Source organism: Streptomyces sp. 2A115 (assembly GCF_052245575.1).
Classification (GTDB): domain Bacteria; phylum Actinomycetota; class Actinomycetes; order Streptomycetales; family Streptomycetaceae; genus Streptomyces.
The window spans coordinates 1-54,492 of sequence record NZ_JBQQCG010000082.1; the positions used below are offsets into that span (position 1 = coordinate 1).

A 54,492-nucleotide genomic window follows, 5' to 3' on the forward strand; every position below is an offset into this window, starting at 1 on the left:
CGGGTTGTGGGGTGGAGCTGCTGCGTGAGCAGGCGGCTTGGCCGGAGCGGGGGCGGCCGCGGCGTGCGGGTGTCTCCTCGTTCGGGATCAGTGGCACCAACACCCACGTCATCCTCGAACAGGCACCCGCGGAGGCCAACGGTACGGACCCCACCGAGGCACCCGACCCCGCAACCCCCGTACCGCTCGTACTCAGTGCGAAGACCGAGTCCGCGCTGCGCGCCCAGGCGGCCGCACTGCATCACGTTCTCGCCGCTGACCCGCCGCACCGGCCGGCCGATCTCGCCCACACCCTGAGCCGTAGGTCCCGGTTCGATCACCGAGCCGTCGTCGACGCCGACTCCGACATCCTGACCGCGATCGCGGCCGTACGCGACGGCCTTCGTCACCCCGGCGCGATCGTCGGCAAGGCCGACCCCGACCAGCGGCTCGCGTTTCTCTTCTCAGGGCAGGGAGCCCAGCGCATCGGCATGGGCGCCGAGCTGCTGGAGAGCTCGCCGGTCTACGCCGGGGCGTTCGACGCCGTCGCCGCGCACCTTGATCCGCTCCTCGGCGTGGGACTGCGTGAACTCCTCTCCGGAGACCCCGAGTCGCTGCGGCAGACGCGGTACGCCCAGCCTGCCTTGTTCGCTGTGGAGGTGGCGCTGTACCGGCTGGTCGAGTCGCACGGAGTACGGCCGGACTTCCTGATCGGCCACTCCGTCGGTGAAGTCGCGGCCGCGCACGCGGCGGGCATCCTCGACCTGCCTGATGCCTGCGCTCTGGTCGCCGCGCGCGGCCGGCTGATGCAGTCCTCCCGCGAGGGCGGGGCCATGGCCGCGCTCGCGGCCACGGAGGACGAGGTGGCCTCACTCGTAGCCGGCTCGGACGGTGCCGTCGAACTCGCCGCTGTCAACGGCCCCGAGTCCGTAGTCCTTTCCGGAGACGCGGACGCCGTGGACCGGCTTGTGCGGCAGTGGAAGGAGGCGGGACGCAAGGCCTCCCGCCTCAAGGTCAGTCATGCCTTCCACTCCGCCCACATGGACACGGTCCTCGACCAGTTCCGCGCGACGATCGCTCCGCTGGCGTTCGCCGCGCCCCGCATACCGGTGATCTCCACTGTCACCGGAGCTCCGGCGGACGCGCTGGAACTGTGCACGCCGGAGTACTGGGTCCGCCAGATCCGGCGGCCCGTGCGGTTCGCGGACGCGGTGCGCGCCGCGACGGAACTCGGTGTGACCCGGTTCGTGGAACTGGGCCCGGACGGCACGCTGGCCGCCCTCGCTCAGGCGGGCGGCAAGGAGGACCTGGTCGCCGTGCCCGTGCTGCGGCAAGGGACACCGGAACAGACGTCCGTGCGCGCGGCGTTGAGCAGGCTGCACGTCGCCGGTGTGACCGTCGACCTCACGCCGAACCTCACGGCGGCGCGGCTGGTCGACCTGCCCGTGTATCCCTTCGACAACCGCCGCTACTGGCTCGACGTGCCCGACGAAATCGGTGCGGCGGACGCGTTCGGACTGGACGGCACTTCGCACCCCCTGCTCACCGGTGCGACACAACTCCCGGACGGAGGAAGGCTGTTCACTGGTGTTCTGTCCCGGCGGCGTCAGCCGTGGCTGGACGACCACCGCATCGACGGGAGGGTGCTCGTCCCGGCGGCCGTGCTCGCCGAACTCGCCCTGACGGCGGGCACCACCCTGGGCAGGGCCGCCCTGCGCGACTTCCTGGTGCTGTCCCCGCTGGAGCTCGACGGCGCTGCCGAGGTGCCTCTACAGGTCGGCGTCGGCACGGGCGGCGACCTCGTCGTACGGGCCAGGAACGCCGACGGGACCTGGACCGTCCACGCCACCGCCACTCTCACGGACGACGCGATCCCCGCCGCTCCGGTGCCGGGTGCCGACTCCGGCACCCGGATCGATCTCGGCGACCGCGCGGCGACCTACCGACTGCTCGCCGAAGACGGATACGCGTACGGACCGGCCTTCCAGGGGCTCACTGCCGCCCGGCGCACCGGCGACGTACTCCACGCCGAGGCCGAACTGGCGCCGGGCGTACGGACGCCGACGGGCCGGTTCGCTCTCCACCCCGCACTGCTGGACGCGGCGCTGCACGTCCTGCCGCTGCACTCCATCGGCGGGCCGAGGCTCGTCCCGTACGCCCTCGACGGAGTTCGGCTGTACACGCCCGGTGCGACTCGGGTGACGGCACGGCTGGAGCCCGTGGGGCCCAGCACGTACCGGCTCGACCTCGCGGCGCCGGACGGCCGGCCGGTGCTGACCGTGGAGCGCCTCATGCTGCGGCCCTTGCCGGCAGCGGCCGACATTCGCCGTCTCGTCTGGGAGGAGACGCAGGCACCCCGGGCCACCGCCCCCGAGCGAATCGAGATCATCGCGCCGGCCGAGACGGGCGACGACCCGTTCTCCGGAGCCGAGGCCGCCAGGTCCGCGATCGTGGAGCGGCTCGCGGAAGGCTCCGCCGACCCACTGGTGTTCGTCACCCGGGGGATGGCTCTCACGGACGACGAGCCGGCGAGTGCGGGCACGGCCGCGCTCTGGGGCCTGGTGCGCGCCGCGCAGGCCGAACACCCGGGCCGGTTCGCGCTGGTGGACACCGACGGGACGCACGACGAGGCCCTGCTCGCCGAGATCGGTGCCCAGTGGCCGCAGGCGGCGGTGCGCGGGGGATCCGTACGCCTGCCCCGCCTGGTGCCCGTGGCCGAGTACACCGCCGCGGCAGAGCACACCCCTGTGCCCGATGGCGGGCCGGCACCCGGCGAGCGAGTGCCGGCGCCCGGCAGCGGGCGCCCCTGGACGCGCAGCGCCGGCGGCACGGTACTCGTCACCGGCGGGACCGGAGCGATCGGCCGGGAGACAGCCCGCCACCTTGTCACCCACCACGGAGTACGGAATCTCCTCCTCGTCGGCCGACGAGGCCCCGAGCACCCCGCCGCGGCCGACGTCGTGGCCGAACTCACCGCGCTCGGTGCCCGAGTCGACGTCCAGGCCTGCGACACCGCCGACCGGACAGCCCTCGCCCGTCTGCTCGACGGCCTGGACACCCCGCTCTCGGCCGTCGTGCACGCCGCCGGCATCGCCGAGGACGCCGTGGTCGAACGGCTCACCCCTGATGCGCTGCTGCGGGTGATCGCCGCCAAGGCGCTCTCCGCCCGTCACCTCGACGAGCTGACCCGGGACACGGCTCTCGACGCGTTCATCCTCTTCGGCTCGGTCGCCGGAGTCCTCGGCACCGCAGGTCAGGCGAACTACAGCGCCGCCAACGCCGCGCTCGACGCTCTCGCGCACGAGCGCCGCCGGGCCGGACACACGGCGCTCACGATCCACTGGGGCCTGTGGGACACCGGAGGCGGACTCGCAGGCGGTCTGAGCGAACGGGACGTCGACCGACTGGCCCGGGCGGGGATCAAGCCCATGCCGCCCACCGACGCACTCGCCCTCCTCGACCGTGCCCTGCGTCTGGACCTGGCCGTGGTCACCGCGGCCGAACTGACCCCCCGGGCGACGGCGCCACGACTCCAGCCCGCAGCACGGCCGGACTCCCCGGCGCGCGGTCCCGGCGCCACCCAGGCCGCGCGCCGGGACGTCGCCCGCCTCGTGCTCACCGCCGTCGCCGACGTCCTCGGGCACTCGCCGGACACGGCCCTCGACCCCGAGCGTCCCTTCACCGACCTCGGCTTCGACTCGCTCACGGCCGTCGAGCTGCGCAACCGGCTCAACGCCGACCTCGGCGTCCGCCTGCCCGGCACCGTCGTCTTCGATCACCCGAACCCGGCCGCGCTCGTCCGCCACGTCACCGAACTGACCACCACGGCCGGGCCCGTACCGGACACTTCCCCGCCCGCTGCGGCCCTCGGCCCGGTCCGGGACGACGACACGATCGCGATCGTCGGCATGGCCTGCCGCTTCCCCGGCGGCGTACGCACCCCCGCGGAGCTGTGGGAACTGCTCGCCTCCGGCACCGACGCCATCACCGGGTTCCCCACCGACCGGGGCTGGGACCAGGACCTCTTCGACCCCGACCCGGAGCACCCCGGAACCTCGTCCACCCGGCACGGAGGCTTCCTCCACGACGCCGCCGAGTTCGACCCCGGCTTCTTCGGGATCAGCCCGCGCGAGGCGCTCGCGATCGACCCGCAGCAGCGGCTGCTGCTCCAGACGGCCTGGGAGGCGGTCGAGGACACGGGCATCGACCCGACGGCCCTGCGCGGCACGGACAGCGGCGTCTTCGTCGGCGTCATGTACGCGGACTACGGGGCCAGGGTCCACCAGCACCGAGGCGCCGCGGGCGACCTGGAAGGGTACCTGGTCAGCGGCAGCGCCGGCAGCGTCGCCTCGGGGCGCGTCGCGTACACCCTGGGCCTGGAGGGGCCCGCCGTGACCGTCGACACGGCCTGCTCCTCCTCGCTGGTCGCCGTGCATCAGGCCGCCCAGGCACTACGGCTCGGCGAATGCTCGCTCGCCCTGGCCGGCGGCGCCACCGTCATGGCGAGCCCCGCCACGTTCGTCGAGTTCAGCCGCCAGCGCGGACTCGCTCCCGACGGCCGGTGCAAACCGTTCTCGGCGCAGGCGGACGGCACCGCCTGGGCCGAAGGTGCGGGGCTCCTCGTCCTGGAGCGGCTGTCGGACGCCAGGCGCGCCGGGCACCGCGTGCTCGCCGTACTGCGCGGCTCCGCCGTCAATCAGGACGGCGCCAGCAACGGCCTCACCGCGCCGAACGGCCCCGCCCAGGAACGCGTCATCCGCAGCGCCCTCGCCGCCGCCGGACTGCGCGCACGTGACGTCGATGTCCTGGAGGCGCACGGGACCGGCACCCGGCTCGGCGATCCCATCGAGGCGGGAGCGGTACTGCACACGTACGGCAGCGACCGCGGCGAGCAGGGACCTCTGCTGATGGGGTCGGTGAAGTCCAACCTGGGTCACACCCAGGCCGCCGCAGGAGTCGCCGGGATCATCAAAATGGTGCTCGCCCTGCGGCACGGGCAGGTGCCGGGCACCGTCCACCTGGACCGGCTCTCCGAGCACGTGGACTGGGCGGAGGGGGCTGTGGAAGTCCCCGCGGACACCACGCCGTGGCCCGAGAAGCCAGCGAAGGCGGGGCCCCGACGGGCGGCGGTCTCATCCTTCGGTATCGGTGGCACCAATGCCCACGTCATCCTCGAACAGGGCGAGGAACCGGCCTCCGTGCCGTCCGGCGACCCCGAACAGGAAGAGCGCGTCGTCCCGTGGGTGCTCAGCGCCCGCACCGAAGAAGGCCTGCGGGAACAGGCCGCACGGCTCAAGCGGTACGTTCGCGGCGAGCCGGGACAGCGGCCGGCCGATGTGGCGCTGTCCCTCGCGACCACCCGGACCGCCTTCGACCGGCGGGCCGTGGTCCTCGGCCGCGACCTGACCGAACTCCTCGCCGGCCTCGACCACGTGATCGGCGGCACGAAGCCGGACGACTCGGCCTTCCCCGTCGTGGTCACCGGCTCCGTGGTGCGGGGCGAGACCGCACTCCTTTTCACCGGGCAGGGGAGCCAGCGCACCGGCATGGGCGCCGAGCTGTACCGGACGTTCCCGGAGTACGCCCGCGCCTTCGACGAGGTGTCCGCCGCCCTGCGCGCTGCGGGCGGCCCGGATGTCGCCGCCGTGATCGCCGGCGACCTGCCCGGAGAACTCGACCTGACGCAGAACACGCAGCCCGCTCTCTTCGCCGTGGAAGTCGCCCTCCACCGGCTGCTGGCCTCCTGGGGGCTGAACGCACCCCTGCTCGCCGGACACTCCGTGGGCGAGATCGCGGCCGCGTGCGCCGGCGGAGCGCTGAGTCTCACGGACGCGGCCGGCCTCGTTGTCACGCGCGGCCGGCTCATGGGCCGGCTGCCCGGGGGCGGGCTCATGGCGGCGGTCCAGGCGGACCGCGCCACCGTCGAGACGATCATGGAGGAGACCGGCCTCCGCGCGGACATCGCGGCCGTCAACGCGCCCGGCTCGGTCGTGCTCTCCGGAGACGCGGAGAGGGTGGGAGCCCTCGCCGACCTGCTCGCCGAACGCGGCCACCGCACCAAGCGGCTCACCGTCAGTCACGCGTTCCACTCCGCCCACATGGACCCGATGCTCGACGCGTTCCGCTCGGCTCTCGGCGAGCTGACGGCCACCGATCCGAGCGGCACCGTCGTCTCCACGCTCACCGGGCACGAGGCCGGTGCCGAGACACTCGGTGACCCGGCCCACTGGACGGACCAGGTGCGCGGCACCGTGCGGTTCGCCGAGTGCGTCGACCGGCTGCGCCGGCTCGGCGCTGCCCGTTTTCTCGAAGTCGGCCCGGACGCCGCCCTCACCGCGATGGTCCAGCAGTGCGACCTCGGCGACGACGGGGTGGCCGTGCCCTCCCTCGACCGGAAGCGGGACGACCTGCTCGCTCTCTGGTCGTTCGTCGCGGCCGCCCATGTCGCCGGCGTGAGCTGGGAGTGGCGGGCCCTGCTCGGGCCCGACGCGGTGACCGTACCGCTGCCCACGTACCCGTTCGCCAGGGAACGCCTTTGGCTGCTCCCCCCGGCCGGTGCCGACGGCAGCGCCACGAGCATCGGCGCCGACGACCCCGGCCATCCGCTGCTGTCGGCCGCGGTGGCCGACCCCGACGGCGAGCGGACCGTGTACACCGGTGTGCTGTCGCACCGCCGGCACCCCTGGCTGGCGGATCACGCGCTGCGTGGCACGTCCCTGCTTCCGGCGGCCGCGTTCGTCGACCTGCTGACCTGGCTGGCGGGCCGGCACGGGGCGTGGACGGTGACCGAACTGACCCTGCACGCCCCGTTGTTCGTCGACCAGGACGCGGAGGTCCAACTCCGGGTCACCGTGGACGGGGACACGGTCCGCGTTCATGCCAGGACCGTCGGCGACGAGCCCTGGACGTTGCACGCGCAAGCCTCCCTCGGGACTGAGTCCGGCCTGCCGCCCGCGTGGACGGGCGACCGGCCGCAGGAGGCACGTCCCGTCGAACTCGGCGGCATCTACGGCGAGTTCGTGGACCACGGTTACGAATACGGTCCTGCCTTCCAGGGGTTGCGTGCCCTCTGGGCGACCGAAGACACCCTGTACGCGGAGGTGGACACCGGGGAGACGCTCATCCCCGGCCTGCTCGACGCCGCCCTGCACGCCTGGATCGCCGGCTCGCTGCGGCGCGCAGGCGGAGCACCGACGACCGGGACCGGGATCGACGTGCCCCACAGCTGGCGGGGTACACGGCTGCACGCCACCGCGTCCGGGCCGCTGCGCGTACGGATCCGGCGGACCGGAGAGGCCGCGTTCGCGCTGGACGTGTCCGACGACCGGGCCCGGCCCGTCCTCACCGTCGACGAGGTTCGGCTCCGCCCGGTGCCCGAGGCGGTCCTGCGCGGTGCCCGCCGGGGCGGCGGCGGACGACTCCACCAGATGGTCTGGAACCCCGTGCCGCTCGACCGCGGGATCCCCGTGGGCCACACCGTTGCGGTGGTACGCGGCGGAGCCACCGACGGCCTGCCCTTCCCCGAGGTCGCCCTGCCCGACGGCACGGAGGACACCGTGGTGGCGGCCGTCGCCCACGACGACGTACGGCACAACATCCACGCCGTACGGGAGTTGCTCCTCACCCTGCCCGAGCACACCCACCTCGTCGTCCTGACCCGGGACGCCGTCGCGGTCGACGCCGGCGACCCGCTCACCGGGCTCGCCCAGGCGCCGCTCTGGGGGCTCGTACGGTCAGCACGGCGTGAGTACCCCGGACGTGTGAGCATCGTCGACACCGACGGTCACGAGGACTCCCTCGCTCTGCTGCCGCACGCCGTCGCCGACCGGACCGGCCAGCTCGCGCTCCGGCGCGGACAGGCCCACCGGCCCGGGCTCGCCGTCGTCACCCAACAGCCCGGGGACGCCCCGAAGTTCGGGCACGGCACCGTACTCGTCACCGGGGCGGGCGGTGCCCTGGGCTCGGCCCTCGCCCGGCATCTGGTCACCCGCCACGATGCCCGGCACCTGCTCCTGGTGAGCCGGCGCGGTGACGGTGATCCCGCGCTGCGCGCCCTGGCCGAGGAACTGAGCGCACGGGCCGACGTACGGACCGCCGCATGTGACCTCGCCGACGGTACGGCTGTCGACGCTCTCCTCGCCGGTATCGACTCCGCGCAGCCGCTCACCGCGGTGTTCCACGCGGCGGGAGCCCTTGACGACGCGGTCCTGGCCAATCTGACCGACGAGGGTCTCGACCGGGTCCTGCGTCCCAAGGCCGACGCGGCCGCGCATCTGCACCACGCCACCGCGGGACTGCCGCTCACGGCCTTTGTGCTCTTCTCCTCCATCGCCGGTGTCCTGGGCAACGCGGGCCAGGCGGGCTACGCCGCCGCCAATGCCCATCTCGACGCCCTCGCTCAGCTGCGCGCCGCGGCCGGACTGCCCGGCACCTCGCTCGCCTGGGGGCTGTGGGACACCGACGACGCCGCGGGGATGGCCGCCGCGCTGGACGGAGCCGCGCGAGCTCGGATAGAACGGCTCGGCATCCGCCCCCTGTCGGTGCCCGACGGGCTCGAACTCCTCGACGCCGCGCTCGTCCTCGGCCCCGAACAAGCCCTGCTCGTCCCCGCGCGCTTCGACACGGCGGCACTGGCCCGCCACCCCGAGGGCCCGCCCGAACTGCTCGCGGGCCTGGTGCCCCGTGCCTCGGCACCGGCCGTGCGGGCGCCAGCACCGCTCCCCGAACGCGTGACCGGCCTGGACCCCGACGCCGTACAAACCCTCGTGCGGACCGCCGTCACCTCCTGCGTCACCGAGGTGCTCGGCCTCGCCAGGACGGCCCAGGTACCGGAGGACCGGGGGCTGTTCGACCTGGGACTGGACTCGCTCACGGCGATCGAGCTGCGCAACCGGCTCGGCACGGAGCTCGGCGAGCGACTGCCGGCCACCGTCCTGTTCGACCACCCCACCGTCCGAGCCCTCACCGCCCACCTGGTGGAGATCTGCACCGCCGGACGATCCGTGTTCGACGGGACAGCCCTGGGCGACTGGGTGTCTTCGGCCACCGGACTGACCCCCGACGACGGTCGGCGCGCCGCACTCGTCCAGGCGCTGAGGGGCGCACTGGACCGACTGGCCGCCCCGCCCGACGAGGCCGGTCCAACGGCCGCCCTTGGCATGGACGCAGCCACCGATGACGAGCTCTTCGGGCTGCTTGACCGAGAACTGAGCGACTGACCGATACCGGGGAGCAGCTGATCGATGGCCAACGAAGACAAACTCCGTGACTACCTTCGGCGGACCACAGCCGACCTGCTACGGGTACGCGCGCGGCTCGAAGAGGTCGAACAGGCCGCCGGCGAACCCCTGGCGATCGTCGGCATGGCCTGCCGTTATCCCGGTGGAGTGCGATCCCCCGAGGACCTGTGGCGGCTCGTGGAGTCGCGGACCGACGCGGTAGGACCGTTCCCGCGCGACCGCGGCTGGCCACTTGACCGGCTCGTCGATCCCGACCCGGACAAGGAGGGCACCACTTACACCGACCAGGGCGGATTCCTTCACGACGCCGCCCACTTCGATGCCGAACTGTTCGGCATCAGCCCTCGGGAGGCCCTCACCGTCGACCCGCAGCAGCGGCTGCTGCTGCAGACCGCCTGGGAGGCGTTCGAGCGCGCCGGAATCGACCCGCGGTCCCTGTCCGGGCAGTCCGTCGGCGTCTTCGCGGGCGTCATGTACGGGGACTACGGCTCCCGGCACAGCAGCGCTCCCGAAGGGTTCGAGGGGTTCATCGGCACCGGTAGCGCCGGCAGCATCGCCTCCGGCCGTGTGGCGTACACCTTCGGCCTCGAAGGACCCGCCGTCACCGTCGATACGGCCTGCTCGTCGTCCCTCGTCGCCCTGCACTACGCCGCGCAGGCCGTGCGGCGCGGCGACTGCCGGATGGCGCTCGCCGGCGGCGCCACCGTGATGGCCACGCCCGCCACGTTCGTCGAGTTCAGCAGGCAGCGCGGACTCTCCCCGGACGGCCGCTGCAAGGCGTACGCCGCCGGGGCTGACGGCACCGGCTGGGCCGAGGGCGCCGGTCTCCTCCTCGTCGAGCGGCTGTCCGACGCCCTGGCCGCCGGGCACCCGGTCGTCGCCGTCCTACGGGGCAGCGCCGTCAACTCCGACGGAGCCAGCACCCAGCTCTCCGCCCCGAACGGCTCCGCCCAGCAGCGCGTCGTCAGGGCTGCCCTCGACGACGCGGGACTCGGCCCCTTCGACGTGGACGCCGTCGAAGGACACGGCACCGGCACCGCCCTCGGCGATCCCGTGGAGGCCGTTGCCCTGATCGCCACGTACGGGAGCGGCCGCGACGCCGGTGATCCGCTCTGGCTGGGCTCGCTGAAGTCCAACATCGGGCACACACAGGCCGCCGCCGGCATCGGCGGGGTCATCAAGATGGCCGAGGCGATGCGCCACGGAGTACTGCCCGCCAGCCTCCACATCGACGAACCGTCCCCGCACGTCGCATGGGAGGACAGCGGAGTCTCGCTGCTCACCCGGGAACGCCCCTGGCCGGAGCGGGACCGGCCGCGCCGCGCCGCCGTGTCCTCCTTCGGGATCAGCGGCACCAACGCCCACGTCGTCATCGAGGCGCCGCCCGAGCCCGTGTCCGCAAGGAAGACGGAGCCGGCTGTTCCCGTGTCCGCAAGGAAGACGGAGCCGGCTGTGCCCGTCGCCTGGGAGCTGTCCGGGCACACCGAGCAGGCACTCGACGGCCAGATCGCCCGACTGCGCGACCACGTCGCCGCACACCCCGGACTCGTACCGGCGGATGTGGCGCGCACCCTCCACTTCGGACGTGCCGCTCTCGGGCACCGCGCGGTCGCCGTCGGACGTACCCCGGAGGACTTCGCACGAGAACTCGCGGCGCTCGGCGACGGCATCCCGTCGCCTCGCACGGCACGTGGCGAGGCTCAGGCCGGCGGACGCCCCGTTTTCCTCTTTCCCGGGCAGGGCTCGCAATGGGCCGGCATGGCACGGGACCTGCTCACCTCATCGGAACCGTTCCGTGCCGAGATGGCCCGCTGCGCCGCCGCGCTGGCGCCGCACATCGACTGGGACCTCCTGGATGTGGTGTCCCGGGACGACGCCCCCGAACTGACACGCGTCGACGTCGTCCAGCCGGCCCTCTTCGCGGTCATGGTGTCCCTCGCCGCCGCCTGGCGCTCGCTGGGCGTGGTCCCGGCCGCCGTGGTCGGCCACTCCCAGGGCGAGATCGCCGCGGCCTACGTCGCCGGCGCTCTCGGTCTCGACGAGGCCGCCGCGCTGGTGGCCCGGCGCAGCAAGGCCCTGCTGGCGCTTGCGGGCACCGGGGCCATGGCGTCCGTCGAGCTCTCCGCCGACGAGGCGCGCGGACGGCTCGGGGACCGTGAGGACCTGGGCGTCGCCGCCGTCAACGGCCCGCGGAGCACGGTCGTGTCCGGCGCGGCGGACGCCGTAGCGGACTTCGTCTCCCGTTGCCGGGCCGACGGACTGCGAGCCCGGCTCATCCCCGTCGACTACGCCTCCCACTCCCGCGCCGTCGAGGACCTGCGGGACTTCCTGATGGAGGAGTTCGCGGACCTGAGCCCGCGAGCCGGTGCCGTCCCCTTCCACTCCACGGTCACCGCCGCGGCCTCGGAGACCGACACCACGCGGCTGGACGCGGCCTACTGGTACACCAACCTCCGCGAACCGGTCCGGCTCGCCGACACCGTCCGTGGGCTGCTCGACGCCGGTCATCGCCACTTCCTGGAGGTCAGCGCCCATCCGGTGCTGGTCACCGCCCTGAACGACACCTTCGAGGACGCCGGAGCGACCGCCCACGCCTCGGGAACCCTACGTCGCGACCACGGAGGCGAAGACCAACTCCTCACCGCGGCAGCCGAGTTGCACGTGACGGGCATTGCCGTCGAGTGGCCCGTGACCGACCACGCCCGGACCGTCGAGCTGCCCACCTACGCCTTCCAGGAACGCCGCTTCTGGCTCGACACCAACACGGTCGGCGCAGTGCCCGCACCAGAGGCGGGGCGCCATCCGCTGCTCGGCACCGCGGTCGAACTCGCCGACGGGCAGGGGGTGCTCTTCACCGGCGGCATCTCCGTCGGCGCGCCGGGCTGGACCCGCGGCCACCGGCTCGGTGACCGGACCCTGCTCGTGTCGAGCGCCCTCGCCGAGCTCGCACTCGCGGCGGGAGAGCGGGTCGGCCTGCCCCACCTGCGCGAACTGACCCTGCTCAGCCCCGTCGACGTGCCGGGGGACGACACGCCCGTACAGCTTCAGGTGTCGGTCCGGGCGCAGGACGACGGCACCGCCGCCCTCACCGTGCACAGCAGGCGGGGTGGTCAGGACGCGGACGAACCGTGGCTGCCGCATGCCACCGGGCTACTGACCCGGGCCCCGGCCGCAGAGCCGCCGGCCGAGACCCTGGAAGCCGGGCAGGCGGACGGCGGACCTCTCGACGTGGAGGCCGGTTACGCCGTCCTGGCCGCGCTCGGCGTGCACTACGAGCGTGGTCTGCGCGGCGTGCGCGCCGTCCGGACCGACGGCACCACGGTGCTCGCCGAGGTCGCCACCGAGGACCCGGGGGCCCTGGACAACGGGTACGTGACGCATCCCGTGCTCCTCGACAGCGCGCTCCAGGCCGCGTTCCTCACGAGCCCGGCAGGGCCCGGCTCCGCCGCCGTCACAGTCCCCTTCGCCTGGGAGGACGTCCGCGTCCATGCGGCGGGTGCGGCCGTGACCCATGTCGCCGTCACCCGGCTCGGGCCCGAGAAGCTGGCGGTCACCGCCACCGACGGCGACGGGCGAGTGGTCTTCACCGTCGGCGCCGTGCGTCTGCGGACACTGACCGGGACCTTGCCCGAAGCCACGCCCGCCACCGAGCCCCGTCGGCTCGGTGTCGTGGCACCGTCGAAGCCGTCGGCCGCCGGGCCCGTCCTCAACGCGGACGAGCTGTTGGCGACGGTGTCCAGGGCCGTCGCCGGAATCCTCGCGTACGACTCGCCCAGGGACGTCCGCCCGGACCGGCCCTTCCGTGACCTCGGCCTCGACTCGATGACGGCGGTGCGGCTCCGCGACCACCTGTCCAGGGTCGTCGGGCGCCGGCTTCCCGCCAGCCTCGTCTTCGACCACCCCACCCCCCGCGCCGTGGCCCAGTACCTCGCCGCCGGGAGCCAATCGACCGCGCCGGTACGGCAGCCGACGGCCGTCACCGACGACGACCCCATCGCCATCGTGTCGATGAGCTGCCGCTACCCGGGCGGCGTCAGCAACCCCGAACAGCTGTGGCGGCTCCTGGAGAACGGCGAGGACGCCATCGGAGCCTTCCCCGTCGATCGGGGCTGGGACCTCGGCACACTCTTCGACGACGACCCCGACAACCCGGGCACCTCCTACACCCGGCACGGTGGATTCCTGTACGACGCCGCCGATTTCGACGCCGACTTCTTCGAGATGAGCCCGCGCGAGGCCCGGGCCGCCGACCCCCAGCAGCGGCTGCTCCTGGAAACCTCCTGGGAGACGTTCCAGCGGGCCGGCATTGACCCGGCCACCCTGCGCGGCTCGCGCACCGGCGTGTACGTGGGTCTGATCTACACCGAGTACGGAGGCAGGGCCCAGGCCGACCCCCGGGACCACGGCGGCTACCTGGGCACCGGCAGCGCGGGCAGCGTCGCCTCAGGCCGGATCTCGTACACGTACGGACTTCAGGGCCCGGCCGTCACCGTCGACACCGCCTGCTCCTCGTCCTTGGTCGCCCTGCACCTCGCGGCCCAGGCGCTGCGGGCGGGGGAGTGCGACCTGGCACTCGTCGGCGGCGCCACCCTGATGGCGACCCCCGCCACGTTCGTGGAGTTCAGCAGGCAACGCGGTCTTTCCCCGGACGGTCGGTGCCGTGCCTTCGCCGATGCCGCCGACGGAACGGGCTTCAGCGAGGGCGTCGGACTGCTGCTGGTGGAACGGTTGTCCGATGCGCGCCGCAGCAGCCATCCCGTCCTCGCCGTCCTCAAGGGCTCGGCGACCAACCAGGACGGAGCGAGCAACGGGCTCACCGCTCCCAACGGCACGGCGCAGCAGCGCGTCATCGAAGAGGCGCTGCGCAACTCCGGGCTCGCGCCGTCCGACGTCGACGTCGTCGAGGCCCATGGCACCGGCACGACACTCGGCGATCCGGTCGAGGCACAGGCGCTCCTCGACACCTACGGGGCGCACCGGGCGGACCGTCCGCCTCTGTGGCTCGGCTCGCTCAAATCCAACATCGGGCACACCCAGGCCGCGGCGGGCGTCGGCGGCATCATCAAGATGGTGCAGGCACTGGAGCACCTGACACTGCCCCGCACCCTCCACATCGACGCGCCCGCCCGTCATGTCGACTGGGACCGCGGCGGTCTGGCGCTGCTCACCGAGAACACCCCCTGGCCCGTGGGCGAGCGACCGCGCCGGTTCGGCGTGTCGGCGTTCGGCATGAGCGGCACCAACGCTCACGTCATCATCGAAGAACCCCCTGCCGACGAGGGGCCCGCAGCCGACGACCCCGCGCGGAGCGGCCCGTACGTCCTCGTCCTGTCCGCCAAGTCGGCGCGAGCCCTCCAAGGCGAGGCGCGCCGCCTGCGGACCCATCTCGAACACCGCCCGGACACCGAACTCGCCGGTATCTGCGCCGAACTCGCCCATACGAGGAGCACGTTCGACCACCGGGCCGTGATCGTCGCCGAGGACCACGCGCAGGCCCTGGAAGGGCTCGCCGCCCTGATCGACGGGGCACCGTCCCCGTCCGTCGTGACCGGACACGCGCCCGGGACCCGGGCGCCGGTCTTCCTCTACCCCGGCCAGGGCGCCCAGTGGCAGGGCATGGCACACGAACTCCTCGACGGGTCGCCCGCGTTCGCCGAGCGGATCGCCGCAGCCTCCGCCGAACTCGACCCGTTCACCGGCTGGTCGCTGCTGGACGCCCTGCGCGGGGACCCCGACCTGGGGCGCGTCGACGTCGTCCAGCCGGTGCTCTGGGCGACGATGACCGGACTCACCGCGGTGTGGGAGTCGTTCGGTGTCCGTCCGGCCGGTGTCATCGGGCACTCGCAGGGCGAGATCGCGGCGGCACTCACCGCCGGGGCCCTGTCCACGGCGGACTCGGCGGCCGTCGCCGCGTTGCGCAGCAAGGCCCTGCGCGCCCTCGCGGGCGGCGGCGCGATGCTCTCCGTCGCCGCCGGTGAAGAGACCGTACGGGACGTGCTCGACGGCATCGGAATCGGCGCGACGGTCGGCGTCGCCGCGGACAACGGTCCCCGGTCCACCGTCGTCGCGGGCGAGGTCCGAGCGGTGGACCTGGCCCGCCGCGCCTTCGAGGAGAAGGGCGTACGGGTCCGGCTGATCGACGTCGACTACGCCTCCCACTCACCCCAGGTCGAGGAACTCGAAGCCGTGCTCCGCTCCGTCCTGCCGCGGGTGGAGTCCCGCGACACCCTCGATGCGGAGGTCTACTCGACCGTTACGGGAGCACCCGTGGAACCCGGTGACCGGGAGTTCGCACAACCCGACTACTGGTACCGCAACCTGCGCGAGACCGTGCGGCTGCGCGCGGCCGTGGAGAGCGCGTTGAAGGCCGGGCACGAGGTGTTCATCGAGATCAGCCCGCACCCCGTGCTCGGCGTGGGCGTCCAGGACATCCTCGACGAGGCGCCCGGAGGCGGGCGCACCGCCGTGCTCGGCACCCTGCGCAGAGACGAGGGCGGCCTGGCGCGGGTGCTCCGGTCCGTGGCCGAGGCGTGGGTGCACGGCGTTCCCGTCGACTGGACCGCGCACACCGGAGCGCGCATTCCGGGCCTGGCCACGCTGCCCACCTACGCCTTCGACCGGCAGCGACACTGGCTTGACGCCGCGGAGCCGGTCCTCGCCGGCCCGCGCGGCGGCGACGGCACCCGTCCGGTGAGGCATCCGCTGCTGACCGGCGCCGTTCGGACGGCGGGCGCCGACGGTGTGCTCCTCCTCGGCCACCTCTCGACGGAGGACCAGCCGTGGCTCGCCGACCACACGGTGGACGGCACGGTCGTCGTCCCTGGGGCCGTGTTCGCCGAACTCGCCGCCTTCGCGGGCGAACTGGCCGGTACGGGACGGCTGGACGAACTGACCCTGCAGCAGCCCCTGGTGCTGGCGGCGGACGAAGCGGCCGAGATCCAGCTGGCCGTCGGTCCATCGGAACGGGACGGCATCCGCTCCCTCACCGTGCACGCGCGGCCCGCCGCCGACGCCGACGATCCCATCGGTGCCCCCTGGACCGCCCACGCCGCCGGAACGCTCGCACCCGTCGCGCAGCGTCCGCCGGCCTGGCCGCCGGCGCCCTGGCCGCCCGAGGACGCCGTACCGGTGAACGTGACGGAGCTGTACGACGACTTGGCCCTGAAGGGCTACCAGTACGGGCCGGCCTTCCGCGGGGTGCGAGCCGCCTGGCGATCAGGTGCGGAAGTCCACGCCGAGCTGTCCGTCGAGTCACTCTCCGCCGGGCCGGGCCCCCGCTTCCGGATCGTGCCGACCCTGCTCGACGCGGCCCTCCACACGGCCGGTGTCGCGGGACTCCTCCCCGACGACACCGCCGTGCGGCTGCCGTTCGTCTGGCGCGGATTCGAGCGGCATGCCGACGCTCCGGGGACGGTGCGGGCGCGGCTCAGCCGCGGCGCCGACGGCAGCGTGTCAGTGTCCCTGGCGACCGCCGAAGGCGCCCCGGTGGCTGACGTCGAGGCGGTGGTGTTCCGGACCGCTGAGCCCCTCCGGGAGGATCCGCTCTACGTCCTCGGCTGGGAACGGGCGGCCGTCGCCGCGGCCGAGGAGCCCATCGGCGAGATCCGGGAACTCGGTTGTGCGGACCACGCCGACCTGGCTTCCGTGGTCGCGGAGCTCGACGCGGGGAGCCCGGCGCCGGGTGTGCTCGTCGTGCCGGTCGTCGGCACGGACGACGACAGTCCCGAGGGCCTGCGCGCCGTACTGGGCACCGTCGTGGAGACACTCCGCGCGGGCCTGGACGAATCCCGCCTGGACGCCACCCGGTTCGTCGTGCGGACCCGCCGCGCGGTGGAGGCGATACCGGGTGAAGGGGTCACCGGCCCGTCGGGCGGCGCCGTCTGGGGGCTGGTCCGCAGCGTCCAGACGGAGGAGCCCGGCCGGGTCGTGCTGGTCGACGGCGACACGTCCCCCAACGGAGTCCTGCGGACCGTCCTGGCAACCGGGGAGCCCCAACTGGCTGTCAGGGACGGCGAGATCCTGGTCCCCCGCCTCCGTCAGCACCGGTCGGTCCTCGGCACCGCCCCCGACGGGAACTGGCGGCTCGCCCCCGGAGGGAGCGGAGTCGTCGACGACCTCGTACGCAGGCCCGTGCCACCGCAGCCCCTCGGGCACACCGAGGTACGGATCGAGGTCCGCGCAGCCGGGCTCAACTTCCGCGACGCCATGCTCGCGCTCGGCATGTACCCGGGCGAGGCCGAACTCGGCACCGAGGCCGCCGGGGTGGTGCTCGCCACCGGCGACGCGGTGACCGGCCTCGCCCCCGGCGATCGGGTGATGGGCCTCGTCGCGGGCGGCATCGCACCGGTCGCGGTCACCGACCACCGTTTGCTCGCACCCGTACCCGACGGGCTCTCCTTCGCCCAGGCCGCCACCGTCCCCGCCGTCTTCCTCACTGCCTACTACGCCCTGAGCGACCTCGCCGAGGCCCGGCCGGGACAGTGGCTCCTGGTGCACTCCGCGGCAGGCGGGGTCGGCGGCGCGGCCATACAGCTCGCCCGGCACTGGGGTCTCCACGTGTTCGGCACCGCGAGCCCCGCCAAGTGGCCGGCCGTCGAGGCCGCGGGCCTGCCCGCGCGGCACATCGCGAACTCGCGCGACCTCTCCTTCGTACCCGCGGTACGCGAGGCCACCGGCGGGCGGGGCGTCGACATCGTGCTGAACTCCCTCGCCGGTGAGTTCGTCGACGCCTCTCTGGAACTGCTCGTTCCGGACGGGCGGTTCGTCGAGATGGGCAAGACAGATCTGCGCGGGGCTTTCCGGATCAGGGCCGAACACGGCGTCGGCTACCGGTCGTTCGACCTTCTGGAGGCGGGCCCCGACCGTATCCGGGAGATGCTCGCCGATCTCGTCGACCTGTTCCGGACCGGTGTCCTCACACCGTTGCCGGTCACGGTATGGGACGTGGACCGGGCACCCGAGGCCCTGCGCCACCTCAGCCTCGCCCGGCACACCGGGAAGGTGGCTCTGCGCATCCCGCGTCCCCTCGACCCGGAGGGCACCACCCTCGTCACCGGGGCGTACGGCGGTGTCGGCCGTCTGGTCGCCAGGCACCTCGTGGAACGGCACGGCGTCAGGCACCTGCTCCTGGTCGGGCGCCGGGGCGGAAACACCGAGGCCGGCCGACGGCTGCACGAAGAACTCGTTCCCCTCGGCGCCGAGGTGACCTCCGTCGCCGCGGACATCGCGGACGAGCGGCAGGTGGCGCGACTCCTCGCCGGCATACCGGCCGAGCACCCCCTGACCGCCGTCGTGCACGCAGCGGGCGTACTCGACGACGCCACACTGCGCACGCTGGACCCCGAGCGTCTCGACGCCGTCCTGCGCCCCAAGGCCGACGGCGCCCGACACCTGCACCTCCTCACCCGGGACGCCGACCTCGCGGCCTTCGTGCTGTTCTCCTCCGCGTCCGGGGTCGTCGGCAGTCCCGGACAGGGCGCCTACGCGGCGGCCAACGTCCATCTGGACAGTCTCGCCACCGTCCGGACCCGGGCGGGCCTCCCGGCCACCTCAGTGGCCTGGGGTCTGTGGCAGTCCGACAGCGCCATGACCGGCGGACTGTCCGGCGCCGACCGGGCCAGGATGACCCGCGGGGGCCTTCTGCCGCTGCCCGCCGCGCGCAACCTGGCGCTGCTGGACGCCGCTCTGCTCGCGGGGGAGCCCGCGCTCGTCGCCGTACGGCTCGACGCCGGCCGGCTCGCGGACGCGGCCGACCTGGCCCCGCCCCTGCGCTCCGTCGTTCGACGCCGCGTCGGGACGCCCGGGCGGGAGACGCCGGTGGACGGGGGGCTGCCCGAGCGGGTCGCGGCCGCGGAGCCCGGCCTGCGCCGGGAACTCGTGGCGGACACCGTGCTCCAGTACGTCGCCACCGTCCTCGGCCGGGCCCCGGGCGAGGACGTCGCCCAGGACGGACGGAGCTTCAAGGAACTCGGCTTCGACTCGCTCACCGCGGTCGAGTTGCGCAACCGGCTCGGCCGCGCCACCGGGCTGCGGCTCGCCGCGACCCTGGTGTTCGATCATCCGACCCCCGCCGCCCTCGCCGACCATCTCCTGGACCGGCTGGCCCCCGAGCCGGTCACCGGTACGGAGCCCGGGTCGGCGGAGGCGCCCGCGACGGCCGAGGAACTCTTCCGGTTCATCGACTCCCAATTCCGATCCTGATCCGATCCCGAGAGGTGGCCGCTGCCATGGCGGACGAGAAGAAACTGGTCGAGTACCTCCAGTGGACGACATCCGAACTCGCCAGGATCAAAGGCGAGTTGGCGCGGCACGAGGCACAGCACGCCGCACTGCGTGAGCCCGTGGCCATCGTCGCCATGGCCTGCCGCTACCCGGGTGGAGTGCGCTCGCCCGAGGACCTGTGGCACGTGGTGGACCAGGGCGTGGACACCGTCGGCGGACCACCGCGGGACCGCGGCTGGGACCCGGCCGCCCTGGTGTACGCGCACGCCGGGGGATACCTCGACGACGCGGCCGGGTTCGACCCCGGGTTCTTCGGTATCGGTCCCAAGGAAGCCCTGGCCATGGACCCGCAGCACCGGCATCTCCTCGAACTGTCCTGGGAGGCACTGGAACGCGCGGGCATCGTTCCCGGGGATCTGCGAGGCAGCCGTACCGGCGTCTTCGCCGGAGCCATCTACCAGGAGTACGCCCCGTCGGCGGGCACGGTGCCCGCCGACATCGAGGGCCACCTGATGACTGGCAACGCCTCCAGCATCGTCTCCGGGCGCCTGGCCCACACGTTCGGCTTCGAGGGCCCCGCGCTGACCGTCGACACCGCCTGCTCGTCCTCGCTGGTCGCCCTGCATCTGGCCTGCGAGTCACTGCGCCGCTCGGAGTGCGACATGGCGCTCGCCGGGGGCGTGACCGTGATGGCGACGCCCCGCGTGTTCACCGACTTCGCGGCCCAGGGCGGCCTCGCGGCCGACGGACGCTGCAAGGCCTTCGGCAAGGGCGCCGACGGCACCGGATTCGGGGAAGGTGCGGGCCTGCTCGTCCTGGAGCGGCTGTCCGACGCGCGGCGCTCCGGGCACCCCGTGCTCGCCGTGATCACCGGTTCTGCGATCAACTCCGACGGCGCCAGCAACGGCCTCACCGCTCCCAGCGGCGCCGCGCAGCGCAGGGTGATCGAGGCGGCACTGCACAGCGCGGGAATCCCGGCCGCCGCTGTCGACGCCGTGGAGGCGCACGGCACCGGTACCGCGCTCGGCGACCCGATCGAGGCGGGCGCGCTCATCGCCGCGTACGGGACGGCCCACGGGCGGGACACGCCGCTGTACCTCGGCTCGGTGAAGTCGAACCTGGGACACACCCAGGCAGCCGCGGGTGTGGCCGGAGTGATCAAGACCGTGCAGGCGCTGCGACACGGCGTGCTTCCCGCGACGCTGCACGCGGCCGAGTGGTCGGAGTTCGTCGACTGGCCCGCCGACCGGGTGACCGTCCTCAGCGAGCGTCGCCCCTGGGCCGCCCCCGACGGACGGCCCAGGCGGGCCGGAGTCTCCTCGTTCGGCATCAGTGGCACCAACGCCCATGTGATCGTGGAGGAGTTCGTCGAAGCACGTGCGGGGGCGCCGGACGGGGAGAGGCCGCCCGGCGGCCCGGCACGGGACGTGGTCTGGCCGCTCTCCGGAAAGACCTCCGGGGCGGTCCGCGATCAGGCGGCCCGGCTGCGAGGGATGCTTCGGACGCACCCGGACACGGACACCGCAGCTGTCGCCCGGACCCTGGCCACCGGGCGTACGGGCTTCCGGCACCGGGCCACGGTCCAGGGCGCCGACGCCACTGAGCTCGGCCGGGAACTCGACGCGCTGGCCCGCCCGGCGGCACCGGTCCCGGTCGCGGCCTCAGCGCCCAGGATCGCCTTCGTCTTCAGCGGCCAGGGAACCCAGCGGCCAGGCATGGGCGGTGAACTCCACGACCGGTTCCCCCGCTACGCCGAGACCTTCGACGAGGTCTGCGCCGCGCTCGACGAGGCGCGTGCCCGGCAGGGCGCCGACGAGGCTCCGGCGCTGTGCGACATCGTCCTGGCCGCTCCCGGCAGCCCGCGGGCCGGGCTTCTGGAACGCACCGAGTTCACTCAGCCCGCGCTGTTCGCCACGCAGGTGGCGCTCGCCCGGCTCGCCGAGTCCTTCGGCCTGGTACCGGCCGCGTTGCTCGGCCATTCCGTGGGTGAGCTCACCGCCGCGTACATCGGGGGCGCCCTGCTCCTGGAGGACGCGGCCGGGCTCGTGGTGGCCCGGGCCCGCGCCATGCAGGCCGCGCCGGGCGGTGGGGGCATGGTCTCGATCCGGGCCTCCGAGGCGGACGTCCGTGCGTCGCTCGCCCAGGCCGTCGGACCAGTGTCCGTGGCCGCGGTCAACGGGCCCCGTTCCACTGTGATCTCGGGCGACGCGGTGGCCGTACGCAAGCTTGCCGCCGCCTGGCGGACCCGGGGGGTGCGGACCAAGGCACTCAGGGTGAGCCACGCTTTCCACTCCCGGCACATGGACGCGGCGCTGCCCGCGATCGACGCGGCGGCGGCCGGGATCACGGTGTCGGCGCCGAGCGTCCCGGTGGTCGCCAACGAAACCGGCAGGGTGGCCGGCCGCGACGAACTCGCCGCTCCCGGCCACTGGTCCACGCAGGTGCGTGAGACGGTCCGTTTCCACGACGGGGTCGAAACCCTGCACGCCCTGGGCATCGACACCTTCGTCGAGATCGGTCCCGACACCACCATGACCGGTCTGGTCGCGGACTGCCTCACCGATCGGCGGGACACGGTCGCGACGATCCCCCTGATACGGCGGTCCGACTCCGAGGCCCGGTCCGTGGCGCACGCTGTGGGCCGGGCGTACTGCCACGGCGTCTCGGTCGACTGGAACCGGCTGCTGGGCGCGGGGCCGGCCGCCGACCCGGCCCTGGTGCCTGTCTACCCTTTCCAGCACCGCGCGTACTGGCTGCACCGCGCGGCCGTGCCCTCGGCCCAGGACCCCGGCCCTCTCGTGCCCGAGGAAGAGCTCCCGGTCGCCGCGCCGCTCCGGGACGTGCCCGAGGAGGAGCGTTATGCCGCCGTGGTGAGCCGGGTGCTCGACGCGGTGGCCGCGGCCATCGGGCACGCGCCTGGCGACATCGCCCCCGGCGACGATCTCACGGAGATCGGTATCACTTCCTTCGGCGCCCTGGAGATCGCGGCGAGACTGTCTCGCGAAACCGGTGCCGAGGTCCGCCCGAGCGTCGTCCTCGAACACCGCACCTCGCACGAACTGGCCACGTACCTGCTGGACGCGCTCATCTCCCGCACCCCGGAGACCGTCCGATGACGACCACCACCCCGGCCTCGAGCGGCGAGGCGATGACCGTGTTCCGCGGTCTGCACCGCGACGGCGGCCTCGCCCGGCACTTCGACCGTGTCGCCCCGCTCCTGGCGGCGATGGACCGCGCGGACCTCGCGCGTGCGGCTCGGCTCCTCGCGCGCGTCGACCTGGACGAGGCCCGCGTCCATCATCCCGAGCTGCCCTTCGTGTCGGTCGCCCTGACCGGAGGCGGCACCCTGGACGCCCTGCGGACGGCGCTCGTCGCCGAACTCGTCCGCCACGGCTTCGTGCCCGCCGTGCGGCTCACTGATTTCGGCTCGTACGTCTTCGAACTCGGCGACCCAGGCAGCTCCCTGCACACGCGGCCCGCCGAACTGACCGTGTGCGTGCTGGACCATGCGACGGTTCTCGACGAGGTTCCCGTGCCGTGCACGGTTCAGGACATCGCGGACACCCTGAACCGCAAGCTCACCCTGTGGGGAGGCCTCGCCTCCGGTTTCGTCGCCCGGACCTCCGGCACACTCGTGCTCAACACGGTCGTGCTGCCCGCGGACTGGCAGGCGCGGTTCGTCGACTATCCGGCGCGGGCGCGGCTGGGCGCCGCGTGGCGGAGGGCCAACGCGGAACTCCTGGGCCTCGGCGAGGACGCCGACGGCATCGTGGTACTGGACGTCGACCCGCTCCTCGGCGACACGGTGGAACTGGCCGACGCCCGCTTCGACGTGTACGCGGGTGCCAGGCTTTCCGACGCCTTCCTCGCCGCGTACGCCCGGGAACTCGCCCATCTCGTACGGGCGAGGACGGGCCGGACGAAGAAGGTGCTCGCCCTGGATCTCGACGAGACGCTCTGGGGCGGCGTCCTGGGCGACGACGGTGTGGAGGGTATCGAGGTGGCGCACGGCCGCCGCGGCGAGGCCTTCCACCGCTTCCAGGGAGTCGTGAAGCAGCTTCAGTCCCAGGGCGTGCTGCTCGCGGCCGTGAGCAAGAACGACCCGCACACGGTGCTGACCGCCCTACGGGACCACCCGGACCTGCGGGTGCACGAGGACGACTTCGTACGGATTCTCGCCGGCTGGCAGCCCAAGCCGGACTCCCTGCGTACCCTCGCCGCCGGACTGAACCTCGGTAGGGACAGCGTGGTCTTCGCAGACGACAGCCTTCGCGAGTGCGCGGCGGTGGCGGCTGAGCTGCCCGAGACCGTGGTGATCCCGCTGGACGGTGATCCCGCGCTGCATGTGAGGCGTTTGCTCGCGGACGGCTGGTTCACGACCACGGAGATGACGGCGGAGGACCGGGTCCGTACCCGGCGCTACCGGGAGGAGTCGGCGCGCTCCGACTTCCTGTCGGCCGCCGGCAGCGCGGAGGAGTTCCTCGCGGGACTCGGTGTGCGGGTCCGGCTCGCGCCCGTGACCGAGGCTGAGGTCGGGCGAGTCTCCCAACTCACTCTCCGTACCAATCAGTTCAACCTCACCACTTGGCGGCTGTCGGCGGAGGAGGTGCGGGTCAGGGCGTCAGGCCCCCGCACCCGGGTCCTTGCGCTCGCCGCCGGTGACCGGTTCGGCGGCAACGGCATCGTCGGCGCTGTCTTCCTGCGCGCCGAGGGGAACGTCCTGCACATCGACAACATGCTGCTCAGCTGCCGGGTCTTCGCCCGCGGCATCGAGCAGGCCTGTCTCGCCGTGCTGCTTGACCGGGCGCGCGCGGCAGGCTTCGACGCGGTGCGCGGGAGCTATCGGCCGACCTCGAAGAACGCCAAGGTCGCCGATCTCTATCCGCACTACGGCTTCGGCGTCCTGGACGACGGGCCGGGACAGTTCTCCCACACTCTGAAGAAGTTGGTCGAGGTGCCGGGGCATCTGGTTCTCGACGCGGCGGAGAACCTGGTTCCCGGAGCGTCCGCACCCACATTGACAACCTGAGGGTTCCTCGACTTAACTGAGGTCGAGATAAGCTGAGGTGGCCTCAGGATCGATATTCGGTGCGGAGGACACCCGAACGGCAGGAGGAGAGCCCGTTGGCCGAAGGAATCGCGGTTTCGGTGCACGACACGGTGCCCGTGTGGCGGGGTGACACGGCCGGCGACGCGCTGCGCCGCTCCGTCGAACTCGCCAAGGCGGTGGAAGGCTTCGGCTACCGGCGCTACTGGGTGGCGGAACACCACAGCACCCCAGCCCTGGCCACCTCCAGCCCCGCCGTGCTCGCCGGGCCCATTCTGGAGGCCACCCGCACTCTCTCCGTCGGCTCGGGCGCGGTCCTGCTGCCGAACCACTCCGCCCTCGTCGTCGCCGAACAGTTCGGCGTGCTCGCGAGCCTGTACCCCGGACGCGTCGACCTCGGGCTCGGCCGCGCCACGGGGGGCTCGCCTGCCTCGGCCGCCCGCCTCGGCGACCCCAGGAGACTCGGCTTCGACGCCCAACTGGAGGAGTTGCGAGGCTACTTCAGCGGAGGGCACGAGGGCGTCCGGGCGGTTCCCGAACCCGGGACCCCGCCCCGGTTCTGGCTCGTCGGCTCCAGCGTCAGCAGCGCCGTCCAGGCGGGCCGGGCCGGCCTGCCGTACGTGTACGCGCACGCCATCGTGGGAGGCGGGGCGCCCGAGGCGCTGCACGCCTACCGCGAGGCGTTCCGTGCGACTGCCGGGCAGCCGGATCCACACGCCTGCGTGGCCGTGATAGCGGTCGTAGCCGACAACGACGAGCGGGCCCACCGGCTGGCCAACGCCTTTGTGTACGGGCAGATCCTGATGCGCACCGTCGACCCTGACGGCGTCCTGCCGACGGAGGAGGAGACCGCCGCGCGCCCGTTCGCCCCCGCCGAGGAGGCCTTCCTGCGCTCGCGCATCGACCCGCAGTTCGTGGGATCTCCCGAGCGGATCGCCCCCCGCCTGAGCGAACTCGTCGCACGGACCCGCGCCGACGAGTTGTTCGTTCTGACCCAGGTGCCCGACCATGAGGCGCGGATCCGCTCGTACGAACTCGTCGCGAAGATCGCTACCTCGCTCTGAGTGTTCCGCCTCCTCTTCTGTCGCTTTCAGACCGGCTTTAGCCCGGCCGTGCACTGTGACTGACCGAACGTCACTGTCGAAGCGATGAGGACGCGTATGCACTCGGGTACACGGTTCCGAACGGACAGGTCCGTCACCCTGGCGGCGGGGGGCACCGCGCTGGTGATGGCACTGGTGACCGCGTGTTCGTCCGGCGGGGGAAGCGGTGACATGGCCGGCGGCCCGCCCCGGGACGGCGGCACCCTGCGCCTCGCCATCGCCAAGGAGCCCGAGTGCCTGGACCCGCACCAGAGCCCCACGGAAGCGGCCCGGTTGTTGACCCGGCCGATCGTCGACTCTCTGGTGCACCAGACCGAGAACGGCTCCTTCGAGCCCTGGCTCGCCAAGAGCTGGAAGGTGTCGGCCGACGGACTGACGTACACCTTCACGCTTCGCGACGACGTCACCTTCACCGACGGCGCGAGGTTCGACGCCGCGGCCGTGGTCGCCAACCTTGACCACGTGGCCGCACCGGCCACCAAGTCGCTGCTCGCCTCCAGCCTGATCTCGGCCTACAAGTCCTCCCGTGCGGTCGGCACACACACAGCCGAGATCAGGCTGAAGCGGCCCGACTCGGGTTTCCTCGGCGCCCTCGCCCTGCCCAACCTGGGCATCGAATCCCCCGCCACACTCAAGGGCTCCGCCACCCTCTGCAAGAAGATCGTCGGAACCGGACCGTTCCGCACCGCGACCGGGCTCCTCGCCCAGAAGGGCATCGACTACACCAGGAATCCGGACTACGACTGGGGCCCGAAGTCGGCTCGTCACTCCGGCCCCGCACGTCTTGACGGCATCACGGTTCAGGTCGTCCCCGACAACGCCTCCCGGTACGGAGCCCTCACCAGCGGGCAGATCGACGCGGCCACCGGCCTCGATCCCACAAGCACCCGGCAGCTCCGGAAGACGCCCGGTCTCACCCTGCACAAGGTGAGCTTCCCCGGCGCCAACTACAGCTACTGGCCCAACACCCAGAACGGTCCGCTCGCCGACGTGGACGTCCGCAAGGCACTGCGCGCCGGCATCGACTGGTCGACGATCGCGCGGAAGGTCTACTTCGGCCAGTACCCCGCGGCCAAGGGCCCTCTTTCCGTCACCACGCCCGGCTACGACGACTCCGGGGTAGCGGCCTACGCCTACGACCCCGCCGGGGCGGACCGCCTGCTCGACGCGGCCGGCTGGACGGGGCGTGACGCCGGCGGCTACCGCACCAAGGACGGCAAACGCCTCAGGATCAGGCACCTGTGGTCCGACCCGTCGGTCACCGACCTCGCGGTGCAGATCCAGTCCGCGGCGAAGGAACTCGGCGTCGAATTCGTCGAGCAGAACGTCGACAGCGGCACCTTCGTCAAGCGGCTGCTCACCGGCGACTACGAGATCATCGACACCAGCTTCTCCTCGCCCGGCCCCGACGTCCTGCGCGTGTTGTTCGCCAAGGAGAACATTCCCACCCCCGAGCGAGGCGTCAGCAACAACATGGCCCGCTACGACAATCCCGCTCTGGAAGGGCAGTTCACCGACGCACAGCGCACCACGGACCAGAAGGAGCAGTTCCGCATCTACGGCGGTGTGCAGCAGCGGATCACCGACGACGCGGCGGTCCTGCCCGTGTACTCACCCGTCTCGACGTTCGCCGCCCGCACCACCGTCCGCGGCGCCGGCTTCACCGCCGACGGCTCCGCCGACCTCTACGCCATATGGCTGGCGTCCTGAAAGCTGTGCCCGCCCCCGGGGACACCGCCCGGGGGCGGGCACAGCATGCCCGGCTCCTCCGTCTCGTCCTTGCCCGCGCGGCCGGCTCCGTCGCCGTCCTGTGGGGCGCGGTGACCGTGACGTTCCTCCTGATCCAGGTCATGCCCGGAAGCACAGCCGACGTCCTGCTCGGCCGGTCCAGCGTCACTCCCCGCATCCGCGCCGAGATCACCGCCCAATACCACCTCGACGACCCCCTGTTGAGCCAGTACTTCACCTACCTCGGGCGGATCGCCCAGGGCGACTTCGGGGATTCGTACGTGCTGCGCCGGCCCGTGTGGGACGCCATCGGATCCCAGCTGTCCGACACCCTGGCTCTCATCCTGTGCACGCTGCTCGTCACGGCGGTCGGTTCCGTGGTGCTCGCGGTGATGGGCGCGAGCCGCCGCGGCTGGATCCAGTCGCTGTTCGCCGCCGTTGAGTCCCTCGTCGTCGCCTTGCCGCCGTTCTGGCTCGGGCTGCTCCTGCTGACCGTCTTCTCCTTCACCCTCAACTGGTTCCCGACCATAGGCTCCTCCGGCCTGAACGGACTGGTGCTCCCCACCGTCGCGCTCGCCGCCGGGCCCACCGCCGTCGTCGCCCAGGTGTTGCGCGAGGGACTGCTCAGAGCCCTGGAGGAACCCTTCGTGGTGACCGCCCGCGCCCGTGGCATCGGCGAACTGACCCTGCGAGTACGGCACGTGCTGCGGCACGCCCTGCTGCCGGCCATCACACTGCTGGGCTGGATCGGGGGTTCCCTGATCGGCGGCGCCGTGATCATCGAGATCGTGTTCTCACGGCAGGGCGTCGGGCGTCTGATGCTCTCCTCCGTGCAGAACAAGGACATGCCGGTGGTGATCGCTGTCGTCCTGCTCGCGGCCACCGTGTTCGTCCTGGTCAACATCCTTGTTGACGCGCTCCAGTGGCTCGTCGATCCGAGGACGCGCGACATGCGGAGGCCGACGTGACCCGCGCCCGGCTCGGACTCTGGCTGGGCGTGACGATCCTCGTCGTCCTCGCAGGAATGGCCGCCGCCCCCTCGCTCTTCACCGGCACCGATCCCAACACGGCGGACGTCGACGCCATCCTCCGGCCTCCCGGCGACGGGCACTGGCTCGGCACCGACCAGAACGGCCGCGACCTGTACGCCAGGATCGTGTACGGAGCCCGCCCCTCCCTGCTCATCGGGACCGGCGCGGTCGCCCTCGCCCTCGTCGGCGGCACCCTCGTCGGGGTCGCCGCCGCTCAGTTCGGCCGGATCGCCGACCAGGTCATCGGCCGGTTCCTCGACGTGGTGTTGTCCGTACCCGGGCTGCTCCTGGTCTTCCTTGTGGTCGCCGTCCTCGGCCCGGGCACGGGACCGGCCACTGTGGGGCTCGCCGTCGTGTCGCTGCCCGGCTTCGCCCGGGTCGCCCGCGCCGAGGTGATCGGACTGCGCGGCCGGGCGTACGTCGAAGCAGCGTACGGATTCGGCTGGACCCGGGCGCAGGTGATCGTCCGGCATGTCCTGCCCAACGCGCTGGGGCCCGTCCTCGCACTCGCCACCGTCTCGCTCGGCGCGATGATCGTGGCGAGTTCCAGCCTCAGTTTCGTCGGTCTCGGGCCTCAGCCGCCCACCGCCGAGTGGGGCGCGATGCTGGCCGGCAGCCGCGGTTTCCTCGCTTTCGCCTGGTGGCCGGCCGCCTTCCCCGGCGCCGCCATCACGCTCGCCGTCCTCGCGGTCACCGGGGTCGGCCGGCATCTGCAGCGGACCGTCGACGGGAGACAGCGATGAGCACGGACGCGAATCCCGGCATCGGTCCCGATGCCGAACTCGTCCAGGTCGAGGATCTGACCGTGAGCTTTACCCGGGGCCGCCGACGCGTGGACGCCGTGCGCGGAGTCTCGTTCCGGATCCGGCGCGGCGAGATCGTCGCCATCGTCGGCGAGTCCGGCTCGGGCAAGAGCGTCACCGCCCGCAGCCTCGTGGGTCTCGCCGGCGACGGCGCGTCCGTCCGCGCCGGGACCCTCGCCTTCGACGGCACGGACCTACTGCGCGCTGAGCCCCGTCGGCTGCGCGCGTTGCGGGGCCGGCGCATCGGATTCGTCCTGCAGGACGCGCTCGGCTCGCTCGACCCGCTGCGCCGCGTCGGTGCCGAAGTGGCCGAACCCCTGCGGGAACACCGCGTCGTACCGGCCTCGAAGACCGGGGCCGAGGTGGAGCGGTTGCTCACCGAGGCCGGTGTCCCGGATCCCGCGAGCCGGGCCTCGCAGTACCCGCACCAGCTCTCCGGCGGGCTGCGTCAGCGCGCCCTGATCGCCTCCGCGCTGGCGGCCCGCCCAGACCTGCTGATCGCCGACGAGCCGACCACGGCCCTCGACGCCACCGTGCAGCAACAGATCCTCGAACTGCTCCGCGAACGCACCCGTGACGGCACCGCCGTCCTCCTCATCAGCCACGACCTCGGCGTCGTCGGTGAACTCGCCGACCGTATCCACGTCATGAAGGACGGCCGCTTCGTCGAGGAGGGCCCCGCCGCACGGATCCTCACCGCACCCGGCCATCCGTACACCCGCGCTCTGGTGGCCGCCGTCCCCGGCGAAGAGACGAGATCGGACCCGGGGCCAGGCCCGGTGCTGCTGCGTGCCGAGAGACTGGTCAAGGAGTACCGGCTGCCGGGCGGGGCGCCGCTCACCGCGGTCGACGGGGTGTCACTGACTGTGCGGGCCGGCGAGACCGTCGGCATCGTCGGCGAGTCCGGCTCGGGCAAGACCACCGTCGGACGGATGCTGATGGGACTCGTCGAACCCGACACGGGCCGGGTGGAGCTGGACGGCCGTACCTGGGCCGAGCGGAGCGGCGCCGAACGCCGCGCGGACCGGCGGCGGGTCCAGATGATCCACCAGTATCCGCTCGGCTCCTTCGATCCCCGGTACACGGCACGGCAGTTGCTCGAGGAACCGTTGCGTGCCACGCGCACGGAACGGAGCACGCGCGGCACGCGGATCAGTGAACTCCTCACCTACGTGAGCCTCGATCGAGCCGTCCTGGACCGAAGGGCCCGGGACCTGTCCGGAGGACAGCGTCAGCGGCTCGCCATCGCCCGGGCCCTCGCTCCCCGCCCCGACGTAATCGTCTGCGACGAACCGGTGTCCGCCCTCGACGCCTCCGTCCAGGCCCAGATCCTCGACCTCCTGATCGACGTTCAGGAACGCCTGGGCGTGGCCTATGTGTTCATCTCGCACGACCTGGGCGTCGTCCGGCGGCTGAGCCACGAGGTCGCTGTGATGAAGGACGGACGCGTCGTCGAGGCCGGCTCCGCGGCGCAGATCTTCGGCACCCCGAAGGACCCGTACACCAAGGCACTGTTGGCCGCCGTTCCCCGTATTCGCACCGCAGCGCAAAAGCCTCTCTGAAGCGGCGCTTAACCGCTCTTGCCCGCTTCTGCGGCGCTGAATAGCGTCGCTTTCCCACGGTCCGCTCCGTTCGAAGGACGAAAAGGAATGGCAGAAGCTCCGCCGTACCCGCAGTCGCGCACCTGTCCCTATCAACCGCCCGCTGGATACCGCGAAATAGGTGAAGCGGGGCCGGTTCTCAAGGTGACCCTCTTCGACGGGCGAGAGGCCTGGATGGTCACCGGCTACCAGGAATCCCGAGAGATCCTCACCCACCCGAATCTCTCCTCGCAGCGGACCCACCCCGGATTTCCCATCGTCGCCCCCCGGTTCCGTTCGCAGATCGCCCGGAGCCTTGCGCTGATCGCGATGGATCCTCCGGAGCACGACATCTACCGGCGCTACCTCAACCCGCACTTCAGCCTCAAGCAGGTACGCCGGATGCGGCCGGAGATGGAGAAGATCGTCTCCGGCTTCGTGGACCGGATCATCGCCCACGGGCCTCCGGCCGACCTCGTGCCGCTGCTCGCGGTGCCGCTGCCGTCCCTGGTCATCTGCCGGCACCTCGGAGTGCCGTACCAGGACCACGAGTTCTTCCAGGACGCCAGTGGCAAGGTGATGCTGGGCACCGAGGAGGAGTCGGCGACCGCGGCACAGAACCTGGTCGACTACATCGACGGCCTGGTCACCGAGCAGATCAAGTCCCCGACGGACGGCCTGCTGGGGCAGCTCGTCACTGAGCGCGTACTGACCGGAGACATCGGACACAAGGAACTCGTCTCCATCGCGCTCGTCCTGCTCATCGCCGCTCACGAGACGACCTCCTCATCCCTGGCGCTCGGCGTCATCACTCTCCTCGAACACCCCGAACAGCTGGCGAAACTGCGGGCGGACCGCGACCTGCTGCCCGGTGCGGTCGAGGAGCTGTTGCGCTACATCGCCACCACCGACCTCGTCGCCACCCGGATCGCCAAAGGCGACATCGAGATCGCCGGACACCTCATCCGCGAGGGGGAGGGGGTCCTCGTCTCGGGCACGCTCGCCAACCGGGACGAGAAGTTCCACCAGAGGCCCGACGAGTTCGACGTACTGCGTTCGGACACCCACCACGTGACCTTCGGTTTCGGCATCCACCAGTGCCTGGGCCAGAACCTCGCCCGTCTCGAACTCGAAGTGGCGTTCCGGGAACTGCTCACCCGCATCCCCGGCATGCGGCTTGAGGTCGCCGTGGACGAGCTCCCCATCCTCGGCGCGGGCACGGTGCAGCGTGTGCTGTCCCTGCCGGTGGAGTGGTGACACGCCATGCGCGTGCGAGCCGACCGGGAGTCCTGCATCAGCGGCGGCCGGTGCATGGCAACCGTCCCTGAGGTGTTCGACCAGGACGACGAAGGACTCGTCGTCGTCCTGACCCCGAGTCCCGCGCGAGAGCACCGGGACAAGGCGCGCAAGGCCGCCTATCTGTGCCCGGCGCGAGCGATCGACATCACAGAGAGCTCGTCCGCGGACTGAGCCTTCGCGGGGAGTGCCACCGACGGTCCGGACCGAGCGGACGAGAAGGAGAGAGCATGACACCCCAGCCCCCGGCGGAGTCGTCAAGACTTCCGTCGCTCACCGGAATGCGGTTCGCAGCGGCGTTCCTGGTCTTCCTGTGCCATTCCTTCGTCCTCGGGTACTTCCACCGGGACACTGAGGCAGCGTTGCGGCCGTACGCCTTCGCGATCGGCTGGCTCGGTGTGGAGTTCTTCTTCGTCCTCAGCGGTTTCGTCCTGACCTGGTCGGTACGGGAGGGTCAGCCGGCCCGCCGGTTCTGGCGCCGCCGCCTGGCGAAGGTCTACCCGAACCACGTCGTCACCTGGATCGCGGCCTTGGGCCTGGCGCTGTGGGCCGGGCAGAGGGTGGACTTCGCCGAACTGCTGCCGAGCCTCTTGCTGGTGCACACCTGGTACCCACAGCTCGACGTCATCCTCTCGATCAACGTCGTGACCTGGTCCCTCGCCTGCGACCTGTTCTTCTATCTCGCCTTCCCGCTTCTGTACGCCCTCGTCCGGCGCATTCCGGCCCGTCGGCTGTGGTGGGCGGCCGCCTCCGTCGCAGCCGTCATCATGCTTCTGCCGGCGCTCGCGTCCGCGTGGCTGCCCGGTGCTCCGAGGCTGCCGGGACAGGACATGTCGCTCACCCAGAACTGGTTCCTGGTGTCCTTCCCACCCATCCGGGCGCTGGACTTCACACTTGGCATCATCATGGCGCGCATCGTGCGCACAGGCGGGTGGATCCGCTTCGGCCCGGTGCCGGCGCTGGCCCTGCTCGTCCTCGGCTTCGCCGTGCAGACATCCCAGTTTCCCGGGGTGTACAGCCTCACCGCACCGATCGTGGTGCCGCTCGCGCTGCTCATCCCCGCGGTGGCCACGGCCGACGTACGAGGCGGCTTCTCGCCGTTCCGCGGCCGCACGCTGCAGTGGCTGGGCACTGTCTCCTACGCGTCCTACCTCGTGCACTACCTGGTGCTCGCGTACGGGCACACCGCCCTGGGCACGGGGCGGACCTGGGACGCGGTGCCGGCGACCGGCATTCTCGCGGCCCTGTTCGTCGGCACGACCCTGCTCGCGGCGGCGCTGCACCGGTTGGTGGAGGAACCGGGCATGCGGTGGTGGGGGCGCCCCCGCGCCCTGCCGGCGCCCGGCGTCGCGCGCGTTCCGGACGGCGGGAAGGTGCCGACCGTTCCCGAATGACCGAATGAAGGAAGGAACATAGCCCTTGTTCTCCTATCCGCAGGACAGAAGCTGTCCTTATCAGCCGTCGCCCGGATATCAGGAACTCGGACGTGGCGGTCCGCTGCACAAGGTGTCTCTCTGGGACGGCCGGTCGATATGGATGGTCACCGGACATGCGACCGGGCGGAAACTCCTCGCCGATCCGCGTATGTCCGCGGACCGATCCCGGGATGATTTCCCGGTGGTGCTGCCCAGATTCGAGGCGCCCATTTTCAAACCCATCGCCATCATCGGATTCGACCCGCCGATGCATGATGTGCACCGCAGAATGCTGGCCCCGGACTTCAGCCTCAAGCATGTCCGCGAAATGCGCGGCGAGGTCGAGGAACTCACCGGCAGGCTGGTGGACGACATGCTCCGCAAAGGACCACCCGCCGACCTGGTGGAGGACTTCGCGCTGCCGATTCCGTCCATGGTGATCTCCCAGTTGCTCGGAGTCCCGTACGACGACCACGAGTTCTTCGAGGCGAAGACGGTGGGGCTGCTCCAGGCCAAGGACGCGGCCGGCGCGCAGGCGGCCGGCCAGGCGCTCTGGGACTACCTCGACGGGCTCATCGGCGCGCAGGGGCAGGCGCCGGGCGGCGAAGGGGTGCTGGGTCGACTCGCGGGACGGACCGACGACAAGGACCTCAGCCGGGAGGATCTGCTGCGGATCGCCCTTGCTCTGCTGATCGGCGGCCACGACACCACCTCGCAGATGATCGCCCTCGGTGTCGTCACCCTGCTGGAACACCCGGACCAGCTCGCGGCCGTGCGCTCCGACCCCGATGTGCTGCCCGCGGCCGTCGATGAGCTGCTGCGGATGGTCTCGGTCACCGATGTGTCGGGGGTGCGGGTGGCGACCGCGGACATCGAGGTCGACGGCGAGGTCATCAAGGCAGGGGAGGGCGTGCTCGTCTCCTCGTCGATGGCCAACCGGGACCCGGCGGTTTACGAGGACCCATACACCTTCGACGTCCACCGGGGCGCCGGGCGCGGTGGTGCGGCAGCGGCCCGGCAGCATCTCACCTTCGGCTTCGGCATCCACCAGTGCCTGGGGCAGAACCTGGCCCGGATGGAGCTGGAGGTGGCGTTCTCGACGCTCGTCGAGCGGATTCCGCGGCTGCGGCTGGCGGTGCCCGTGGGTGATCTGCCGTCGCGCACCGGCGGAACCATGCAGGGCGTGCACCGGCTGCCGGTCGAGTGGTGACGAGCGCGAGGGAAGGAACGACGATGAGAGTGAGTGCCGACAGAAGCCGTTGCATGGCCGCGGGACACTGCGCGGTGACGGTTCCCGGGGTCTTCGACCACGGCGACGACGGCCTGGTGGTCGTGGTCGACGAGAAGCCGGGCGAGGACTTCCGGAAGGAGGTCGAACTGGCCGTGGAACTGTGCCCGTCCCGGGCGCTGGCGATCACGTCGGAGTAGCGCGGCCGAGGTTTCCCGGGGCGGTCCTCCCGCGGACCGCCCCGGCGCGCGTGCCGGCGCTCACCGGCCGATCGTGTTCACAGCCCGATGTAGCTCATGCTCTGTTCGTTCCAGCGCTCGCCCAGCACCGCGGCCGAGGGCACCGCGGCGGCGATCGCGTCGAGTTCCTCGTCGCGCAGGCGGCGGCGGACCGCGGCGGTGTTCTCGTCCAGATGCGCGACGCTCCTCGTCCCGGGGATCGGTACCACGTCCGGGCCGCGGTGGTGCAGCCAGGCCAGCGCCAGCTGGGCCGCCGTCATACCGAACCGGCTGGTCCGCGCGGCGAGTCGATCGGCCAGAGGGAGGTTCCCCGCGAGGTTCTCCGGGGAGAAACGGGGCAGCCCGAACCGTCGGAAGTCACGCTCCCCGAGCTGGTCCGCCGACCGGACGGCGCCGGCCAGAAAACCGCGGCCGAGCGGCGCGTACGGGACGATCGCGATGCCGAGCCGCCGGCACACGGCGACGATTTCCTGTTCGATGTCCCGGGACCACAGGGACCATTCGGTCTGCAGCGCGGCCACCGGAGCGACCGCATGCGCCCGGGCGATGGTTCCTGGCCCGGCCTCGCTCAGCCCGAACTCCCGGATCTTTCCCGCCGCCTTGAGCTCGGCCAGGGCACCGACGGTCTCCTCGACCGGGACGTTCCGGTCGATCCGGGTGAGCGTGTACAGATCGATGTGGTCGACGCCCAGGCGTCGCAGCGAGGCCTCGCAACTCGCCCTGACATAGGGTGCGTCCCCGCGGATGCCGGTGCCTACGCCCGGACCGGGCCGTACGACGCCGAACTTGGTCGCGATCACCGCCTCGTCGCGGCGCCCGGCCACCGCTTTGCCGAGCAGCTCCTCACCCGCTCCGTGGCCGTAGACGTCCGCGGTGTCGAGGAGCGTGACGCCGAGGTCGAGGGCGCGCCGGATCGTGGTCATCGCCTGACCGGTGTCGACCGGGCCGTAGAACTCGGACATGCCCAGACAGCCGAGGCCCTGGGCGCCCACGGTGAGTGAGCCGATGGAACGGGTGGGAAGGGGCGTCGGGGTCATCGTTCCCCCGTCACTTCTTGTACAGGACGATCGACGACTCGTACGTGGTGTGGGACTCCTGGACGAGCGGCCGGAACTGGCGGAAGCCGACCGCCCCGCGCAGCGGCCCGCTGACGACGACCGCCGGGAAGGTGGCGTGCTCACCGGCTGTCAGCCGTGCGTCGTCGACCAGCCCGCCGGCCCGGACGACGTTTCCGTCGTTGAGCGTGATCTGCTCGCCGAAATACGCGATGAAGTGCTCGTCCTCCTCGCGTCGGTAGAGCATCCGGCCCGCGCCTTCGGTGTGCCCGAGCGGCTCACCGTCGGGGCCGAAGATCTCCAGTTTGACGGTGGCGAAGTCGTTCTCGGTCGGGGTGGTGCCGGTGGGATCCGGGTTGTTCGACTCGTACGCGACCACCTTCTCGGTCAGGTCGCGCAGGATGAGTGACCTGCCGGTGTCGCGGAGGGCGTCAACCCGCGAGGACACGGTCTTGGGGGGTGTGGCGACCAGCGGCAGCAACCAGTCGGACAGGACCTGCAACACCATGATGAGCCCTCCTGATGCGGGATTGGTGCCGATTCCCGCCGACGCTAGGAGGGCACGCTCAAGCCGCTCTAAAGGGCCCGGGCCTCAAGACTCGGGGGAGTGCGCGACGATCCCCTCCAAGACCAGTTGCAGGAACCGGTCGGTGCCGTCCCGACCGCCGGGCAGCGCGTTCTCGCGGACCCAGGCCGCGCCGCTGAGCAGGTCGAACAGTTCGTTCGGGGTGACATCGGCGCGGACCCTGCCCGCTTCCTGGGCGGCGCGGAGCAGCCCGGCGCCGCTGCTGTGCATGGCGGCACACGCGGCGTGTGAGGGCGTGCCCTCGTCGTACATGCTCTGCGTGAGGATGCCGACCAGGCCGCGGAACGTACTGAAGTGGCGTACTGCCCGGCTCATCCACTCCACCAGGGCCTCCAGTGGGTCGTCCGTGGCCAGCGTCTCGGCGTGGGCGACGAGGTCCGCGAGGCCGTCGCGGGTGGCTGCCTCGACCAGCGACGCCCGGTTCGGGAAATGGCGGTAGAGGGTGCCGATCGCGACGCCGGCCCGGGCGGCGATGTCCTCCAGGGAGGCCTCGGAGCCCTCGGCCTCGAAGGCTTTGCGGGCGGCGGCGAGGATCGCGTCGTAGTTGCGGGCGCCGTCCGCCCGCTTCGGGCGCTGCGCGATGTAGGGCGGGTTGTCTGCCACGGTGCCTCCACTTGACTACCTGAGGTCGCCTCAGGTTAACTGCACTCGCTTAACCTGAGGCTGTCTCAGCATAGTATCCGGCGCAGACCGTGGAGGACTCATGACCGCAGACACCGTTTCCGGAGACATTCCGGCCGAGGGCGCACCACCACGGACATCCTGGGCCCTCGCGCTCACGGCGATCGTCGGCGCCGAATTCATGCTTCAGCTCGACGGCACCATCGTGAACGTCGCCCTTCCGGCCCTCCAGGACGATCTCGGCGTCTCGGTCACCTCTGCCTCCTGGGTACCCAACGCCTTCCTGCTGGCCTTCGGCGGACTCCTGCTCTTCGCCGGCCGCCTCGGCGACGTCTTCGGCCACCGTAAGGTCTTCCTCGGCGGCATCTCCCTCGTCGTCGTCGCCTCCTTGATCGCCGGCCTCGCCCCCAACCTTGAACTCCTGCTGGTCGGGCGTGTCCTCCAGGGCGCCGGCGCCGCCATCGCCGGCCCCACCGGACTCGCCCTGCTCGCCGTCGTCTTCGAGGGCGAACGCCAACAGCGTGCCTTCGGCCTCTACTCCACCGTCACCGGCCTCGGTGCCTCCGCAGGCATGGTGCTCGGCGGCGTGCTGACGTGGGTGGGAGACTGGCGCTGGAGTCTGCTGGTCAACGTCCCCGTCGGCCTCGCCATTGTGCTGGTCACCCTCAAGGCCCTGGGCGTCAAGGACGACGCCACTCGCTCCCGCTCGCTCGGGCTGCCGAGCGCCGTGCTCGTCAGCGGAGCCGTTACCACCCTCGTATACGGGTTTGTGCACGCCGCGGAGAAGGGCTGGGGCGACACCTGGACGATCGTGGCGCTGGCGGCCTCGGCCGCCCTGTGGGGCGCGCTCTTCACCGTCGACTCGCGGAACGCGGAACCGCTGCTGCCAGGACGGATCTTCGCCGACAGGGTGCGCGCCGGATCATTCCTGAACCTGCTGCTGCTCGCCGCCGTGCTGACGAGCTACCTCATCTACCTGGTGCAGTACCTCCAGGGCGTGCTCGATCTGAACGCCCTGGAGAGCGGCCTCGCCATCCTGCCTTTCGGTATCGCCCTGTTGATCACCACTCAGGTCCTCACGAAGTACCTCGCCGCGATCGACCTCAAGCTCCGCGCGATCGGCGGCCTCGTCGTCGTCCTGGCAGGGGTGGCCTGGCTGAGCCTGCTCGACGAGAACAGTTCGTACGCTGCCGGGGTCCTGCCGCAGATCGTGCTCATCGGCATCGGCGTAGGGGTGGCCATCATCCCCTTCAACATGATCATCCTGACGACGGCTCCCCCCGAGTACGCCGGAGTGACCGCCGGAGTGCTGCAGACCGCTCTGACCATCGGAGGCTCCGTCGGCCTCGCCGTGCTGCTGATCCCTTTCACGGCCGGCGACAACTCCATTGCCGCGAACATCTCCTCAGTGTTCGTCTGGGCCTCCTTCCTGACCGTTCTCGCTCTCGTTGTCGCTGTCCTGTTCTGGTACGGCCCTGGCGCCAGGAAACCGGCACCTGCGTCACAGGACTGAGCCCCCGTCCCGCAGGGACGAAGCAGTGCGTCGGCTGAGCCCCGCCTACTGCTTGGGGCAGTTCCATGAAAGTTATGTTGCGGGATAAACCTCCCTCACGGAGCGCTCCTATGCTGCTGAATGCCTCTGCGGCCCCCAGGACCCCGTTGGGCGTCCGGACCGCAGTCGCAGACAGCGGAAGGAGACTGACCGACATGGTCACCGCCATCGCAGGGAGGCAAGTCCGCACCACCGTCCGTCGCAAGGAACTGGAGGCACTCAGGCACCTGGTCCGATCGGCGACCACAGGCCGCTGCGCGACCGTGGAACTCATCGGAGATCCCGGATCCGGCAAGACCGCCCTGCTGACCGAACTCGCCTCGGAGGCACGGCGTGAGGGCGTTGCCGTCCTGCGCGGCCTGTGCGCCGAGCCCACTCAGGAACGGGCGCCCTTCTGGCCGTTCGTCGAAGCCCTGGGCGGCCTCGAAACCCCCGGCGTGTTCGGCCGCGGTGGCCCCACAGGCCCCCTGCCCGTGGCCGCCTCCCTGTTGCGCAGCCTCACACAGCCGCCTCAAGACCCCGATGCCCTCGCCCCCGCAGGCCACGGACTCACCCGCCGTTGCCAGTACTTCGCCGAGATCCGCCGCATGCTCGCGAACTGTGCGGCTGCCGCGCCACGCGGCCTGCTGCTCGTCCTCGACGACTTCCACTGGGCTGATTCCTGCTCCGTACGGCTCTTGGAGACACTGACGCGCCGACCGGTCGGTGGCCTCGCGGTCGTGGTGGCGCACCGGCCGAGGCAGGCTCCGCCCGGCCTGCGCGTCGTCCTGCAGCACGGCGTCGAACTCGGCACCGTCGACGAGGTGAGCCTGGCTCCGCTGACGCTCGCGCAGTGCGCCGACCTGCTCCGCACCCCACCCGACGCGGCCGGACTGCGGCAGCTGTACGAGCGCAGCGGCGGCAACGCCCTCTATCTCACAGTCCTCGCTGCCGCCGGCGGCCCATCTGACGACCCCACGCATGTGGGCGTGCGACGAGGTTTCGAGAACCGGCTCCTCGCGGAGTGTGCGCTCCTCAATGCGGACGTGCTGATCGCCGCACACGCCGCGGCCGTGCTCGGCGAGACCTTCGACGTGGACTCCGTCGCGGCCGTCGCCCAGCTGAGCCAGGACGAGACCTGCCGGGCCCTGGGCATCCTCAGGAGCCGTGACCTGGTGCGTGCGGTGCCCGGCACCGGTGCCCTGGCCTTCCGCCATGCCCTGCTGCGCGACTTCCTGTACGCGGAGGCCGACTCCTGCTGGCGTGCGGCCGCCCACCGCAGGGCCCTGTCCCACCTTTCCGAACTCGGTGCCCCGCCGATGGACCGGGCCCCGCACGCCGTACTGTCGGGCGCACTCGCGAGCCCGATGGACGAGGCCGTGCTCACCGCCGCCGTGAAGGAAGCCCTGCCCGTCGGCCGGACGGCGCTCGCGGCACAGTGGACCATGTACGCGCTGCGCCTGCACCGCGTCGGCCGCCTGCGTGGCCTCGCCCCCGACTCGGCGCAGCCCGGCTGTGAGCTCTGGCTGCCGGTCGTGCGGGCGCTGGCGGCGAAGGGTGATGTCACACGGCTGCGTGCGCTCGTCAGGGAAGTTCTCGCTGTTCTCGCGGACCAGCCGGACGCGGTCCGGGTCTCTGCCGTCGCCTCGCTCGCCAGGGTGCAGGCGGCGCTCGGACTGCCCGAGGAGGCACACGCGCTCATCACCTCCACGCTCTCCGCCCTGCGCGGTGGGGGAGAGTCCGAAGCCGTGCTCCACGTCCAGTCCCAACTCGTGTGGGTGCTCGCCGGCCAGCTCCCGCCGCGCGCCGACGTGGAGGTGCTGGCCCGGCACACGGTCCGGGCCACTCCCGTCACGGCCGCGGGCGCGCTCGTCCTGCGCGGGCTGAGCGCGGTCTTCGCCGGAGACCTGTGTGCCGCGGAGACCGCCCTCGACGAGGGCGCCCAGGTCCTGGACGGCCTGGAGCCCGAGGGCCCCGACGGGGACGCGTTAACCGGATATCTGCTCGTGCTGGCCTGCGCCGAATCGGCGATGGGGTGGTACGGGCCCGCGCAGGCGCATGTGGAGCGCGCCCTGGCCGAGGCGCGGCTCCGGGGCGATCTGCCACTGCTGCCCGCCCTGCTGAATGTCCTGGCATACGTCGACTACCAGGCCGGACAGATGTCCGAGGCCCTGGAAGCGGCCCAAGAGGCCCGTGCCGCCGCACTCTCGGCCGGCCGTGACCACCTCGTGGCGCTCGCCGATGCCGTGACGGCCGCGGCCTGGGCATGGCTGGGGGACAAGGCGCCTGCCGGAGCACGCGGCGCGATACCGGAGGTCGCGACGGGCGATGTCCCGAGGGCATCCGTCATCGCGCTCCTCCACGCCGAGGCGGCGCTGGCGGCGGGCGACGGTGCCACGGCCCTCGCACTGCTCCTGCCCGGGCGCGAGGCGCGGCGCGTACCTGAGCCTCCGTCGATTCTCGCCGTGCCGGGTGTACGAACTGCTGGCCGCCGCATCAGTGGCCACAGGCAACAGCGCGCAGGAGTGGGCGGACCGTGCGGAGTCCGTCGCCGCCACGCTCAACGTGGCGGAGCAGCGCGGCCACGCCCTGCTCGCCCGCGGGCATGTGCTGCTCGCCCGCTCGCTCCCGGCGGAGGCGACGCACTGCTATGACGAGGCCTACGCTCTGCTCGGCGAGACCGCCGCCGGCATGCGGGCCAGAGACCTCGCCCGTACCGCCTCACTGTCCTGCCGCGGCGGAAACCCGGATGCGATGGGGGAACTGACACCCCGGGAACGGGAGGTGGCGGAACTCGCGGGGGAGGGGTTGAAGACCAAGGAGATCGCCGAGCGGTTGTTGGTCAGCCCGCGGACGGTCGACGTTCACCTCACCCGCATCTACAGCAAGCTGGGTGTCAACACCCGGGCAGCGCTGGTGCGATTGATGACCAAGGCGGCCTGAGGGCGTGTCCTCGCCCCCAGGCCGTGGATCAGCCCGCCATGGGCAGGTCGAGAAGCCGGTCGGAGGTGAGGATGGCCTGGTGCAGCCTTTGCAGCGAGCGATGCGGTTCCAGGCCGAGTTCGGCCCGCAGCACCCGTTGGGCGCAGCGGTAGACCTGCAACGCCTCGGCCTGGCGCTCCGACCGGTACAGCACAAGCATCAACTGCCGGTAGAACGACTCACGCAGCGGGTACTGGGCGGTCAGGGTACTGAGCAGGCCGATTACCTCGCGGTGTCGGCCGAGTGCGGTGCGAGCCTCGACCGAGAGCTCCAGACATTCCAGACGCTCCTCCTCCGCCCACGTCGCGAACGAACCGAGTACGGGTCCTTCCGCGGTCCCGTCCAGTACAGGGCCGCGGATCATGGGCAGGGCATGTTCGAAGCTCGCCAAGGCTTCCTCGTGCCGCCCGGCCGCGCGCAGCTCACGTCCGAGCCGCACTGCTTCCTTGAACTCGCCCACGTCCCACAGGGCGTCACCTCGCCGCAGTTCATAGCCGGCGGGCCGGGTGACGATGGCCTGGCCGTGCGGATCACCGGCGCCGGCCAGGAACTTGCGCAGCTGCGATATGTAGACGTGGAGGGCGGCCGAGGCCCGGCGCGGAGGCCGGTCCCCCCACAGTTCCGTGATCAGTTGTTCCTTGGTGATGACTCGGCCGTCTCCGATCAGAAGCGTGGCCAGGGTCGTCTCTACCTTCGGGGCGGACAGCGAGAAGCTCTGCTCCGCGTGGCGAATGCGGAGAGGCCCCAGCAGGTCGTAGCGCATTGAGTCCTCGTCCAGTCGGGGAACAGGTGTTTGTACTTCACATGGTGATTCACTGTCATCTCTGCCCCGGGGTCCGCGCATCGGGGAAAGTACGTACGTAGTGGCAATCAGGCGGATCCGGCGGACGCGGACCGGCGAATTTGGTGGTGCTTTGGCGCCCGGCGTCACAGTGAAGGGATGCCGCTGATCCTGCTTCGCTTCCTGACGGCTCTGTGGGAAGCGCTCCTCGCCTACGGTCGACTGTGGGTCCACATCCCGGACGCACCGCCCGCCACCCCTGGCGGCCCCGGATACGGGCACCCGGAACGGCTCTGCCCGCTGACCCCACTGACGGAGGAGGAATCGGTCATCTGGAGCGACATCTCTTCTCCCTACCGCTCAGGCGGGCCCTACCGCTGAGGCGGGAAGGAGAAGCCGGTCCACCGACGGGGCACCGCTGTCCCTGTCGGCGAGGATCGGAAAAGGGAGCGCGGACCTGTGCCTACAGGAGACCTGTCAGGGCGCCTCTGGAACGGGTGCGGAACCGCGATCACGCGGGCGTTCTCGCCCTGGCCTCGATCCCCGCGATCTACGGCCTGACCGAGGAGCCGTACATCGTCCTCAGCGCGAACGCCTTCGCGCTGATGGGCCTTCGGCAGCTGTACTTCCTGATCGGCGGCCTGCTCAAGAGGCTCGTCCACCTCTCCTACGGGCTGTCGATCATCCTCGGCTTCAATGGCGCCAAGCTGGCCCTGCACGCCCTGCACGAGTCGGGAGTCCATGTCCCGGAGATCAGCATCCCGTTCTCGCTCGGTTTCATCGTCCTGGTGCTCGCCGTGACGACCTTCACCAGCCTGCGGGCCTCGAAGAAGCAGGATCAGGGAGCGGGGCGTGCGTGCGATCGCAAGGCGCCGGAAGGCCCTCGCAGCGGAGCTACCAGGGCGTTTCGGCAACGCGGCGAGCGTGCGTGCCGCGCCCCGCGAGCCCAGATCACAACCCCACACAGGCCCTAGGGTGGGCGGAGTGACGAACAACAGCAGGCCACGCCCCGGACCGGACGCCCGCAGGCCCTTCGCCGTATTCGATCTCGACAACACCCTCGCCGACACCGCTCACCGGCAGCGGTTCCTGGAGCGCGAGCCGAAGGACTGGGACGCCTTCTTCGCGGCGGCGCCGCAGGATCCGCCGCTCGCCGAAGGCGTGACCCTCGCGCTGAAGCACGCGGAGGAGTGCGAGCTCCTCTATCTCACCGGGCGGCCCGAGCGCTGCCGCAAGGACACGGTGGCCTGGCTCGCCGCCCAGGGCCTGCCCGAGGGACGCGTCCGGATGCGACGCAACGACGACCGCAGGCCCGCCCGGCGCACCAAGCTGGAGATCCTCCGCGAGCTCGCCCGGAACCGTGAGATCCGGGTGCTCGTGGACGACGACGAACTCGTGTGCGAGGACGCCGAGCGGGCGGGCTTCACCGTCGTACGGGCGCGCTGGGCGGCCACGTCCGGAGCGCTGAAGGAGGCGCAGGAGCGGGAAGGGCGGACCTGACCCGGGGTCGCCGACCGGTCAGTCCGCGTCCTCCAGGCGGAAGCCGACCTTCAGGCCGACCTGGAAGTAGTGGATCTCTCCGTTCTCGATCTGGCCACGGACCTGCGTGACCTCGAACCAGTCCAGGTTGCGCAAGGTCTGCGAGGCCCGGGAGATCCCGTTGCGGATCGCCTGGTCGATGCCCTCCGGCGAGCTCCCGACGATCTCGGTGACCCGATAGGTGTGGTCGGACATGCGGGTACTCCTCTCCGCCGTGGCCCGTGTGCCACGCGTCACTCCACGGTGCCGTACGCGACGGCGGACCGCGAGATGTGGACCGCGAGATGCAAAGCCGTCACCGGGCCACGCTCAGCGACAGCGCGAACCTCCCCTCCGCGTCCGTCCACCAGTGCGTGAGCTCCAGCCCCTGCGCGGCCAGTTCACCGCGTACGCCCTCCTCGCGGAACTTCGCCGACACCTCGGTCCGCAGCTCCTCGCCCTCCGCGAAGTCGACGGCGAGATCGAGCGCGGGGATCTTCACGGTCAGCGCCGAATCGGCCCGCAGCCGCATCTCGATCCACTCGCGCTCGGCGTCCCAGAGGGCGACATGGGTGAAGTCGTCGGGGTCGAAGTCGGCGCCGAGTTCCCGGTTGACGACGGTCAGCACGTTCTTGTTGAACGCGGCCGTCACACCGGCCGCGTCGTCGTAGGCGGCGACCAGCACCGACTCGTCCTTGACCAGGTCCGTGCCGAGCAGCAGGGCGTCGCCGGGCGACAGCAGGGAGCGCACGGACGCCAGGAACGTCGCGCGCTCGGCCGGCAGCAGATTGCCGATCGTGCCGCCCAGGAACGCGACGAGCCGCGGCCCGGGCGTGCCGGGCAGCGCGAGTCCGCCGGTGAAGTCGGCGATCAGCGCGTGCACATCGAGCGACGGGCGCTCGGCGATCAGCGCGTGTCCGGCCTGGGTGAGCGCGCTCTCGCTGACGTCGACCGGCACGTACGTGTGCAGGCCGGACAGGGCGTCGAGCAGGTGCCGGGTCTTGTCGGAGGAGCCGGAACCCAGCTCGACCAGGGTGCGCGCGCCGGTCGCCGCGGCGATCTCCGTGGCCCGGGCGACGAGGATCTCGCGCTCGGCGCGCGTGGGGTAGTACTCGGGCAGTTCGGTGATCTTCTCGAAGAGCTCGCTGCCGTGGGCGTCGTAGAACCACTTCGGCGGGAGCGTTCTGGGTGTGCGGGTGAGGCCGTGCAGGACGTCGGCGCGCAGCGCGGCGTCGGTGGCGTCCTCGGGAAGGGTGCGGGTGACGAGGAAGGGACTCACGAAGTGGGCTCCTTGGGCGGGGCTGAGGGCAGATGTTCTTCGACGTCCTTGAGCGGCGTGAGCAGGACGTCCGTGCGGCTCGCGGCCAGCAGGTGGCGGTCCGGCACCTCCTGCCAGTGCGGATCGTCGTCGTAGGGCTCGGACGCCACGACGGTGCGACGCCCGGGTTCGGTCAGGTACCAGAGGGTGTCGCCCCAGGTGGTGGCGGCGATCACCTCTCCGTTGGTGAGCAGGAGGTTGAGCCGTGAGCCGGGGGCCGCGGCCGCGACGTCGAGGACCGTGTCGGCGAGCGCCTGGCCCTCCTCGTCGCCGCCGCGCAGCCGGTGCAGGACCAGGGCCCAGACGAGGGCCGAGTCGCAGCGCGCCTCCATCGACAGCAGCTCGGCGGGCGGCAGGGTCCCCACGAGCGGTGCCAGGGAGCGCGGCCAGCCGCTGACCGCGCCGTTGTGGCTGAACAGCCAGGGACCCGCGGCGTACGGCGCCGCCGCGGCCTCCCCGTCCGCGCCCGCCACGGTCGCGTCGCGCACCGCCGCGAGCAGCGCGCCTGAGCGCACCACCCGCGCCAGGTCGGCGAACGACTGGTCACCCCAGATCGGGCCGGTACGCCGGTACCGCGCGGGCACCGGATCCCCTTCGGCGTACCAACCGACGCCGAAACCATCGGCGTTGACGGTCCCGTGCCGTTGGCGCCGCGGCTCCCACGACTGCCGGAACAGGCTGTGCGCCGGTTCCACCAGGAGCCTGCCGAGCGGCTCCTCGTGTCCCAGAAAGGCGAGATGACGGCACATCAGGACGTACCCGCATCCCTGGCGGTACGGAATCCGGAGAAGATCTGCCGCCGGATCGGATAGTCCCAGTTGCGGAACGTCCCCCGGCAGGCCACCGCGTCGACCGCGAACGAACCGCCGCGCAGCACCTTGGACTCCGATCCGAAGAAGACCTCCGAGTACTCCTTGTACGGGAACGCCGTGAACCCCGGGTAGGGAAGGAAGTCGCTCGCCGTCCACTCCCATACGTCGCCGATCAACTGCCGTACGCCGAGCGGTGATTCGCCCTCCGGGTAGCTGCCCGCCGGGGCCGGGCGCAGATGGCGCTGGCCGAGGTTGGCGTGCTCGGGCGTGGGGTCGGCGTCGCCCCACGGGTAGCGAGTGGAGCGGCCGGTCGCCGGGTCGTGGCGGGCCGCCTTCTCCCACTCGGCCTCACTGGGCAGGCGCCGGCCGGCCCAGCGGGCGTACGCGTCGGCCTCGTACCAACTGACGTGCAGCACCGGCTCGTCGGACGGCACGAGCTCGGTGACGCCGAAGCGCCGCCGCAGCCACTCCCCGCCCTCGCGGCGCCAGAACAACGGCGCCTCGATGGAGTGTTTCTGGATATGGGACCAGCCGTCGGGCGCCCACCAACGCGGGTCGGCGTAGCCGCCGTCCGCCATGAACGCCTGGTACGCGCCGTTCGTCACCGGAGTGGTGTCGATGAAGAACGGCGGCACGAGGCGCTGGTGCGCGGGCCGTTCGTTGTCCAGCGCCCATGGCTCGGTGGACGTGCCCATCGTGAACGGGCCGCCGGGGACCAGCACTTCGGCCGGTCCGGTGAACAGCGGGGCGGGCACGGGGTCCGGCGCCGTCAGGGCCGCCGGGCCCTTGCGCAGCTGATGAGTGATCAGCATCGTTTCGTCGTGCTGCTGTTCGTGCTGGGCGATCATGCCGAAGGCGAAGCCCGCCTCGGTCAGCCGTGTGCCCCGGAACGCCGTGCTCTCCAGGACGTCCAGCGCGCGGCCGCGCACCTCGGCGGCATAGTGGCGGGCCTCGGCGGGCGGCAGCAGCGGCAGCTTGGGCCGCTCGGCGCGCGGGTGCTCGAACGCGTCGTACAGGCCGTCGATCTCGGGCCGCATCGCGTCACGGCCGGCGACCGTGCGCAGTAGCCACAGCTCCTCCTGGTTGCCGATGTGCGCGAGGTCCCAGACCAGCGGCGACATCAACGGCGAGTGCTGCGCGGTCAGTTCCGGTTCCTCCACACAGGAGGTCAGGAGCGCGGTGCGATCGCGGGCCGTGGTCAGCGCCGCCAGCGCGCGCTCCCTGAGCGTCTCCGGATCCGGGTGGGAAGAGGGGTCGGTCATGTGCGGATGTCCTTCCCGTTGAACGGGTGCCCAGCGCTGTGAGCGCTGTCGAGCAGGTCGTCGGCGGGGCAGCGGCCCCTGGCCACATAGCGGTCGGTGAACTCCGCGACCGCGTCCCGCACCTCGGCGCTCGCGCCGATCCGGGGCAGGGCCTCGGCCGCCGCGGCGAAACAGGCGACGGCCGCCTCGCGCAGCTCGGGATCGGCCAGGCCCGACCGGGCGGCCGCGATCCACAGCGGATTCCGCGGAGCGGCCAGCGAACCGGCCCGCTCCGCAAGGGGTTTGACCGTCCGGTACGCGGTCTCGGCGGCCTCCGCGTCGTCGAACAGCGCCGCCGTCACGGCGAGCGGCACGATCCAGCCGTTCTCGCCGGGCTGCGCGTCGATCATGCGGAGTTCCAGATGGCCGCGCGGGCGCACCGGCGGGAACAGGGTCGTCAGGTGGTAGTCGAGATCCTTCCGGTCCGGCGGAGCGTCGGAGTGGGTCCAGTCGCGGAAACTCAGCCCCTCCGGCACGTCCCAGGGCCCGCTCGGTGCCCGTACGCACATCACCGGAGAGTCGAGGACATGCTGGGCCCAGGCCGTCCGTGGATCGCCGTCGAGGGGCGGGGCGCTCGTCCGGCCCGGCTCCATCGCGGTCCACAGGGACTGCCGGGTGGAACGCCAGCCCGTGCGCTGCCCCTCGGCCATCGGCGAGTGCGCGAACGCGGCCACCAGCACCGCGCCCAGCTGATGCGCCAGCCACCAGCGCCGCCCGTGCCCGAGCGGGCCCGGCTCCTCGTACCCGGCGTCCAGGCACACCTGGACGGAGGCGGAGGTGCACATCATGGCGCGGCCCTCGGGACCCGTGCGGTCGAGGTATCTCTCCATGGCGTCGTAGCGCGGCTCATGGAGGAAACGGCTGGGCGGGTTCCAGGGATCCTGGCCCAGTCCACTGAGGGCGAGACCAGCCTCGCGCAGTGACGCGCGTACGGCTTCGAGGTCGGCGGAGACGGACCCGATGCACTCCATCAGGGAGGCGGCGGGAGCGGAGCTGAGCTCCAGCTGACCCCCGGGTTCGACGGTGAGCGCCGACCGCAGGGGCAGGGTCCGCAGAGCGGCGTACGCCGCTTCGAGACGTTCGGGTGGTACCGGGAGCCGCGGAGAACGCAGCTCGTGGACGAGCCATTCGAGTTCGACACCGAGGGAGCGGGGCGGACCGGTCTTGAAGCAGATGCCATGGACCAGCGCCTCCACTTCGGCCTCGGTGACGGCGGAGCGGTGCTCCGTACAGTCACTCACCGAATCGGACATGTCGGGATCCTCCTGAGATTCCATCCATGCCGCCGGTCCGGCGTCGGATGGGCCGGGCCGGCAGTCGCTCGTCCTACCCAAGACGTTCGCGGCGCCTCGCACAAGGGTGCGTATCGTCGCTTTTGGGGTTGGGAAACTCTGTTGCGGCGCTGTACCAGGATCGCTCACCATTCGTTCATGGGCACGACGGGGGACGTGAACGGGGACATGGCGGGGGAGACGGGGGAGATCGCGCGGGGCGCGCTCATGGCGCGTACAGGGGTGGCGCCATGAGCGCCCGCCTACGCGGGATCGCGCGGCAGACGGAGGAGATCGTCGCGGCGGGTTCGTACCGCGCGTCCGACGGACGCACGGTGTCGATCGCCGCGGCGGTGGCCGCCGCGCGGGAGGGCACGCGGATGTACGGGCCCGGGCCCGTGGAGATGCCGGAGGGCTCGCGAGTCGGTCCCGCGGACTCGTCGTTCGACGCGGTGTTCCTCGATACCGTGTTCGAGGTGACGGGTGAGAGCAGCCTGGAGGCGGCACGGCGGCTGCCCGGTCCGGTCGCGGTGTTGAACTTCGCCTCGGCCCGCAATCCCGGCGGCGGCTACCTGAACGGTGCGCAGGCCCAGGAAGAGGCCCTGTGCCGGGCCTCCGCGCTCTACGCGTGCGTGGTGCGGGCCCGTGAGTTCTACGACCACCACCGGGCGCACCGCGATCCCTTCTACACCGACCGGGTGATCCACTCACCCGCCGTCCCCGTCTTCCGTGACGACCGGGGACAGCTGCTCGACGAGCCGTACACCGCCGGATTCCTGACCGCCGCCGCGCCCAACGCCGGAGTGATCCTGCGCACCGCGCCGGAGCGCACGGCCGAGCTGCCGCGCGCCCTCGCGGCGCGGGCCGAGCGGGTGCTCGAGACGGCCGCGGCGCAGGGCTACCCGCGGCTGGTGCTCGGCGCCTGGGGCTGCGGGGTCTTCCAGAACGACCCGGAGCAGGTGGCGGGCGCGTTCCGCGCGCTGCTCGGGGACGGCGGCAGGTTCTCCGGGGCCTTCGAGCACGTCGTGTTCGGCGTCCTGGACCGTACGCGGGGAGCGGTGGTCCGAGGCGCCTTCGAGCGGGCGTTCAAGGACGTTCAGCGCCAGCCGTAGCGCTCCCGCAGCCGGTGCACCACCAGGTTGAACCGCATCCGGTCCAGTGCGCACGCCTCCCGGCGCATGCCCTTCTCGCGCAGGCGCAGCACCCGGTCCACATCCACCCACGAGTCGCGCCCCGACCGGTCCCACGGCCCGCTGCCGATCGGCACCCACTCGCGGTCCCCGTCGTGCCGCTTGCTCGACAGCTGCACGGCGAGGAACGTGCCCGCGGCCTCGCGGGCGACCACGAGCACCGGCCGGTCCTTGCCCCGGCCGTCGTTCTCCTCGTAGGGCACCCAGGTCCAGACGATCTCGCCGGGGTCGGGGTCACCGTCGTGCGCTGGCGAGTACTCCGTGCGGACCCGGCCCACCTTGCGGGCTTCGGCCTCGATGGTCGCGGAGGGCCCGTAGCGGCCGGGGACTTCGGACGCGTGCGCGTCATCGGTGAAGGCAGTCACGCGGATCACGGTAGAGCGTGGGCGGGCCGAATCGACGGGCGGGGCGCACTTCCTCGACCGGCATCCTCTCCGAGTGCGGCGCGGCCGCGGTGCCGTTGAACGCGGAAGTCCCCTACCGGCTCGGGGCGTGGTCTACGGCCCGGTGGACGGCCTGAACTCCGGTACGGGGGCGTCGAATTCACTGGTCGGCCACTGCTCGTACCACCGCAGATCCGCCTCCAACTGTGCGGCCAGCGACACCAGGAGCGGCTCGCTGTTCGCGGGGCCGAGGAGCTGCGCGCCCACGGGCAGGGAGCCCTCGACGAAGCCGGCGGGGACGTTCACGCCGGGCCAGCCCAGCACATTCCACGGCCAGGCGTACGGGCAGGCGGCGATCATGGCCCGGTCGGTGCCGAAGCCGCTCAGATCATGCAGGGCGCCGATCCGCGGCGGGGGAGCGGCCGTCGTCGGGGCGAGAATCACGTCGTACGTGTCGAAGAGCGCGCCGATCCGCCGATGCAGCCTCGCCTCGGCGCGCCGGGCCGCCCGCAGCGGGGGGCCACCGAGCAGCCGGCCCATCCGGGCGGCGTCGCGGGTGCGCCGGTCGAGCAGGGCGGGGTAGGGCGCCTCGCGCACGCGCTCGGCGATTCCGGCCGTGGCGCGTGGGACGAAGGCCAGCCCGATCTGGCCGTACGGCGGATCCGCCTCCTCGACCTCGTGCCCGAGCGCGGCCAGCCGCTCGGCGAGCGCGACCACCCGGGCCCGTACGTCGGGCCGCAGCCGCGCGGGCAGCGCCGTGAACGGCGGCTTGAGCGAGAGCGCGATCCGCAGCCTGCCGGGCTCCCGGCCCACCGCGTCCGAGACGCGCAGCGTGAGCGGGCGATGCAGATCCTGCGCGTGGTTGCCGCTCGCCGCGTCCAGGAGCAGGGCGGCGTCCTCGACCGTACGGGCGAGCGTGCCGTTGACCGTGATCCCCTGGAACGACTCCGCGCGCGGCCAGGTCGAGATCCGGCCGCGCTGCGGCTTGATGCCGATCAGATGCGTCCACGAGGCCGGGATCCGCACCGAGCCCGCCCCGTCCGAGCCCAGCGCGGCCGGTACCAGACCCGCCGCGACCGCGGCCGCCGAACCGCCGGACGAGCCGCCCGGCGTGTGCTCGCGGTGCCACGGGTTGCGGGTCTCACCGAAGGCCGGCCCCTCGGTGAAGGGCCACTGCCCGAACTCGCAGGTGTTGGTCTTGCCCACGACGATCGCCCCGGCCGCCCGCAGCCGGCGTACCGCCTCGCCGTCCTCGGTCAGGGGCGGGAACTCCCCGCGGCAGCCGAACGCCGTGGGCTCGCCCGCCACGTCCATGTCGTCCTTCACCGCCACCGGCACCCCGAGCAGCGGCCGGCGCCCGCCCGCCGCCAGCTCCGCGTCCGCCGCGTCGGCCTCGGCGAGCGCCGCCTCGGCCCGCACCAGGCGGAAGGCGTTCACCGAGCCCTGCGTCGCGTTGATCCTGGCCAGGGCCTCCTCTGCGAGTGTCCGTGAGGACACCGCTCCTTCGGCGAGGGCACGAGCGCACTCCGCCAGGCCTGCGGCGCGGTCGGGTGTCATACGGGCCACCTCCAGAAGAACGTTGTCTACTGAACGGTAACGTTCGGTCGGGCGATGCGGTACGGGACGGGGAAGTTCCTTCACGGGGGCGGTAGTTCGTGCTGCTCGTCGGCCGGGTGGCGCTACGGAGGTTGACTTCGAGCGTGCTCCAAGATCTAGCGTGGTCGAATATCTGACGTCATGCGAGTCGGTGACGGTCCGACCGCGATCTCAGGGTGAAACGGAGACGGCTATGCGGGTGGGCGTTCACATCAACCGGTTCAACCATCCGCGAGGCGCGGCCGCGCTCGGTCCCGAGCTGGCCGCGGCGGGCGCCGCCGCCGAAGAGGCGGGCGTCAGCTGGCTCTCGGTCATGGACCACTACTTCCAGATGGAGTTCAACGGCGGCGCCGAGGACGCCATGCTGGAGGCCTACACGACCCTCGGCTTCCTCGCGGCCCACACCTCCACGGTCCAGCTCGGCACGCTCGTCACCGGGGTGTCGTACCGCCATCCCGGACTGCTGGCCAAGATCGCCACCACGCTCGACGTCGTGTCCGGCGGCCGGGCCGCCCTGGGCATCGGAGCGGCCTGGTACGACCGTGAACACGAGGGCCTGGGCGTGCCGTTCCCGGCGCTCGCGGAGCGGTTCGAGCGGCTTGAGGAGACCCTGCGGATCTGCCTTCAGATGTGGGACCCGGACAACAACGGTCCGTTCGAGGGCAAGCACTACCAGCTCGCCGAGACCCTCTGCGTACCGGCTCCGGTGAGCACCCCGCGCCCGGACATCCTGATCGGTGGCGGTGGAGAGAAGAAGACGCTCCGGCTGGTCGCACAGTACGGGGACGCGTGCAATCTGTTCGCCTCGTCTGTGGAGGAGGTCGCGCACAAGCTGGACGTGCTGCGCGGGCACTGCGACGCGGTGGGGCGTGAGTACGCCGACGTCCGCAAGACGATCACGCACTCGGGCAGCCTCCAGGGCGAGGCCGAACTCGACGCCTTCACACGGGAGATGGACGGCTACGCGAAGCTCGGCATCGACACCGTGATCATGGGGCCGCGCGTGGACGAGCCGGCCGTCTGGATCGAGCGGTCCGTGGCCCCGGCGGTGCGGCGGCTCGCTGGGCTCGGCTGAACGCTGCCGGGGGCTCCGCCCGGTCGCAGGGGTGCGCCGGCGTGAGGGATTCGTGCGGTGCGGTGTGCGGGTGCGGGTTCGTGGGGGCTGGTCGCGCAGTTCCCCGCGCCCCTAAAGGATTGCGCAGTTCCTCGCGCCCCTAAGAATGCGCAGTTCCCCGCGCCCCTCAAAGGGGCGCCCTCGCCGTGCGTGCCAGTTCGACGAAGTGCTCCAGCACCCGGGCCACGCCGTCCTCGTCGTTGGAGGCGGTGTGGTGGCGCGCTGCCTTCTTGACCTCGGGGTCGGCGTTGGCCATGGCGTACGGGCGGCCCACCGCCCTGAGCATGGGGAGGTCGTTGGGCATGTCACCGAACGCGGCGATGTCGTCCGGGAGTATGCCGAGCTGTGCGCTCCACGCGGTGAGCGCGGTGGCCTTCGTGACGCCCGGCGCGCTGAACTCCACCAGTGCGAGCCCGGTGGAGTGCGTGGTCTCGGCGTCGGCACCCGCGCTGCTCCGTGCCCGGTCGTGGAAGTCGTGCAGCGGCAGCGTCGGATGGTGGGCGAGGATCTTGAAGACGGGTCGCTCGGGGTTCCGCGCGAGCAACTCCTCGGCGGTCCCGATCAGGTCGACGGCCGACTCCCCGTACGACCAGGCGGGGTAGGCCGGTTCGTGCCCGAAGACCGTCTCGTACTCGAAGGCGAAGGACACGCCGGGCACCGTCGCACGCACGCGTGCCATGAGCGGGGCCACTGAGGCGGCCCGGAACGGGGACAGGCGTACGGCCCTACCGTCCGGGGCGTACACGGCGGCTCCGTTCGCGGTGATGGCGAAGTGCCTGCCGATGCCGCTGTGCAGGGAAGGGAGGCTGCGCGGGGGACGGCCGGTGACGAGCGCGAGGCGGATGCCCGCCGCTTCGGCGGCCGCGAGCGCGGCCGCCGTCCGCTTCGAGAGGGTGCCGTCGCTGCGCAGCAGCGTCCCGTCCAGGTCGGTGGCCACGAGTCTCGGCGGCGCGGAGGGGACTGCGGCGGACGTCGTCACGGTGAACCGGCACCTTCCAGGGGATCCGGTGATGCCGGGGGTGACCACCGGGTGGGTGAGTACGACGTGCTGGAGGGGCCGGAACCGAGAAGAGACGGCTCCGGGCCCTCCAGCAGGGTGACGCCAGGGTGTGACGCACAGCTGTGGCGCGCCGCGAGGCGCGTCGGTGTCAGGCGGCGGCGGGCTGAACGGCCTGGCCGTGGACCCGGCTGATGACCTCGGTGAGCTGGGCGGCGACCTCGGCGTCGTCGGCGGGGTGCGTCTCGGCGAAGCGGGTCAGGGAGGCGGGGATGGAGAGCTTGATGTCCTCGAGGACCTTGGCGCCGGCGATGCCCGCGGCCTTGCGGGCCTCGTCCTGCGCCCAGACGCCGCCGAACTGGCCGAAGGCGGTGCCGACCACGGCGAGGGGCTTGCCGGTGAGGGCGCCGACGCCGTACGGGCGGGACAGCCAGTCGATGGCGTTCTTCAGGACGGCCGGGATGGTGCCGTTGTACTCCGGGGAGAAGAGCAGCAGGGCATCGGCGGTGGCCGCGGCTTCGCGCAGC

At 71.9% G+C, this 54,492-nt stretch carries 33 protein-coding genes and 2 pseudogenes; 22 read left to right on the forward strand and 13 right to left on the reverse strand.

Going from position 1 to position 54,492, the window contains the following annotated elements:
• Positions 1–11 precede the first annotated feature (11 nt).
• The 14 genes and pseudogenes from ACTWQR_RS44145 to ACTWQR_RS44210 all read left to right on the forward strand — a co-directional run.
• A pseudogene (locus ACTWQR_RS44145) lies at positions 12–9,197 on the forward strand (SDR family NAD(P)-dependent oxidoreductase); the annotation flags it as partial.
• A 24-nt stretch (positions 9,198–9,221) separates the two neighbouring features.
• The gene (locus ACTWQR_RS44150) at positions 9,222–19,418 is read left to right on the forward strand and encodes an SDR family NAD(P)-dependent oxidoreductase (protein WP_443232939.1); all 10,197 of its coding nucleotides are present in this window, start codon (positions 9,222–9,224) and stop codon (positions 19,416–19,418) included.
• Between the two features lie 26 nt (positions 19,419–19,444).
• The gene (locus ACTWQR_RS44155; protein WP_443232941.1) at positions 19,445–22,555 is read left to right on the forward strand and encodes a type I polyketide synthase; all 3,111 of its coding nucleotides are present in this window, start codon (positions 19,445–19,447) and stop codon (positions 22,553–22,555) included.
• Entirely contained in the window at positions 22,552–24,468 is a 1,917-nt protein-coding gene (locus ACTWQR_RS44160) for an HAD-IIIC family phosphatase (protein ID WP_443232943.1), read from the forward strand. The genes ACTWQR_RS44155 and ACTWQR_RS44160 overlap by 4 nt, the downstream gene beginning before the upstream one ends.
• 95 nt (positions 24,469–24,563) lie before the next feature.
• Positions 24,564–25,550: an LLM class flavin-dependent oxidoreductase gene (locus tag ACTWQR_RS44165; protein WP_443232944.1), complete on the forward strand. Its 987-nt coding sequence runs from the start codon at positions 24,564–24,566 to the stop codon at positions 25,548–25,550.
• 96 nt (positions 25,551–25,646) lie between these two features.
• Positions 25,647–27,299, forward strand: coding sequence for an ABC transporter substrate-binding protein (locus ACTWQR_RS44170; protein ID WP_443232945.1), 1,653 nt, complete (start codon positions 25,647–25,649; stop codon positions 27,297–27,299).
• Positions 27,284–28,285 (forward strand): ABC transporter permease, encoded by a 1,002-nt coding sequence (locus ACTWQR_RS44175; protein WP_443232946.1) that lies wholly within the window; start codon positions 27,284–27,286, stop codon positions 28,283–28,285. Before ACTWQR_RS44170 ends, ACTWQR_RS44175 begins: the two co-directional genes overlap by 16 nt.
• Complete coding sequence (locus tag ACTWQR_RS44180; protein ID WP_443232947.1) at positions 28,282–29,091, forward strand: ABC transporter permease; 810 nt, start codon at positions 28,282–28,284, stop codon at positions 29,089–29,091. The genes ACTWQR_RS44175 and ACTWQR_RS44180 overlap by 4 nt, the downstream gene beginning before the upstream one ends.
• Positions 29,088–30,713, forward strand: a complete 1,626-nt coding sequence (locus tag ACTWQR_RS44185) for a dipeptide ABC transporter ATP-binding protein (RefSeq protein WP_443232948.1) — start codon at positions 29,088–29,090, stop codon at positions 30,711–30,713. Before ACTWQR_RS44180 ends, ACTWQR_RS44185 begins: the two co-directional genes overlap by 4 nt.
• 87 nt (positions 30,714–30,800) lie before the next feature.
• On the forward strand, positions 30,801–31,988 hold the full coding sequence (locus ACTWQR_RS44190) for a cytochrome P450 (protein ID WP_443232949.1): 1,188 nt from the start codon (positions 30,801–30,803) through the stop codon (positions 31,986–31,988).
• A 6-nt stretch (positions 31,989–31,994) separates the two neighbouring features.
• Positions 31,995–32,201, forward strand: a complete 207-nt coding sequence (locus ACTWQR_RS44195) for a ferredoxin (protein WP_443232950.1) — start codon at positions 31,995–31,997, stop codon at positions 32,199–32,201.
• Between the two features lie 56 nt (positions 32,202–32,257).
• Positions 32,258–33,421 carry an acyltransferase family protein gene (locus ACTWQR_RS44200; protein WP_443232951.1) on the forward strand — a complete coding sequence of 388 codons (1,164 nt, stop codon included), beginning with the start codon at positions 32,258–32,260 and terminating at the stop codon, positions 33,419–33,421.
• 25 nt (positions 33,422–33,446) lie between these two features.
• The gene (locus tag ACTWQR_RS44205) at positions 33,447–34,652 is read left to right on the forward strand and encodes a cytochrome P450 (RefSeq protein WP_443232952.1); all 1,206 of its coding nucleotides are present in this window, start codon (positions 33,447–33,449) and stop codon (positions 34,650–34,652) included.
• 23 nt (positions 34,653–34,675) lie between these two features.
• Entirely contained in the window at positions 34,676–34,870 is a 195-nt protein-coding gene (locus ACTWQR_RS44210; protein WP_443232953.1) for a ferredoxin, read from the forward strand.
• Between the two features lie 77 nt (positions 34,871–34,947).
• On the opposite strand, the gene ACTWQR_RS44215 is transcribed toward ACTWQR_RS44210, so the two are convergent.
• The 3 genes from ACTWQR_RS44215 to ACTWQR_RS44225 form a co-directional block, all read right to left on the reverse strand.
• Entirely contained in the window at positions 34,948–35,946 is a 999-nt protein-coding gene (locus ACTWQR_RS44215; RefSeq protein ID WP_443232954.1) for an aldo/keto reductase, read from the reverse strand.
• Between the two features lie 10 nt (positions 35,947–35,956).
• On the reverse strand, positions 35,957–36,472 hold the full coding sequence (locus ACTWQR_RS44220) for an allene oxide cyclase barrel-like domain-containing protein (RefSeq protein WP_443232955.1): 516 nt from the start codon (positions 36,470–36,472) through the stop codon (positions 35,957–35,959).
• A gap of 84 nt (positions 36,473–36,556) precedes the next feature.
• Entirely contained in the window at positions 36,557–37,153 is a 597-nt protein-coding gene (locus tag ACTWQR_RS44225) for a TetR/AcrR family transcriptional regulator (protein WP_443232956.1), read from the reverse strand.
• Positions 37,154–37,253: 100 nt separating this feature from the next.
• Between ACTWQR_RS44225 and ACTWQR_RS44230 the strand changes: the two genes are divergently transcribed.
• From ACTWQR_RS44230 to ACTWQR_RS44240, 3 genes are all read left to right on the forward strand, one after another.
• The gene (locus ACTWQR_RS44230) at positions 37,254–38,684 is read left to right on the forward strand and encodes an MFS transporter (RefSeq protein WP_443232957.1); all 1,431 of its coding nucleotides are present in this window, start codon (positions 37,254–37,256) and stop codon (positions 38,682–38,684) included.
• Between the two features lie 194 nt (positions 38,685–38,878).
• Positions 38,879–41,356 (forward strand): AAA family ATPase, encoded by a 2,478-nt coding sequence (locus ACTWQR_RS44235; protein WP_443232958.1) that lies wholly within the window; start codon positions 38,879–38,881, stop codon positions 41,354–41,356.
• Positions 41,268–41,645: a response regulator transcription factor gene (locus ACTWQR_RS44240; RefSeq protein ID WP_443232959.1), complete on the forward strand. Its 378-nt coding sequence runs from the start codon at positions 41,268–41,270 to the stop codon at positions 41,643–41,645. Before ACTWQR_RS44235 ends, ACTWQR_RS44240 begins: the two co-directional genes overlap by 89 nt.
• A gap of 28 nt (positions 41,646–41,673) precedes the next feature.
• Here ACTWQR_RS44240 and ACTWQR_RS44245 read toward each other — a convergent pair whose 3' ends face one another.
• Positions 41,674–42,447, reverse strand: a complete 774-nt coding sequence (locus ACTWQR_RS44245) for an AfsR/SARP family transcriptional regulator (RefSeq protein WP_443232960.1) — start codon at positions 42,445–42,447, stop codon at positions 41,674–41,676.
• A gap of 177 nt (positions 42,448–42,624) precedes the next feature.
• Here ACTWQR_RS44245 and ACTWQR_RS44250 point away from each other — a divergent pair, with 177 nt between their 5' ends.
• From ACTWQR_RS44250 to ACTWQR_RS44260, 3 genes and pseudogenes are all read left to right on the forward strand, one after another.
• The gene (locus tag ACTWQR_RS44250) at positions 42,625–42,846 is read left to right on the forward strand and encodes a DUF6059 family protein (RefSeq protein ID WP_443232961.1); all 222 of its coding nucleotides are present in this window, start codon (positions 42,625–42,627) and stop codon (positions 42,844–42,846) included.
• Positions 42,847–42,986: 140 nt separating this feature from the next.
• Positions 42,987–43,439, forward strand: a pseudogene (locus ACTWQR_RS44255) (TerC family protein); the annotation flags it as partial.
• Between the two features lie 10 nt (positions 43,440–43,449).
• Positions 43,450–43,965, forward strand: a complete 516-nt coding sequence (locus tag ACTWQR_RS44260; RefSeq protein WP_443232962.1) for a phosphatase domain-containing protein — start codon at positions 43,450–43,452, stop codon at positions 43,963–43,965.
• 18 nt (positions 43,966–43,983) lie between these two features.
• Here ACTWQR_RS44260 and ACTWQR_RS44265 read toward each other — a convergent pair whose 3' ends face one another.
• From ACTWQR_RS44265 to egtA, 5 genes are all read right to left on the reverse strand, one after another.
• Complete coding sequence (locus ACTWQR_RS44265; RefSeq protein ID WP_443232963.1) at positions 43,984–44,199, reverse strand: dodecin; 216 nt, start codon at positions 44,197–44,199, stop codon at positions 43,984–43,986.
• A gap of 100 nt (positions 44,200–44,299) precedes the next feature.
• On the reverse strand, positions 44,300–45,262 hold the full coding sequence (gene egtD / locus ACTWQR_RS44270) for an L-histidine N(alpha)-methyltransferase (protein ID WP_443232964.1): 963 nt from the start codon (positions 45,260–45,262) through the stop codon (positions 44,300–44,302).
• A complete protein-coding gene (gene egtC / locus ACTWQR_RS44275; RefSeq protein WP_443232965.1) occupies positions 45,259–46,050 on the reverse strand; it encodes an ergothioneine biosynthesis protein EgtC in 792 nt (263 codons plus the stop codon). Before egtC ends, egtD begins: the two co-directional genes overlap by 4 nt.
• On the reverse strand, positions 46,050–47,375 hold the full coding sequence (gene egtB / locus ACTWQR_RS44280) for an ergothioneine biosynthesis protein EgtB (protein ID WP_443232966.1): 1,326 nt from the start codon (positions 47,373–47,375) through the stop codon (positions 46,050–46,052). Before egtB ends, egtC begins: the two co-directional genes overlap by 1 nt.
• Positions 47,372–48,667, reverse strand: a complete 1,296-nt coding sequence (gene egtA / locus ACTWQR_RS44285) for an ergothioneine biosynthesis glutamate--cysteine ligase EgtA (RefSeq protein WP_443232967.1) — start codon at positions 48,665–48,667, stop codon at positions 47,372–47,374. The genes egtB and egtA overlap by 4 nt, the downstream gene beginning before the upstream one ends.
• A 269-nt stretch (positions 48,668–48,936) precedes the next feature.
• Here egtA and ACTWQR_RS44290 point away from each other — a divergent pair, with 269 nt between their 5' ends.
• Positions 48,937–49,797, forward strand: coding sequence for a TIGR02452 family protein (locus ACTWQR_RS44290; protein ID WP_443232968.1), 861 nt, complete (start codon positions 48,937–48,939; stop codon positions 49,795–49,797).
• Here ACTWQR_RS44290 and ACTWQR_RS44295 read toward each other — a convergent pair.
• Together ACTWQR_RS44295 and ACTWQR_RS44300 are read right to left on the reverse strand one after the other, a co-directional pair.
• Positions 49,782–50,240: a type II toxin-antitoxin system PemK/MazF family toxin gene (locus ACTWQR_RS44295; RefSeq protein WP_443232969.1), complete on the reverse strand. Its 459-nt coding sequence runs from the start codon at positions 50,238–50,240 to the stop codon at positions 49,782–49,784. The genes ACTWQR_RS44290 and ACTWQR_RS44295 overlap by 16 nt on opposite strands.
• 132 nt (positions 50,241–50,372) lie before the next feature.
• Positions 50,373–51,815, reverse strand: coding sequence for an amidase (locus tag ACTWQR_RS44300; protein WP_443232970.1), 1,443 nt, complete (start codon positions 51,813–51,815; stop codon positions 50,373–50,375).
• Between the two features lie 232 nt (positions 51,816–52,047).
• Here ACTWQR_RS44300 and ACTWQR_RS44305 point away from each other — a divergent pair, with 232 nt between their 5' ends.
• A complete protein-coding gene (locus ACTWQR_RS44305) occupies positions 52,048–52,929 on the forward strand; it encodes an LLM class F420-dependent oxidoreductase (RefSeq protein ID WP_443232971.1) in 882 nt (293 codons plus the stop codon).
• A 166-nt stretch (positions 52,930–53,095) separates the two neighbouring features.
• Here ACTWQR_RS44305 and ACTWQR_RS44310 read toward each other — a convergent pair whose 3' ends face one another.
• Both ACTWQR_RS44310 and ACTWQR_RS44315 read right to left on the reverse strand, forming a co-directional pair.
• Positions 53,096–53,947 carry an HAD family hydrolase gene (locus ACTWQR_RS44310; protein WP_443232972.1) on the reverse strand — a complete coding sequence of 284 codons (852 nt, stop codon included), beginning with the start codon at positions 53,945–53,947 and terminating at the stop codon, positions 53,096–53,098.
• A gap of 169 nt (positions 53,948–54,116) precedes the next feature.
• Positions 54,117–54,492: NAD(P)H-dependent oxidoreductase (locus tag ACTWQR_RS44315; protein WP_443232973.1), on the reverse strand; the 376-nt coding region annotated here is incomplete at its 5' end.

Excerpts from the sequence above, each read along its gene's own strand:
- ACTWQR_RS44150 (WP_443232939.1), top strand. The coding sequence starts at position 9,222 with ATGGCCAACGAAGACAAACTCCGTGACTACCTTCGGCGGACCACAGCC.
- ACTWQR_RS44155 (WP_443232941.1), top strand. The coding sequence starts at position 19,445 with ATGGCGGACGAGAAGAAACTGGTCGAGTACCTCCAGTGGACGACATCC.
- ACTWQR_RS44160 (WP_443232943.1), top strand. The coding sequence starts at position 22,552 with ATGACGACCACCACCCCGGCCTCGAGCGGCGAGGCGATGACCGTGTTC.
- ACTWQR_RS44170 (WP_443232945.1), top strand. The coding sequence starts at position 25,647 with ATGCACTCGGGTACACGGTTCCGAACGGACAGGTCCGTCACCCTGGCG.
- ACTWQR_RS44175 (WP_443232946.1), top strand. The coding sequence starts at position 27,284 with ATGGCTGGCGTCCTGAAAGCTGTGCCCGCCCCCGGGGACACCGCCCGG.
- ACTWQR_RS44185 (WP_443232948.1), top strand. The coding sequence starts at position 29,088 with ATGAGCACGGACGCGAATCCCGGCATCGGTCCCGATGCCGAACTCGTC.
- ACTWQR_RS44190 (WP_443232949.1), top strand. The coding sequence starts at position 30,801 with ATGGCAGAAGCTCCGCCGTACCCGCAGTCGCGCACCTGTCCCTATCAA.
- ACTWQR_RS44195 (WP_443232950.1), top strand. The coding sequence starts at position 31,995 with ATGCGCGTGCGAGCCGACCGGGAGTCCTGCATCAGCGGCGGCCGGTGC.
- ACTWQR_RS44200 (WP_443232951.1), top strand. The coding sequence starts at position 32,258 with ATGACACCCCAGCCCCCGGCGGAGTCGTCAAGACTTCCGTCGCTCACC.
- ACTWQR_RS44210 (WP_443232953.1), top strand. The coding sequence starts at position 34,676 with ATGAGAGTGAGTGCCGACAGAAGCCGTTGCATGGCCGCGGGACACTGC.
- ACTWQR_RS44215 (WP_443232954.1), bottom strand. The coding sequence starts at position 35,946 with ATGACCCCGACGCCCCTTCCCACCCGTTCCATCGGCTCACTCACCGTG.
- ACTWQR_RS44220 (WP_443232955.1), bottom strand. The coding sequence starts at position 36,472 with ATGGTGTTGCAGGTCCTGTCCGACTGGTTGCTGCCGCTGGTCGCCACA.
- ACTWQR_RS44230 (WP_443232957.1), top strand. The coding sequence starts at position 37,254 with ATGACCGCAGACACCGTTTCCGGAGACATTCCGGCCGAGGGCGCACCA.
- ACTWQR_RS44235 (WP_443232958.1), top strand. The coding sequence starts at position 38,879 with ATGGTCACCGCCATCGCAGGGAGGCAAGTCCGCACCACCGTCCGTCGC.
- ACTWQR_RS44245 (WP_443232960.1), bottom strand. The coding sequence starts at position 42,447 with ATGCGCTACGACCTGCTGGGGCCTCTCCGCATTCGCCACGCGGAGCAG.
- ACTWQR_RS44250 (WP_443232961.1), top strand. The coding sequence starts at position 42,625 with ATGCCGCTGATCCTGCTTCGCTTCCTGACGGCTCTGTGGGAAGCGCTC.
- ACTWQR_RS44265 (WP_443232963.1), bottom strand. The coding sequence starts at position 44,199 with ATGTCCGACCACACCTATCGGGTCACCGAGATCGTCGGGAGCTCGCCG.
- egtC (WP_443232965.1), bottom strand. The coding sequence starts at position 46,050 with ATGTGCCGTCATCTCGCCTTTCTGGGACACGAGGAGCCGCTCGGCAGG.
- egtB (WP_443232966.1), bottom strand. The coding sequence starts at position 47,375 with ATGACCGACCCCTCTTCCCACCCGGATCCGGAGACGCTCAGGGAGCGC.
- egtA (WP_443232967.1), bottom strand. The coding sequence starts at position 48,667 with ATGTCCGATTCGGTGAGTGACTGTACGGAGCACCGCTCCGCCGTCACC.
- ACTWQR_RS44290 (WP_443232968.1), top strand. The coding sequence starts at position 48,937 with ATGAGCGCCCGCCTACGCGGGATCGCGCGGCAGACGGAGGAGATCGTC.
- ACTWQR_RS44300 (WP_443232970.1), bottom strand. The coding sequence starts at position 51,815 with ATGACACCCGACCGCGCCGCAGGCCTGGCGGAGTGCGCTCGTGCCCTC.
- ACTWQR_RS44305 (WP_443232971.1), top strand. The coding sequence starts at position 52,048 with ATGCGGGTGGGCGTTCACATCAACCGGTTCAACCATCCGCGAGGCGCG.